47 protein-coding genes, 1 tRNA gene and 1 pseudogene (2 of these 49 cut by a window edge) are annotated in these 56,442 nt (G+C 71.8%); 30 read left to right on the top strand and 19 right to left on the bottom strand.

The window, feature by feature from the left end:
• The 4 genes from BLW82_RS27400 to BLW82_RS27385 form a co-directional block, all read left to right on the top strand.
• On the top strand, nucleotides 1-332 hold the 3' portion of the coding sequence (locus BLW82_RS27400; protein ID WP_093502696.1) for a PaaI family thioesterase. It extends 199 nt beyond the left edge of the window; only the last 332 of its 531 coding nucleotides appear in the window; the start codon falls outside the window, past its left edge; it ends in the stop codon at nucleotides 330-332.
• A 143-nt stretch (nucleotides 333-475) separates the two neighbouring features.
• Nucleotides 476-1,018: a DUF4262 domain-containing protein gene (locus BLW82_RS27395; RefSeq protein ID WP_093502694.1), complete on the top strand. Its 543-nt coding sequence runs from the start codon at nucleotides 476-478 to the stop codon at nucleotides 1,016-1,018.
• A gap of 89 nt (nucleotides 1,019-1,107) precedes the next feature.
• Nucleotides 1,108-1,797, top strand: a complete 690-nt coding sequence (locus tag BLW82_RS27390) for an 8-oxoguanine DNA glycosylase OGG fold protein (RefSeq protein WP_256215972.1) — start codon at nucleotides 1,108-1,110, stop codon at nucleotides 1,795-1,797.
• A 252-nt stretch (nucleotides 1,798-2,049) separates the two neighbouring features.
• Nucleotides 2,050-2,901: a methyltransferase domain-containing protein gene (locus BLW82_RS27385; RefSeq protein WP_093502692.1), complete on the top strand. Its 852-nt coding sequence runs from the start codon at nucleotides 2,050-2,052 to the stop codon at nucleotides 2,899-2,901.
• On the opposite strand, the gene BLW82_RS27380 is transcribed toward BLW82_RS27385, so the two are convergent.
• A complete protein-coding gene (locus BLW82_RS27380; protein ID WP_093502690.1) occupies nucleotides 2,886-3,458 on the bottom strand; it encodes a 2'-5' RNA ligase family protein in 573 nt (190 codons plus the stop codon). The genes BLW82_RS27385 and BLW82_RS27380 overlap by 16 nt on opposite strands.
• Nucleotides 3,459-3,654: 196 nt before the next feature.
• Here BLW82_RS27380 and BLW82_RS27375 point away from each other — a divergent pair, with 196 nt between their 5' ends.
• From BLW82_RS27375 to BLW82_RS27350, 6 genes are all read left to right on the top strand, one after another.
• Nucleotides 3,655-4,701: an ABC transporter substrate-binding protein gene (locus BLW82_RS27375; RefSeq protein WP_093502688.1), complete on the top strand. Its 1,047-nt coding sequence runs from the start codon at nucleotides 3,655-3,657 to the stop codon at nucleotides 4,699-4,701.
• A gap of 50 nt (nucleotides 4,702-4,751) precedes the next feature.
• A complete protein-coding gene (locus BLW82_RS27370) occupies nucleotides 4,752-5,591 on the top strand; it encodes a siderophore-interacting protein (protein WP_093502686.1) in 840 nt (279 codons plus the stop codon).
• Nucleotides 5,592-5,750: 159 nt separating this feature from the next.
• Nucleotides 5,751-7,193: a lysine decarboxylase DesA gene (gene desA, locus BLW82_RS27365; RefSeq protein ID WP_093502684.1), complete on the top strand. Its 1,443-nt coding sequence runs from the start codon at nucleotides 5,751-5,753 to the stop codon at nucleotides 7,191-7,193.
• Nucleotides 7,177-8,454, top strand: a complete 1,278-nt coding sequence (locus tag BLW82_RS27360) for a lysine N(6)-hydroxylase/L-ornithine N(5)-oxygenase family protein (protein ID WP_093502682.1) — start codon at nucleotides 7,177-7,179, stop codon at nucleotides 8,452-8,454. Before desA ends, BLW82_RS27360 begins: the two co-directional genes overlap by 17 nt.
• Entirely contained in the window at nucleotides 8,451-8,993 is a 543-nt protein-coding gene (locus BLW82_RS27355) for a GNAT family N-acetyltransferase (protein WP_093502680.1), read from the top strand. Before BLW82_RS27360 ends, BLW82_RS27355 begins: the two co-directional genes overlap by 4 nt.
• Nucleotides 8,990-10,759 (top strand): IucA/IucC family protein, encoded by a 1,770-nt coding sequence (locus BLW82_RS27350; RefSeq protein ID WP_093502678.1) that lies wholly within the window; start codon nucleotides 8,990-8,992, stop codon nucleotides 10,757-10,759. Before BLW82_RS27355 ends, BLW82_RS27350 begins: the two co-directional genes overlap by 4 nt.
• A 59-nt stretch (nucleotides 10,760-10,818) precedes the next feature.
• On the opposite strand, the gene BLW82_RS27345 is transcribed toward BLW82_RS27350, so the two are convergent.
• On the bottom strand, nucleotides 10,819-12,390 hold the full coding sequence (locus BLW82_RS27345) for a beta-N-acetylhexosaminidase (protein ID WP_177233082.1): 1,572 nt from the start codon (nucleotides 12,388-12,390) through the stop codon (nucleotides 10,819-10,821).
• Between the two features lie 121 nt (nucleotides 12,391-12,511).
• On the opposite strand from BLW82_RS27345, the gene BLW82_RS27340 reads away from it, so the two are divergent.
• Nucleotides 12,512-13,375 carry a DUF4429 domain-containing protein gene (locus tag BLW82_RS27340; protein ID WP_093502674.1) on the top strand — a complete coding sequence of 288 codons (864 nt, stop codon included), beginning with the start codon at nucleotides 12,512-12,514 and terminating at the stop codon, nucleotides 13,373-13,375.
• A 68-nt stretch (nucleotides 13,376-13,443) separates the two neighbouring features.
• Here the strand turns inward: BLW82_RS27340 and BLW82_RS27335 are convergent, their stop codons facing one another.
• On the bottom strand, nucleotides 13,444-15,009 hold the full coding sequence (locus BLW82_RS27335) for a purple acid phosphatase family protein (protein ID WP_093502672.1): 1,566 nt from the start codon (nucleotides 15,007-15,009) through the stop codon (nucleotides 13,444-13,446).
• 165 nt (nucleotides 15,010-15,174) lie between these two features.
• Between BLW82_RS27335 and BLW82_RS27330 the strand changes: the two genes are divergently transcribed.
• Complete coding sequence (locus BLW82_RS27330; RefSeq protein ID WP_093502670.1) at nucleotides 15,175-15,432, top strand: hypothetical protein; 258 nt, start codon at nucleotides 15,175-15,177, stop codon at nucleotides 15,430-15,432.
• A gap of 30 nt (nucleotides 15,433-15,462) precedes the next feature.
• Nucleotides 15,463-17,280 carry a glutamine--fructose-6-phosphate transaminase (isomerizing) gene (gene glmS, locus BLW82_RS27325; protein WP_093502668.1) on the top strand — a complete coding sequence of 606 codons (1,818 nt, stop codon included), beginning with the start codon at nucleotides 15,463-15,465 and terminating at the stop codon, nucleotides 17,278-17,280.
• Nucleotides 17,281-17,492: 212 nt separating this feature from the next.
• Here the strand turns inward: glmS and BLW82_RS27320 are convergent, their stop codons facing one another.
• Together BLW82_RS27320 and BLW82_RS27315 are read right to left on the bottom strand one after the other, a co-directional pair.
• Nucleotides 17,493-18,059 carry a GPR1/FUN34/YaaH family transporter gene (locus BLW82_RS27320; protein ID WP_093502666.1) on the bottom strand — a complete coding sequence of 189 codons (567 nt, stop codon included), beginning with the start codon at nucleotides 18,057-18,059 and terminating at the stop codon, nucleotides 17,493-17,495.
• A gap of 154 nt (nucleotides 18,060-18,213) precedes the next feature.
• Nucleotides 18,214-18,741 (bottom strand): universal stress protein, encoded by a 528-nt coding sequence (locus tag BLW82_RS27315; RefSeq protein ID WP_093502664.1) that lies wholly within the window; start codon nucleotides 18,739-18,741, stop codon nucleotides 18,214-18,216.
• 324 nt (nucleotides 18,742-19,065) lie between these two features.
• Here BLW82_RS27315 and BLW82_RS45675 point away from each other — a divergent pair, with 324 nt between their 5' ends.
• The 4 genes from BLW82_RS45675 to BLW82_RS27295 all read left to right on the top strand — a co-directional run bounded on the left by BLW82_RS45675 (nucleotide 19,066) and on the right by BLW82_RS27295 (nucleotide 22,196).
• Complete coding sequence (locus BLW82_RS45675) at nucleotides 19,066-19,479, top strand: hypothetical protein (protein WP_256215971.1); 414 nt, start codon at nucleotides 19,066-19,068, stop codon at nucleotides 19,477-19,479.
• 377 nt (nucleotides 19,480-19,856) lie between these two features.
• Nucleotides 19,857-21,029: a helix-turn-helix domain-containing protein gene (locus BLW82_RS27305; protein ID WP_093502662.1), complete on the top strand. Its 1,173-nt coding sequence runs from the start codon at nucleotides 19,857-19,859 to the stop codon at nucleotides 21,027-21,029.
• A 374-nt stretch (nucleotides 21,030-21,403) separates the two neighbouring features.
• Entirely contained in the window at nucleotides 21,404-22,006 is a 603-nt protein-coding gene (orn, locus tag BLW82_RS27300) for an oligoribonuclease (RefSeq protein WP_093502660.1), read from the top strand.
• Nucleotides 22,007-22,120: 114 nt separating this feature from the next.
• Nucleotides 22,121-22,196 (top strand) — tRNA-His (locus BLW82_RS27295).
• A gap of 190 nt (nucleotides 22,197-22,386) precedes the next feature.
• Here BLW82_RS27295 and BLW82_RS27290 read toward each other — a convergent pair.
• Nucleotides 22,387-25,401: a S53 family peptidase gene (locus tag BLW82_RS27290; RefSeq protein WP_093502658.1), complete on the bottom strand. Its 3,015-nt coding sequence runs from the start codon at nucleotides 25,399-25,401 to the stop codon at nucleotides 22,387-22,389.
• A 531-nt stretch (nucleotides 25,402-25,932) separates the two neighbouring features.
• Between BLW82_RS27290 and BLW82_RS27285 the strand changes: the two genes are divergently transcribed.
• The 4 genes from BLW82_RS27285 (at nucleotide 25,933) to BLW82_RS27270 (ending at nucleotide 29,411) form a co-directional block, all read left to right on the top strand.
• Complete coding sequence (locus tag BLW82_RS27285) at nucleotides 25,933-26,748, top strand: alpha/beta hydrolase (RefSeq protein ID WP_093502656.1); 816 nt, start codon at nucleotides 25,933-25,935, stop codon at nucleotides 26,746-26,748.
• Entirely contained in the window at nucleotides 26,745-27,572 is an 828-nt protein-coding gene (locus BLW82_RS27280) for an SDR family NAD(P)-dependent oxidoreductase (protein WP_093502654.1), read from the top strand. The genes BLW82_RS27285 and BLW82_RS27280 overlap by 4 nt, the downstream gene beginning before the upstream one ends.
• 36 nt (nucleotides 27,573-27,608) lie before the next feature.
• The gene (locus BLW82_RS27275) at nucleotides 27,609-28,442 is read left to right on the top strand and encodes an alpha/beta fold hydrolase (protein ID WP_093502652.1); all 834 of its coding nucleotides are present in this window, start codon (nucleotides 27,609-27,611) and stop codon (nucleotides 28,440-28,442) included.
• 93 nt (nucleotides 28,443-28,535) lie between these two features.
• Entirely contained in the window at nucleotides 28,536-29,411 is an 876-nt protein-coding gene (locus BLW82_RS27270) for an alpha/beta fold hydrolase (RefSeq protein ID WP_256215970.1), read from the top strand.
• Between the two features lie 4 nt (nucleotides 29,412-29,415).
• On the opposite strand, the gene BLW82_RS46080 is transcribed toward BLW82_RS27270, so the two are convergent.
• Entirely contained in the window at nucleotides 29,416-32,199 is a 2,784-nt protein-coding gene (locus BLW82_RS46080) for a helix-turn-helix transcriptional regulator (protein ID WP_093502648.1), read from the bottom strand.
• Nucleotides 32,200-32,284: 85 nt separating this feature from the next.
• Nucleotides 32,285-34,999, bottom strand: coding sequence for an AAA family ATPase (locus BLW82_RS27260; protein WP_093502646.1), 2,715 nt, complete (start codon nucleotides 34,997-34,999; stop codon nucleotides 32,285-32,287).
• A 117-nt stretch (nucleotides 35,000-35,116) separates the two neighbouring features.
• Here BLW82_RS27260 and BLW82_RS27255 point away from each other — a divergent pair, with 117 nt between their 5' ends.
• The 3 genes from BLW82_RS27255 (at nucleotide 35,117) to BLW82_RS27245 (ending at nucleotide 37,693) form a co-directional block, all read left to right on the top strand.
• Nucleotides 35,117-35,692 (top strand): TetR/AcrR family transcriptional regulator, encoded by a 576-nt coding sequence (locus BLW82_RS27255; protein WP_093502644.1) that lies wholly within the window; start codon nucleotides 35,117-35,119, stop codon nucleotides 35,690-35,692.
• A gap of 97 nt (nucleotides 35,693-35,789) precedes the next feature.
• Entirely contained in the window at nucleotides 35,790-36,584 is a 795-nt protein-coding gene (locus BLW82_RS27250; protein ID WP_093502642.1) for an SDR family NAD(P)-dependent oxidoreductase, read from the top strand.
• Nucleotides 36,585-36,670: 86 nt separating this feature from the next.
• Nucleotides 36,671-37,693: a methyltransferase gene (locus tag BLW82_RS27245; protein WP_093502640.1), complete on the top strand. Its 1,023-nt coding sequence runs from the start codon at nucleotides 36,671-36,673 to the stop codon at nucleotides 37,691-37,693.
• Nucleotides 37,694-37,709: 16 nt separating this feature from the next.
• Here the strand turns inward: BLW82_RS27245 and BLW82_RS27240 are convergent, their stop codons facing one another.
• The 5 genes from BLW82_RS27240 to BLW82_RS27220 form a co-directional block, all read right to left on the bottom strand.
• Nucleotides 37,710-38,765 (bottom strand): LacI family DNA-binding transcriptional regulator, encoded by a 1,056-nt coding sequence (locus tag BLW82_RS27240; RefSeq protein WP_093502638.1) that lies wholly within the window; start codon nucleotides 38,763-38,765, stop codon nucleotides 37,710-37,712.
• Nucleotides 38,766-38,859: 94 nt separating this feature from the next.
• Nucleotides 38,860-40,317 (bottom strand): GH1 family beta-glucosidase, encoded by a 1,458-nt coding sequence (locus BLW82_RS27235; protein WP_093502636.1) that lies wholly within the window; start codon nucleotides 40,315-40,317, stop codon nucleotides 38,860-38,862.
• Nucleotides 40,318-40,511: 194 nt separating this feature from the next.
• Entirely contained in the window at nucleotides 40,512-41,432 is a 921-nt protein-coding gene (locus BLW82_RS27230) for a carbohydrate ABC transporter permease (protein ID WP_093502634.1), read from the bottom strand.
• Nucleotides 41,433-41,446: 14 nt separating this feature from the next.
• On the bottom strand, nucleotides 41,447-42,439 hold the full coding sequence (locus tag BLW82_RS27225; RefSeq protein ID WP_093502632.1) for a carbohydrate ABC transporter permease: 993 nt from the start codon (nucleotides 42,437-42,439) through the stop codon (nucleotides 41,447-41,449).
• Nucleotides 42,440-42,649: 210 nt separating this feature from the next.
• Nucleotides 42,650-43,966, bottom strand: a complete 1,317-nt coding sequence (locus BLW82_RS27220; protein ID WP_093502630.1) for an ABC transporter substrate-binding protein — start codon at nucleotides 43,964-43,966, stop codon at nucleotides 42,650-42,652.
• 623 nt (nucleotides 43,967-44,589) lie between these two features.
• Between BLW82_RS27220 and BLW82_RS45655 the strand changes: the two are divergent.
• Nucleotides 44,590-44,760, top strand: a pseudogene (locus BLW82_RS45655) (beta-glucosidase); the annotation flags it as partial.
• 150 nt (nucleotides 44,761-44,910) lie between these two features.
• Here the strand turns inward: BLW82_RS45655 and BLW82_RS27215 are convergent.
• The 3 genes from BLW82_RS27215 to BLW82_RS27205 all read right to left on the bottom strand — a co-directional run bounded on the left by BLW82_RS27215 (nucleotide 44,911) and on the right by BLW82_RS27205 (nucleotide 48,647).
• Nucleotides 44,911-46,377, bottom strand: a complete 1,467-nt coding sequence (locus BLW82_RS27215) for a glycoside hydrolase family 18 protein (RefSeq protein WP_093502628.1) — start codon at nucleotides 46,375-46,377, stop codon at nucleotides 44,911-44,913.
• Between the two features lie 132 nt (nucleotides 46,378-46,509).
• Entirely contained in the window at nucleotides 46,510-47,940 is a 1,431-nt protein-coding gene (locus tag BLW82_RS27210; RefSeq protein ID WP_256215969.1) for a sensor histidine kinase, read from the bottom strand.
• Entirely contained in the window at nucleotides 47,937-48,647 is a 711-nt protein-coding gene (locus tag BLW82_RS27205) for a response regulator transcription factor (RefSeq protein ID WP_093502626.1), read from the bottom strand. The genes BLW82_RS27210 and BLW82_RS27205 overlap by 4 nt, the downstream gene beginning before the upstream one ends.
• 98 nt (nucleotides 48,648-48,745) lie before the next feature.
• Here BLW82_RS27205 and BLW82_RS27200 point away from each other — a divergent pair, with 98 nt between their 5' ends.
• The gene (locus tag BLW82_RS27200) at nucleotides 48,746-49,276 is read left to right on the top strand and encodes a hypothetical protein (protein ID WP_093502624.1); all 531 of its coding nucleotides are present in this window, start codon (nucleotides 48,746-48,748) and stop codon (nucleotides 49,274-49,276) included.
• Nucleotides 49,277-49,446: 170 nt separating this feature from the next.
• Here BLW82_RS27200 and BLW82_RS27195 read toward each other — a convergent pair whose 3' ends face one another.
• Both BLW82_RS27195 and BLW82_RS27190 read right to left on the bottom strand, forming a co-directional pair.
• On the bottom strand, nucleotides 49,447-50,316 hold the full coding sequence (locus BLW82_RS27195) for a spermidine synthase (RefSeq protein WP_093502622.1): 870 nt from the start codon (nucleotides 50,314-50,316) through the stop codon (nucleotides 49,447-49,449).
• 36 nt (nucleotides 50,317-50,352) lie between these two features.
• Complete coding sequence (locus BLW82_RS27190; RefSeq protein WP_093502620.1) at nucleotides 50,353-50,733, bottom strand: hypothetical protein; 381 nt, start codon at nucleotides 50,731-50,733, stop codon at nucleotides 50,353-50,355.
• Between the two features lie 255 nt (nucleotides 50,734-50,988).
• On the opposite strand from BLW82_RS27190, the gene BLW82_RS27185 reads away from it, so the two are divergent.
• Entirely contained in the window at nucleotides 50,989-52,485 is a 1,497-nt protein-coding gene (locus BLW82_RS27185; protein ID WP_093502618.1) for an NsdA family TPR-like regulatory protein, read from the top strand.
• A 67-nt stretch (nucleotides 52,486-52,552) separates the two neighbouring features.
• On the opposite strand, the gene BLW82_RS27180 is transcribed toward BLW82_RS27185, so the two are convergent.
• Nucleotides 52,553-53,149, bottom strand: a complete 597-nt coding sequence (locus BLW82_RS27180) for a histidine phosphatase family protein (protein ID WP_093502616.1) — start codon at nucleotides 53,147-53,149, stop codon at nucleotides 52,553-52,555.
• 222 nt (nucleotides 53,150-53,371) lie between these two features.
• Here BLW82_RS27180 and BLW82_RS27175 point away from each other — a divergent pair, with 222 nt between their 5' ends.
• The 3 genes in view from BLW82_RS27175 to BLW82_RS27165 are tightly spaced (each overlapping or abutting the next) and all read left to right on the top strand, a layout consistent with a single transcriptional unit that may run on beyond the window.
• Nucleotides 53,372-54,325, top strand: coding sequence for a phosphatase PAP2 family protein (locus BLW82_RS27175; RefSeq protein WP_093502614.1), 954 nt, complete (start codon nucleotides 53,372-53,374; stop codon nucleotides 54,323-54,325).
• The gene (locus BLW82_RS27170; protein WP_093508299.1) at nucleotides 54,279-55,397 is read left to right on the top strand and encodes a hypothetical protein; all 1,119 of its coding nucleotides are present in this window, start codon (nucleotides 54,279-54,281) and stop codon (nucleotides 55,395-55,397) included. The genes BLW82_RS27175 and BLW82_RS27170 overlap by 47 nt, the downstream gene beginning before the upstream one ends.
• A protein-coding gene (locus BLW82_RS27165) for a hypothetical protein (protein ID WP_093502612.1) crosses the window boundary here: on the top strand, nucleotides 55,388-56,442 show its 5' portion. 535 nt of this gene lie beyond the right edge of the window; only the first 1,055 of its 1,590 coding nucleotides appear in the window; the start codon lies at nucleotides 55,388-55,390; its stop codon lies beyond the right edge, outside the window. Before BLW82_RS27170 ends, BLW82_RS27165 begins: the two co-directional genes overlap by 10 nt.

The raw sequence follows: 56,442 nt of genomic DNA, 5'->3' as shown, positions 1-56,442 counted from the left end.
TGTTCGCCATGGTGCCCGGCGAGGAGCACTACAACCCGATCGGCAGCGTCCACGGCGGCGTCTACGCCACGCTCCTCGACTCGGCGGCCGGCTGCGCGGTGCAGTCCGTACTCCCCCAGGGCACCGGGTACACCTCGATCGACCTGACCCTGAAGTTCCTCCGCCCGATCACCGTCGACACCGGCAAGGTCCGCGCCATCGGCACCGTCCTCAACAGCGGCCGCCGCACCGCCCTCGCCCAGGCGGAACTCCGCGACTCCGAGGACCGCTTGCTGGCCCATGCGACCAGCAGCTGCATGCTCTTTCCGGTGCGGGGGCCCCAGAGCACCTGAGTCCGGCAAGCGGCACCGGCCCGCGGCGGTCAAGGCCACGAGCGGGGCCGGGACCGCCGTCGACGCGATCTCCGCCCGCAGCTCGGCCCGTTGGCGGGCTGCCCGTCGGAAGGTCCGGCCCCGTCTTGATCTACCCTCTCCGGATGGACGGCTCCCCCTGCCTCTGCATCCTCTGCGAACCGCCCGCGGACGGCCCGGCCTTCGAAGAACGGGACAGCCGGATAGCGCGGAGTGTCACCGACTTCGGCTGGCACGTGATGGGTGTGGGCGCCGGCGGCGACGCACCCGCGGACTGGGCGTACTCCATCGGGCTGTGGCACACGCTGCGCAGTCCCGAGGTCTGTGTCTTCGGCCTGCGGACGGATGTCGCCATGCCCGTCGTGAACGCGGCCGGAGCCGGAATCCGCGGTGGGCTTCCCCTGGAGCCGGACCAGCGCAGGGACGACGTCCTCAACGGCCACGACGTCGCCGTCCGGCCTGTCCACCCCAGCTGGTACCGGGACTTCTTCGGTGCCGGCATCGACTTCTGCCAGGCCCCTCCGTGGCCCGTCACGCAGTTGTTCTGGCCCGACAAGTCCGGACGCTTCCCCTGGGAGGACGGAGTGACCGACTACTGCCGCACGAGTCAACCACTGCTCTGGATCCCGAAGTCCGACACGGAGGGACCCTGGTCGCAGGTCGCGTGAAGGCCACCCTGCCGCCTCCGGCACGCATCGCTTGCCGTACTTCGGTGCTGTAGCTCATGTGCGGTGGCTGAGGGCGACATGCTGTCCTCATGGCATCCGAGGGAAACATCGTGGAGCGGTTGTGGCCGCTTGTTGAGATGCATCGAGGCCGTCAGCAGACAGCCGTTCGATTCCGCCCGGCGACTTGGCTCCCCTGGCTGGAACCGCATGGGGCGACACAGGCCCTCGAGCTCGGTGCGTTGGACACGGCTTCGACTTCAGGCGAACGTCTCATCAGCCGCGACGACCTCACTGTGGCGCGGCAGGCGCTCAGCGACGACCCGGAGGGACTCCGTGACCTGTTCGTCGGGGTCATGATCTGGGGAGCAGGGACGACCAATGGGCGAGCACCGCGTTATACCAGTGCCGCTCTGGGGGACACCCGTATGCCACATGTGCTGGAGGCGACGCGCAGTGCTGTCCGTGTCGGCGAGCTGACCCGGGCGTATACCGAGTTCACCCTGCGGGGGGTGGGACGGTCGTTCTTCACCAAGTGGTTTGCCACGGTCGATGACCGGGATGCCGAGTGCGAGCGTGCCTTGATCCTGGATGATCGAGTCCTCCGATCCGTCAATGCTCTCGGCTGGTCAAGCAGGGAAGCCGCGGGCACACGACGTTGGTCAGCTCGGTACGCCGCGTATACAGGCGCCATGCACGAATGGGCCGGCTCCTTGAGCGTGACGGCGCCCTGGCTGGAGTGGCTGCTGTTCGACCTGAACGGTCACGTAGAGGCCCAATGACCTCAGCCCGGGGCCGCGCTGGGGCCTCGCCAGGGCCCATAAACTCACGCCGTGGCATTCACGAGCACCCCGCACTACTGCTTCCTCTGACCGGAAGGTGTTGAGGGCGAGGCCGGTCGGCGTCGCCCTCGTTGGTGTGCCTGCGGCGTGAACCACGTTGCTGTCGGTGTCCGTTGGCGGTCGACGACGGCGGCCCTCTGTGTGCGCACGCAGGCACGGTCCTTCTCCCTCCACCGTTGTCAGGAGTGCCTCGTGCCCGTGCCGCTTCCCCCTGCCCTCGAGCGCGTCCTCGACCTGCTGCGCTGCCCGATGTGCCGCACCCACCGCATCCGTCCCGGCCGCGGCGTACTGCGCTGCCCGGCGGGCCACACCTTCGACATCGCCCGGCACGGCTACGCCGGGCTGCTGACCGGCACCCGCGCCACCAGCGGCGACGACGCGGCCATGGTCCGGGCCCGGGAACGGTTCCTGTCCGCCGGCGGCTACGCGCGCATCCGTGACGCCGTGACACGCCTCGCGGCCGCGGCCGCGCCCGAGCGGGCCACGGTGCTCGACGTGGGCTGCGGCACGGGCTACTACCTGGCCGGCGTTCTCGACCGGCTGCCCGGCGCCCGCGGCCTCGGGCTGGACACGTCGGTGCGTGCGCTGCGCGCGGCGGCGCGGGCCCATGACCGAGCCGGCACCGCGGCCTGGGACGTCTTCCGTCCCCTTCCGCTGGCCACCGGGGTCGCCGATGTCGTGCTGGACGTGTTCGCCCCGCGGAACCCGGCCGAGTTCCACCGGGTGCTCCGTCCGGCAGGGCGGTTGATCGTGGTCCGCCCCACCGGGCGTCATCTGGCCGAACTGCGCGAGCGGCTGCCTGCGGCGGTGACCGTCGACCCCGCCAAGGAGCGGCGCCTGCACCGGGCGCTGGATCCCTTCTTCGCCGTCGCCGCCACCGAACAGGTGGAGTACGGCGCGGACCTGGCCGGGGAGGAGGCCCTCGACCTGCTGGGGATGACGCCGAGCGCACGCCACTTGAGCCGGGCGGACCTGAGCGACGAGGCCCCGCTGCCCGACCGGGTCACCGTCTCCGTGCTGGCCACCGCCTATCGGCCGAGGTGACCACGAAGGGCCTGCCCCAGCCGGAAGGCGGCTCGCCGTTCCCAGCGCCTCCCGTCGTGGATCAGCAGGTCGACCGTCGATACCCGCGCCACGACGGGGAGGCCGGCCGGCAGGTCCGCCTCGGCCTTCTCGATGACGGCCTCCTCCTGGCCTTGGGCGACCGTGAGGTGCGGGACGATGTCGTCGAACGCGCCGCCGAACGGCGGGTTCTCCGGCCAGCGTTCGGCGATCGCTTCGGTGAGGCCTCTGAAGCGGGCGGCCGGTTCGGGGGCGGGGGCGAGGTACAGGACTCCCGGGAACCGGCCGCAGCGGTCGAAGCGGGCCTCGAACGGCCGGTGCCGAGAGAGCAGGTCGCCCAGCGCGGCGTGCACACCGCCGTCGATCAACCCCGCGTCGAGGAACGGGAAGAGCACGGTGACATGGGCCGGAACACCGGCACGGGCCGAGGGGTCGAGGCGGTCCCGCCACGCTCCCACCACGGGTTCCGCCTCCGGGACCCGCACGATCAGTCCGGACTGACCCGCCCGGAACGCATCAGCCTGCACGTCGTCCGTCATCGCACCTGTCTACCAGCAGGCCCCGGTCCCGGGGAGCGCCATGGCCCAAAGAGGCGGTCCTGTCCGCGAGTTGGCCACGGATGGACTGACCCCGGGCGGAACGCCAAAGCTGGATCTGGACACGATGTGAGGTTAGGCTAACCTAAGCTACATCCCGTCCGGCGGTGTTTCCGCACGTCCGAAAGCAGCCACACCTATGTCCAACGCCAGAGCAGCCCACCTCACCCGCCGCGGCATCCTCGCCGCCGGTGGCGCCCTCGGTCTCGGCGCCGTGCTTGCCGCCTGCGGTGACGACGACAGAAGCGGTGGCTCCTCCGACAAGGGGACGACGGCCGCCAAGTCCGGTCCCTGGACGTTCAAGGACGACCGGGGCACGACCGTGAAGCTGGACAGGGCTCCGGCGAACATCGTCGCGTTCGTCGGCGTCGCCGCAGCGCTCTACGACTACGGCATCGGCGTGAAGGGTGCCTTCGGGCCCACGAAGACCAAGGCCGGCAAGGCCGACGTCCAGGCCGGCGACATGGACGTCAGCAAGCTGACCGTCCTCGGCAACGAGTGGGGCCGGTTCAACGTCGAGAAGTACGCGGCGCTCGCGCCCGACGTCCTCATCACCACCATGTTCGACGGCGCCGGCACCCTCTGGTACGTCCCGGAGGAGTCCAAGGACAAGATCGCCAAGCTCGCCCCCAGCGTCGGCATCTCGGCCTACGACCGCCGGCTGACCGTCCCGCTCCAGCGCGTCTGGGCCCTCGCGGAGTCGCTCGGCGCGGACATGACGGCGAGCAGGGTGACCGACGCGAAGAAGCGGTTCGAGGAGGCCTCGTCCCGGCTGCGCGCCGCGGCCAAGGCGCACCCGGACATCAAGGTGCTGGCCGGTTCCGCGGCCCAGGACATCTTCTACGTGTCCGGCTCCGGCCTCTCCGTGGATCTGGAGTACTTCAAGGCCCTCGGCGTGAACCTCGTCGAGCCCTCCGCCTCCGTACTGAAGGCGAGCGGCGGCTGGTACGAGTCGCTGAGCTGGGAGAACGTCGACAAGTACCAGGCCGACATCATCATGATGGACGACCGTACGGCGACCATCCAGCCCGCCGACATCACCCAGGCCACCTGGAAGAAGCTCCCCGCGGTCAAGGCCGGCCAGGTCATCTCCCGCTCCCCCGAGCCGATCTTCTCGTACGACAAGTGCGTCGCGATGGTGGAGAACCTCGCCAAGGCGATCGAGACGGCGAAGAAGGTCAGCTGACCCGCGGGCAGCACCGCACCCGGACAACGTCCTGAGTCCCAGGAGCCCATATGACGACGGCCGTAGCCGCCCCGTTCCGTTTCTTCTCCCTCCAGGTCGCACGGACGAGGCGGCTCGGTCCGTCTCTGGTCCGGGTCACCTTCGCCGGTGCCGATCTGGCGCACTTCCACTCCCACGGGCGCGACCAGTCGCTCTCCCTGTTCATCCCGGCCGAGGGGTGCTCCGAGCCCGTCGTACCGATCGAGCTCGGCGAGGGATGGTGGCAGGGCTGGCGCGGCCTCCCGGACGGCGTACGGGCCGTGATGCGGTCGTACACACTGCGGGAACTGCGCCGGGATCCCGACCAGATCGACATCGACTTCGTGCTGCACGGGGTCGAGCCGGGGGCCGCGACGCCCGCCGGGCCCGCCTCCCGGTGGGCGTCGCGGGCCGTCGCCGGGGACCGGGTGGTCCTGCTCGGGCCCGCCGTCGCCGACAACCGGGCGATCCGGTTCCGGCCGCCCGGGGACACCGACCTGGTGCTGGTGTGGGGTGACGAGACCGCCGTACCCGCCGCGACCGCCATCCTCGGATCGCTGCCCGCCGGCACTCGCGTGCGCGCCTGGCTGGAGGTGCCGTGCGCCGGGGACGTCCAGGACGTGGTCACCGCGGCGGACGCGGAGATCACCTGGCTGGTGGGCGGCGGCCGCGACGCCGTCGCGGAGATCCGTGCCGCGCAACTCCCCTCCCCCGCACGCCCGTACGTCTGGATCGCCGGGGAGTCCGGGCGGGTGAAGGAGCTGCGCCGTCACCTCGTCGGCGAGCGCGGGATCGACCGGCGCCGGGTCACCTTCGTCGGGTACTGGCGGCGGGGCCTGACGGAGGAACAGCTCCGGTCCGCAGACGGGTAGTTACGGCCGCCAGGTGGTTACGGCCGCCGGGCAGCCGCTGCCGCCGACGTGACGGCCGTCACGGGAAGGGCGGCATTCCACGGGCAAGTTACTTAGGTTAGGCTAACCTAAGTGGAACGGATCACTTCCCTCCCCCGCACGGATCGCCCCGGAGGACCCATGCGCTCGCACCTGCTCAATGACCTCACCGCGGAGCAGTACCGCCGCTCCGTGACCGAAGGAGTAGAGCGGGTGGCGGCCAAACTCGCCACCACCGACCGTCCGTTCACGGGTGTCACCGTCGACGCCCTCTCCCCCCGCATCGACGGCATCGACCTCGACCGCCCGCTGCACGACACCACCGCGGTCCTGGACGAACTGGAGGACGTCTACCTCCGCGACGCCGTCTACTTCCACCACCCCCGCTACCTCGCCCACCTCAACTGCCCGGTGGTCATCCCGGCGGTGCTCGGCGAGGCGGTGCTCTCCGCCGTCAACTCCTCCCTGGACACCTGGGACCAGTCGGCGGGCGGCACCCTCATCGAGCGGAAACTGATCGACTGGACGACCGCCCGCATCGGCTTCGGCGCCGCGGCCGACGGCGTGTTCACCTCCGGCGGCACCCAGTCCAACCTCCAGGCGCTGCTGCTGGCGCGGGAGGAGGCCAAGACCGAGAACCTCGGCGACCTGCGGGTCTTCGCCTCCGAGGTCAGCCACTTCAGCGTGCAGAAGTCGGCGAAACTGCTCGGCCTCGGCCCGGACGCGGTGGTCTCCGTCCCCGTCGGCGCCGACAAGCGGATGCAGACCGTCGCCCTCGCCCGCGAGCTGGAACGGTGCGAGGACGACGGACTGGTGCCCATGGCGGTCGTCGCCACCGCGGGCACCACCGACTTCGGTTCCATCGACCCGCTCCCCGAGATCGCCGGGCTGTGCGAGCAGTACGGCGTGTGGATGCACGTCGACGCGGCCTACGGCTGCGGACTGCTCGCCTCCCTGCGGCACCGGGACCGGCTCGCCGGCATCGAGCGCGCCGACTCGGTCACCGTGGACTACCACAAGTCCTACTTCCAGCCGGTGAGTTCGTCTGCGGTGCTGGTCCGGGACGGGGCGACCCTGTGCCATGTCACCTATCACGCGGACTACCTCAACCCCCGCCGCATGGTCACCGAACGCATCCCCAACCAGGTCGACAAGTCCCTCCAGACCACCCGCCGCTTCGACGCCCTCAAGCTGTGGTTGACCCTGCGCACCATGGGCGCCGACGGCATCGGTGAACTCTTCGACGAGGTCTGCGAGCTGGCGCGGGAAGGCTGGAGGCTGCTCGTGGCCGACCCGCGCTACGACGTCGTCGTCGAGCCGTCCCTGTCCACCCTCGTCTTCCGCTACATCCCGACGGCCGTCACCGACCCGGCCGAGATCGACCGTGCCAACCTCTACGCCCGCAAGGCCCTGTTCGCCTCCGGCGACGCGGTGGTCGCGGGCACCAAGGTCGGCGGCCGCCACTACCTCAAGTTCACCCTGCTCAACCCCGAGACCACGACGGCCGACATCGCCGCCGTCCTCGACCTGATCGCCGGCCACGCCGAGCAGTACCTGGGAGACTCCCTTGACCGCGCGTCCTGAACACCCGACCAAGACCTATGACTTCGTGGGGATCGGGCTCGGGCCCTTCAACCTCGGCCTCGCCTGCCTGACCGAGCCGATCGACGGACTCGACGGCGTCTTCCTCGACTCCAAGCCCGACTTCGAGTGGCACGCCGGCATGTTCCTGGACGGCGCGCACCTCCAGACGCCGTTCATGTCGGACCTGGTCACCCTCGCGGACCCCACCTCGCCGTACTCCTTCCTCAACTACCTGAAGGAGAAGGGCCGGCTGTACCCGTTCTACATCCGCGAGAACTTCTATCCGCTCCGGGTCGAGTACGACGACTACTGCCGCTGGGCCGCGCACAAACTGACCAACGTCCGCTTCGGCACCACGGTGACGGAGGTCCGCCACGAGGCGGAGCACTACCTGGTCACGACGGCGGCCGGCGAGACGTACCGCGCCCGGCACCTGGTCCTCGGCACCGGCACCCCGCCGTACATCCCCGAGGTCTGCCGGGGCCTGGGCGGCGACTTCATCCACAACTCGCGCTACCTGCGGCACAAGCAGGAGCTCCAGTCCAAGGAGTCGATCACACTGGTCGGCAGCGGCCAGTCCGCCGCCGAGATCTACCACGACCTGCTCAGCGAGATCGACGTCCACGGCTACCGCCTGAACTGGGTGACCCGCTCCCCCCGTTTCTTCCCGCTCGAATACACCAAGCTCACGCTGGAGATGACCAGCCCGGAGTACGTCGACTACTTCCACGCCCTGCCCGAGGCGACCCGCTACCGGCTCACCGCCGAGCAGAAGGGCCTCTTCAAGGGCATCGACGGCGACCTGATCAACGAGATCTTCGACCTGCTCTACCAGAAGAACCTCGGCGGCCCGGTACCGACCAGGCTGCTGACCAACTCCGCCCTGCGGGCGGCCGCCTACGGCAACGGCACGTACACGCTGACGCTGCGCCAGGAGGAGCAGGGCAAGGACTACGAGATCGAGAGCCAGGGCCTGGTCCTGGCCACCGGCTACACGTACGTCGAGCCGGAGTTCCTGAAGCCCGTCCGGGACCGGCTGCGCTACGACGCGCACGGCAACTTCGACGTCGCCCGCAACTACGCGATCGACGTCACCGGCCGCGGCGTCTTCCTGCAGAACGCCGGCGTCCACACCCACAGCATCACCAGCCCCGACCTGGGCATGGGCCCCTACCGGAACGCGTACATCATCCGCGAGCTGCTCGGCTCCGAGTACTACCCGGTGGAGAAGACGATCGCCTTCCAGGAGTTCGCCGTATGAGCACGACGACGCCCTTCACCTTCCGCCCCCTGGACCCCCTGCGGGACGCCGAGCTGCTGCACCGCTGGGTCACGCACCCCAAGGCGGTGTACTGGATGATGCAGGACGCGAGACTGGAGGACGTCGAGCGGGCGTACATGGAGATCGCGGCCGACGAGCACCACCACGCGCTGCTCGGCCTCGGCGAGGACGGCGAGCCCGCCTTCCTCATGGAGTACTACGACCCGGCCCACCGCGAGCTGGCCGGGCTGTACGAGCCCGAGCCGGGCGACGTCGGGATGCACTTCCTCACCCCCGCCACGGACACCCCCGTGCACGGCTTCACGAAGGCCGTCATCACGGCCGTGGTGGCCCGTCTCTTCGAGGACCCGGCGGCCCGCCGGATCGTCGTCGAGCCGGACGTCGGCAACAAGGCCGTGCACGCCCTGAACGAGGCCGTCGGGTTCGTCCCCGTACGGGAGATCCGGAAGCCGGAGAAGACAGCGTTGCTGAGCTACTGCACCCGGGAGCGGTTCGAGCAGGCGGTGGCCGCCGGATGACCCTCGCCGACGCCGTGGCCCACCTCTCCCCCGAGCGCTGGGAGAAGGCCAACCGGCTGCTCATACGCAAGGCCCTCGCCGAGTTCGCCCACGAGCGCCTCCTCACCCCGGAGCGGGACGGAGAGTCGTACGTCGTCCGCAGCGACGACGGGCTCACCCGCTACCGCTTCACCGCCGTCCGCCGCGCCCTGGACCACTGGCAGGTGGACCCGGACTCCATCACCCGTACCCGGGACGGTGCCGGACTCCCGCTCGCCGCGCTGGACTTCGTCGTCGAGCTGCAGAAGTCACTGGGGCTGAGCGACGAGATCCTGCCGGTCTACCTGGAGGAGATCTCCTCCACCCTCTCCGGCACCTGCTACAAGCTCACCAAGCCGCGGATCACGGCCGCCGAGCTCGCCGGAAGCGGCTTCCAGGCGATCGAGACCGGCATGACCGAGGGCCACCCCTGCTTCGTCGCCAACAACGGGCGGCTCGGCTTCGGTGTCCACGAGTACCTGTCGTACGCGCCCGAGACGGCGAGCCCGGTCCGGCTGGTGTGGCTGGCGGCCCACCGGTCGCGGGCCGCGTTCACCGCGGGGGCCGGGATCGAGTACGAGTCGTTCGTGCGGGACGAGGTGGGCGAGGCGGCCGTCGCGCGCTTCGACGGCGTCCTGCGCGAGCGGGGCCTGGACCCCGCCGACTACCTCCTCGTCCCGGTCCACCCCTGGCAGTGGTGGAACAAGCTCACCGTCACCTTCGCCGCCGAGGTCGCCCGCGGGTACCTGGTCTGCCTGGGCGAGGGCGACGACGAGTACCTGGCCCAGCAGTCCATCCGGACCTTCTTCAACAGCTCGCACCCCGAGAAGCACTACGTCAAGACCGCGCTCTCGGTCCTCAACATGGGCTTCATGCGCGGGCTCTCGGCCGCCTACATGGAGGCCACCCCGGCCATCAACGACTGGCTGGCCCAGCTCATCGACAACGACCCGGTGCTCAGGTCCACAGGCCTGTCGATCATCCGGGAGCGGGCGGCCGTCGGCTACCGGCACCTGGAGTACGAGCGGGCGACCGACCGCCACTCGCCGTACCGGAAGATGCTGGCCGCGCTGTGGCGGGAGAGCCCGGTCCCGTCCCTCCAGGAGGGCGAGTCCCTCGCCACCATGGCCTCCCTGCTGCACGTGGACCACGAGGGCGCCTCCTTCGCGGCCGCGCTGATCGAACGGAGCGGGCTGCCGGCGCGGGAGTGGCTGCGCGCCTACCTCCGGGCCTACTTCACGCCGCTCCTGCACAGCTTCTACGCCTACGACCTGGTGTTCATGCCGCACGGCGAGAACGTCATCCTGGTGGTGCAGGACGGGGTGGTACGGCGGGCGATCTACAAGGACATCGCCGAGGAGATCGCGGTCATGGACCCGGACGCGGTGCTGCCGCCCGCGGTGGAGCGGCTGCGGGTGGAGGTTCCGGAGGAGAGGAAACTCCTCTCGATCTTCACGGACGTCTTCGACTGCTTCTTCCGCTTCCTCGCCGCGAACCTCGCGGCCGAGGGGGTCCTGGCCGAGGACGACTTCTGGCGGACGGTCGCCGAGGTCACCCGCGAGTACCAGGCGTCGGCGCCCGGACTCGCCGAGAAGTTCGCGCGGTACGACATGTTCGCGCCCGAGTTCGCGCTGTCCTGCCTCAACCGGCTCCAGCTGCGCGACAACCGGCAGATGGTGGACCTGGCGGACCCGTCGGGCGCCCTCCAGCTGGTCGGAACCCTGGAAAATCCCGTCGCGGGGTTCTGATCCGGGCCGGCGGGCTCCCCCGAGTACGGTCCTCGGGGGAGCCCGCCGGTCATGTCACCCTAGGCCGCGGGCCAGGGCACCTGCGGCGAGCGGTAGTAGGGGATGCCGAGGGCGTCCCAGCGCGGTGCCTGGGCGGCGAGCCGCACCTTGTAGGCGTCCCAGGAGTGGGTGGCGGCCGGCGACCAGCCCAGCTCCGCCACGCCCGGCAGCCTCGGGAAGGCCATGGAGTCGATGTCGGCGTCCGTGACGATCGTCTCGGTCCACAGCGGCGCCTCCACGCCCCTGACGGCCGAGGCGGGGGCGCCGGCCAGGTAGGTGCCCGGGTCCCAGTCGTAGGACCGCCGCACCTCCACCAGTCCGGCCCAGTCCTGCCCCAGCGGCGTGTCCTCGGTGTACTTCATGTCGAGGTACACCCGGTCGGCGGGCGAGAGGATCAGGCCGGTGCCGTTCCTGGCGGCGTTCACGACCTGGGCCTTCTCGTCGGCGCCGGTGTCGTCCAGGCCCCAGTACTGGGCCAGGGCTCCCGGCGCCGGGTGGGCGCCGGTCAGCTGGTGCCAGCCGATCACCTTCTTGCCGTACTTCGCGACGATGGGCTGCACCCGGTCCATGAACGCGACGTAGTCCGCGTGGCTGGTGGAGTGCGCCTCGTCGCCGCCGATGTGGAGGTAGCGGCCGGGGGTGAGGGCGGCCAGTTCGCGGATGACGTCGTCCACGAAGTCGTACGTCACCTCCTTGCCGACGCACAGCGAGCTGAAGCCGACCTCCGTGCCCGTGTACAGCGGCGGCGCCGTGCCGTCGCAGTTGAGGCCGGCGTAGGAGGCGAGGGCCGCGTTGGTGTGGCCGGGCATGTCGATCTCGGGGACGACTTCGAGGTAGCGGGAGGCCGCGTACCGGACGATCTCCCGGTACTCGGCCTTGGTGTAGAAGCCGCCCTTGCCGCCGCCGACCTGGGTCGAGCCACCGTAGCCCGCCAGGCGCGGCCAGGAGTCGATCGCGAGGCGCCAGCCCTGGTCGTCGCTGAGGTGCAGATGCAGCTCGTTGATCTTGTAGAGGGCCAGCTGGTCGATGTAGCGCTCGACCTGGGCCACGGTGAAGAAGTGCCGGGAGACGTCGAGCATCGCGCCCCGGTAGGCGTAGCGCGGGCGGTCGGTGACGGTGCCGCCCGCGACCAGCCACGGGCCGGGCTGCACGGTGTCCTTCTCGACGGCCGGCGGGAGGAGTTGGCGAAGGGTCTGGACGCCGTGGAAGAGGCCGGCGGGCTCGGCGGCGGTGATGGTGACGCCGCCGCGGCCGCTGTCGAGCCGGTAGCCCTCGGCGCCGAACGGGCCGTGGGACAGGACGAGGCGGATGCCCGCCGCGCCGTGGGTGGTCACGGGCAGCCGGTAGCCGGTCGACGGGCGCAGCAGGTCCGCGAGGTACTCGGCGACCCGGTGGGCGGCCCCGGAGCCGTCGACACGGATCGCGGTGGTGCGGGTGATGCGGTACGGCGTGCCGCCGGGGGTGACCGAGGCGGGCGCCGGGACGACCCGGCCGAGCGGGGTCGCCCCGGTCGCGGCGGACGCCGGGGCGGCGCCGGCCGTGAAGGCGCCGGCCGCCGCGACGAGCAGCAGGGACCCGAGGACGCGGCCCATTCGGGGGGTTCGGGGAGTCGTTCTGTGGTGCGATCGCACATGCGCTCCCTTCAGCGGGGGTCGAGACCGACCAGGATTGGTCGAGACCACTCTCCCGCACTTCCGGTGGAACAATCCCCGCGTGGTGGAAATCATCCAGAAGGATGGCACGTGGGTCTTCGACGGCGCCGCGCTGCGGCTGACTCCCGGGCGGGACAGGAACGTCGGGGTGCTGCGCCGGGCCCTGGGTGAACTGGTCGTCCCGCTGGGCGCCTTGGCGGGGATCTCGTTCGAGCAGGGCCGCAGGCAGGGGCGGCTGAGGCTGCGGCTGCGGGACGGCGCCGATCCGCTGCTGCACGCCACCGGGGGCCGCCTCGCCGAACCCCACGATCCCTATCGGCTGACCGTCGAGCCGGACCGGTACGGGGTCGCCGAGTACCTCACGGACGAGGTGCGCGACGCGCTGCTCCTGGAGCGGGTGCCGGGGACGCCGGTGAGCGAGTACCTGCTGCCGGGGCCGCCGCTGCCGGTGTCGGTCTCCGCCGGGGACGGCACGGCGTCGTTCGACGGGGAGCGGGTGCGCCTGGAGTGGAACTGGAAGACGGAGGACGCCAAGGCCGCCGCGGGTCCGCGCACGCTGGCCCTGGCGGACATCCTCGGCGTGGAGTGGCAGCCGTCCGCCGGTCTGGAGAACGGCCATCTGCGGTTCCGGGTGACCGGCGCGCCGGTCCGGGAGCGGGCCAAGTACGACCCGAACGCGGTGGAGCTGTGGGGGTTCCGCCGGGATCCGCTGATGGCGCTGGTCGCGGCGGCGGTGCAGGCCCGGCTGCCGCATCCGTCGGCGGCCGCCGCGGCGGAGGCGTCCCGGGAGCCGGACGGGCCGGCCGGGGACGACCACGACGCGCTGCTGCGCCGGCTGCGCGAGCTGGGTGAGCTGCACCGCGCGGGCGTGCTCACCGACGAGGAGTTCGCGAGGGCCAAACAGGCGGTCCTCAAACGCTTGTGAGGACCGCCTGCGGGTGCCTTGCGCCCTGCCTCCGGCGCACGGCCTGGCGGCTTTGTCCCCGCCGGGCCCTACTTGGCCTTGCGGGCCACCGTGAAGTGGTCGATGCGGTCGCCGGTCTCGGCGATGCCCGACACCTTCAGCTTGGCGTACTGTCCGCGCGGGGCGGGCTCGACGTCGACGCGCAGGAACGAGTAGTTCAGGTACCGCACCCGGGACCAGGTGACGGTCTCGTTGACCTTGCCGTCCTTGGTGTTGATGAAGGAGGCGACGGAGTCGAGCTCGTTCAGGTGGCCCTCGTAGGAGTCCGGGGCGCTGAACGCGTAGAGGCTGCGGCCGGCCGCGCCCGCGGTGACGTAGACGACACCCTCGGACTCGGGGTAGGCGGTCTCGCCGATCGGGAGCTTCTTGACGACGGTGTTGCCCTTGATGACGTCGGTGCGCTCGTACTGGTGGTTGTGGCCGTTGATGACCAGGTCCACCGTGTACTTCTCGAACAGCGGCACCCACTCCTGTCGCACGCCCCCCTCCGAGGCGTGCGCCGTTGAGGTGCAGTAGGCGCAGTGGTGGAAGAACACGACGATGAAGTCGATGTCCTTCGAGGCGCGGAACTTCTTCAGCTGCGCCTCGAACCACTTGGTCTGAGTACCGCCCGAGATGCCCAGATTCGCCGGGATCTCGAAGGAGACGTCGTTCGGGTCCAGCGAGATGATCGCCGTGTTGCCGTGGACGAAGGAGTAGACGCCCGGCAGGTTCTTCTTGTCCGGCCCGTTGTCGGGCAGGGTGAAGCGGGCCTCCTCGCCGCCGTAGCCGTTCGGCGAGTACCAGGCCTCCATGTCGTGGTTGCCGTACGACACCATCCACGGCACGGACTTGGCGACCGACTCGGTCTGGGCCAGGAACTGGTCCCAGGTGCGGGAGTCGAAGACCGCGTCCGAGGCCTTGCCCTGGCCGGCCGGGTCGGCGTAGGCGATGTCGCCGGCGTGCAGGTGGAAGCTGGGGTTCTGGCCGAGGATCAGGCTGTCGTTGGCGAGGGCGTGGTAGCTGACGCCCTGGTCGCCGAAGGCCGTGAAGGTGAACGGCTGCCTGTTGCGGGGGGCGGTGGTGAAGGTGCCTATGGTGCCGGCGAACTTCGGCGAGGCCGGGTCGAAGCCGTCGTGGCCGACGCCGTAGAAGTAGGTGTGGCCGGGCTTGAGGTTGGCCAGCTTGGCGTGCACGTAGTACTGGGTGTGGTCGCCGCTGGCACCGACGCCGGCCGGGGTGTACAGGGTGCGGATCTCGGCGTCGATCTTCACCGAGAGGTGGGAGGCATGGGTGCCGATGCGGACGAAGGGCTTCTTGACCGCGACCGGGACCTGCCAGGAGATCGTCATCTCCGTGCCGGCGTCGTTGCCGAAGGCCAGGTGGCGGCCGAACGGCGCCACGTAGGCGCCGTCGACGTACTGGGCGGCGGGGGCGGCGGACCGGGTGGGGACGGCGGCCCGGGCGGTGCCGCCCAGGACGAACGAGCCGCCCGTGACGGTGCCGAGGGTCACGGCACCGCCTCTGATCATGGAGCGCCGGGAGAACTTGGCGCGGAGGTACTCGTGCTGCTCGGCCATGCTCATGCGGTCGGCGAGCTCATCGGGTACGCCCATACGAGGAATGTCCATGGCGTCTGAAAATCGTCTCCACAAGCAACGTGGCGCAAGACACAGGATGGACGGGCCGCGAACAGCACCCCATAAGAGATTCAACAGTCCGCTGCCCGGAATCGGGCAGGATTCTTGCGAAACCGGCGCCGGTGCCCGAGGATCTACCGGGTGCACGACGAACTCGTTGATCATCTGACGCGATCCTCGCCCCTGAGCCGGGGCGAGGCGCTGCGGGTGATCCAGGACGTGCTCGCCTACTTCGACGAGACGACCGCGGACTTCGTGCGTCGCCGCCACCGCGAGCTCCAGGCGGAAGGCCTGGTCAACACGGAGATCTTCGACCGGATCGCGGCGGATCTGAAGTACCGGGCGGTCGCCCCGCCGGAGCTCACCCTCCGGCAGCTTCGTCGCATGGTCTACGGATGACTACGGCCTAGGGATACGGAACAGCCATATATGTGCGGAATTGTCGGATACATCGGTAGGCGCGACGTCGCCCCCCTCCTTCTCGAAGGTCTCCAGCGGCTGGAATACCGCGGTTACGACTCGGCGGGCATCGTCGTCTCGGCGCCGAAGACCGCCGGTCTGAAGATGGTGAAGGCCAAGGGCCGGGTCCGCGACCTGGAGGCCAGGGTTCCGGCGCGCTTCAAGGGCACCACCGGCATCGCCCACACCCGCTGGGCCACCCACGGCGCCCCCTCCGACCTGAACGCCCACCCGCACATGTCGGCGGACCAGAAGGTCGCCGTCGTCCACAACGGGATCATCGACAACGCCGCCGAGCTGCGCCGCAAGCTGGAGGCGGACGGTGTGGTGTTCCTCTCGGAGACCGACACCGAGGTCCTCACCCACCTGATCGCCCGTTCCCAGGCGGAGACCCTGGAGGAGAAGGTCCGCCAGGCGCTGCGCCTGATCGAGGGCACCTACGGCATCGCGGTCATGCACGCCGACTTCCCCGAGCGGATCGTCGTCGCCCGCAACGGCTCCCCGGTCGTCCTCGGCATCGGCGACAAGGAGATGTTCGTCGCCTCCGACATCGCGGCCCTGGTCACCCACACCCGCCAGATAGTGACCCTCGACGACGGCGAGATGGCCACCCTCAAGGCCGACGACTTCCGCACCTACACCACCGAGGGCACCCGCACGACGGCCGAGCCGACCACCGTGGAGTGGGAGGCCGAGTCGTACGACATGGGCGGCCACGACACCTACATGCACAAGGAGATCTTCGAGCAGCCGGACGCGGTCGACCGCGTGCTGCGCGGCCGCATCGACGACCGCTTCTCCACCGTGCACCTCGGCGGCCTCAACCTGGACGCCCGCGACGCGCGTGCCGTGCGCCGGGTCAAGATCCTCGGCTGCGGCACCTCGTACCACGCGGGCATGATCGGCGCCCAGATGATCGAGGAGCTGGCCCGCATCCCCGCGGACGCCGAGCCGGCCTCGGAGTTCCGCTACCGCAACCCGGTGGTCGACCCCGACACCCTGTACATCGCCGTCTCCCAGTCCGGTGAGACGTACGACGTGCTCGCCGCCGTCCAGGAGCTGAAGCGCAAGGGCGCGCGGGTGCTGGGCGTGGTGAACGTGGTGGGCTCGGCGATCGCCCGGGAGGCGGACGGCGGGACGTACGTGCACGCGGGCCCGGAGGTCTGCGTGGTCTCGACGAAGTGCTTCACCAACACCACAGTCGCGTTCGCCCTGCTGGCCCTGCACCTGGGCCGCATCCGCGACCTCTCGGTCCGCGACGGAAAGCGGATCATCGACGGCCTGCGCAAGCTGCCGGCCCAGATCTCCGAGATCCTCGCCCAGGAGGCGGAGATCGAGAAGATGGCCGCGGAGTACGCCGAGGCCCGCTCGATGCTCTTCATCGGCCGTGTCCGGGGCTACCCGGTGGCCCGCGAGGCCTCCCTGAAGCTCAAGGAGGTCTCCTACATCCACGCGGAGGCCTACCCGGCGTCCGAGCTCAAGCACGGGCCGCTGGCCCTCATCGAGCCGGCCCTCCCCACGGTGGCGATCGTCCCCGACGACGACCTCCTGGAGAAGAACCGCGCGGCCCTGGAGGAGATCAAGGCCCGCAGCGGCAAGATCCTCGCGGTGGCCCACCAGCACCAGGAGAAGGCCGACCGCACGATCATCGTCCCGAAGAACGAGGACGAACTCGACCCGATCCTCATGGGCATCCCCCTCCAACTCCTCGCCTACCACACGGCGAAGGCCCTGGGCCGGGACATCGACAAGCCGCGGAACCTGGCCAAGTCGGTGACGGTGGAATAGGGCCGTTCGAGTCTGCGGGCCGGTCCCGTTCCCCGCGTCCCTGAAGGGGCGTCACCCCTGTTTTATTGGGGGCGCGGGGAACCGCGCGAGCAACCCCCACGCACCCGCACGGGCCGGACGACCGAACGGACCCCCTCGTGTGCCACCGGCAACGAAGGGGTCCGCTCATTGGATCGCCGGGGACGCCCAACTCCCCGGCGTCGGCTGCCATATCAGCCGTGGGCCGTCACCCCCCGACCGGCAGCCCGCCCCGGCAGCACCGTCGGCCAGTGCGCGAGCGCGGCCGTCGCGGCGTACCAGGCCACCGCCCCCGCCGCCACCGCAACCCAGCCGCCGACCTTGGCCAGTGACGAACTGTCGGCGAACTGGGCGACGGCGAGCAGGAGCATCGCCAGGAACAGCAGTCCGTGCATGCCCTGTCCGAGCTGGTCGCCGCCCGCGAGGGTCAACGACAGCGCCACGAGGGCGAAGAGGAGCAGGAAGAGCCCGGCACCGTTGGCCGAGGTGTGGCCACCGGACGAGACGGCCCAGGTGAACCAGAGGGCGCCGAGGGCCACATAGCCCGTGCCGTTCGCGGCGTCACGGTCACGGAAGGCCAGCAGGCCGACGAGGAAGAGGGCGACTCCGCCCACGTAGTGGGCGATTGACACGGCGTCGGAGGTGGTGACGCCGTCGATGACACCGGTGGTACCGAGTCCGAACGCCAACAGGGTGATACCCAGGGCGAGTCGACCGGCCACGGTGGTGGTTCCGCTTCCCGCAGAGACGTCGTTGTCCACGGCGGGCTCCCTTCATGCTTTGTGCAGTTGTGCGCGGTGACCGATATATGCCCTTCACAAGGGCACAAACACCTCTGCACGCCAGGAATTTCAGGCATCGCACGAAGAGGGCCGGACCGTTCCCACGGCGCATCTCACCTGGGAGAACGTGGAGTCACGGAATGACAACGACAGGCCGCCTGGCCCGCTTGGCGAGCCGCCCGGCCACGGAGCCGAAGATCCGCCCGACGATCCCGTGGGTCGAACCCACGACGATCGCGTCGGCCTCGTACTCCCGACCCACCTCTTCGAGTTCGTGGCAGATGTCACCGCCGCGCTCGACGAGGATCCAGGGCACTTCGGCCAGGTAGTCCGCACAGGCGAGTTCGAGACCGAGCACCTCGGTGCGGTGGTCCGGAACGTCGACGAAGACGGGTGGCTCGCAGCCGGCCCACACGGTGGTCGGCAGTCGGTTGGCGACGTGGACGATGATCAGCCCTGCGCGGGAGCGGTGTGCCATCCCGATCGCATAGGCGAGGGCCCGCTCACTGGAGGTGGAGCCGTCGAAGCCGACGACCACTCCGTGTTTGAAGGCGGGATCGCAGGAAGGGCGTGCCTCTTCCGCCGCCAGCGCATCGGCCGCCGTGGGGTCGGCGACCGGCCGCTTGCGGTCCGCTGGATCGTAGAATTCGTGACCGGCCATGGCTGTCTCGGCGTTGTGATCCTTGTGTGGGAGGGACGGTGTGCGGCGAGCTTGTGTCCGGGAAACATCTTCCCCACCCCATACCCTCAAGGGTACGGCGGCACGCCTCCTCAGCCCAGATCCCGCGCACTCTCCGTAGGGACCTTCCCCGGAGTCGGTTAGGGGTTCCAGGGAGCATGCACGAGCCGCGCCCGTAACGCAATGGTTGCTGCCCCGTACAGGCGGTTTGCGCATGATTCGGACAGCACCGGGGCCCACGCACGGTGACCGACCGCTCGAACGCGCGTTGATCCCGGTACGAGTGCGTCACGAGGGAGTACCACCATGTCCGGACCGCGCCGCACCACCCCTGCCCCGCACCGCGCCCCTGCCCCGCGCCGCGCGCCCACCTCGCGCCGCGCCCCCACCTCGCACCGCGCCCCCGATCCCCACCGCGCCCCGGACGCGCGCCGCGCCCCCGACCCGCGCCGCGCCCCCGACCCGCACCGCGCTCCGGACAGCGCCGGCGACGTGGTCCGCTGGGCCGTGTTCTCCTGTGTGCTCGTGCCCGTGGTGCTCCTCTGGTACGGCACCTCGGCGTCCGGTGCGGCCGGCACCGCCCTCGGTCTCGCCGCCGTCACCGCCGCGTGCCGCTTCCTGCTGCGCCGCTCGGAACTCGGTGCGAGGCTCGGCGCGGAACGCGGGACGGCGGCCCGGGGAGGCGGACGTCACACCCGGAGCACTACACCGGTCGACTGACCGGTTTCCGCGCACGCCAACGTTTCTTTTCAGCCAACTTGGCGGACCTGTGCGGGAGGGGCACCAACCACCCCCCAACCCCCGTTCCACCTGCACGGAAAGGGTCCGCAGGCCCCTCCGCACCCTACGCGGTTTGGCCACTGCGACGAGGCGCACTTCCCTGCACGGCCCGTGAGTGCAACCCTTCGTGATCGAATGCTTCACGCCAAGTTGTCATGTCGACAATCGACGGCGTGTCGAACTGGTCAACGCGAGACCGCGGAAACCAGTAGATTCGATCTTGACGTCTTACGGCGGGGGACTCGTGCAGGACCGAGGGGAAACGTGCAGGAGCGACACAACCGAGGAGCCGCGACCACCGAGGGGGGCTTAGCAGGATGAGCCACGACTCCACTGCCGCGCCGGAAACCGCGGCCCGGAAACTGTCCGGGCGACGCCGCAAGGAGATCGTCGCGGTGCTGCTGTTCAGCGGCGGCCCCATCTTCGAGAGTTCCATACCGCTGTCGGTGTTCGGGATAGACCGCCAGGACGCCGGCGTACCGCGCTACCGACTACTGGTGTGCGGTGGCGAGGAAGGCCCGCTGCGGACCACAGGGGGCCTGGAACTCACCGCGCCACATGGCCTGGAAGCGATCTCACGCGCCGGCACGGTCGTCGTACCGGCCTGGCGCTCGATCACCGCGCCGCCACCGGAAGAGGCACTGGACGCGCTGCGCCGCGCCCACGAGGAAGGGGCCCGCATCGTCGGGCTGTGCACGGGCGCGTTCGTGCTGGCCGCCGCAGGCCTGCTGGACGGCCGCCCGGCCACCACCCACTGGATGTACGCGCCGACGCTGGCCAAGCGCTATCCGTCGGTGCACGTCGACCCACGGGAACTCTTCGTGGACGACGGCGACGTCCTGACGTCCGCCGGTACGGCGGCCGGAATCGATCTCTGTCTCCACATCGTGCGGACGGACCACGGCAACGAGGCGGCCGGTGCGCTGGCCCGCCGTCTGGTGGTCCCGCCGCGCCGCTCGGGCGGTCAGGAGCGCTACCTCGATCGATCTTTACCAGAGGAGATCGGCGCCGACCCGCTCGCCGAGGTCGTCGCCTGGGCGCTGGAGCACCTCCATGAGCAGTTCGACGTGGAGACGCTGGCGGCACGCGCCTACATGAGCCGCCGCACCTTCGACCGCCGCTTCCGTTCCCTGACGGGGTCGGCGCCGCTCCAGTGGCTGATCACGCAACGGGTCCTCCAGGCGCAGCGCCTCCTGGAGACGTCGGACTACTCGGTGGACGAGGTGGCGGGCCGCTGCGGCTTCCGCTCCCCCGTCGCCCTGCGCGGTCACTTCCGCCGCCAGCTGGGTTCGTCCCCGGCGGCGTACCGGGCCGCGTACCGGGCACGCCGCCCGCAGTCGGACCGCGCCGAGGCCCCGGAACCGGCTCCCCTGCCGCCCACCGGCCCGCTCGCGGTCCAGTATCCCGAGGGCGTACTGCCGATGCAGACCCGCAGGACAGCAGCGGTAGGCCTCTCTCCCAGCCTCCCCGGTCCCCGCACCGGCAGCTGACCCTCCGGTCACGCCCACCCGAACCCTCGGGTGGGCGTGACCACCCCCCTCGCCCACCCACCACCGGCTCGGTGGGGCACCAGGGCGAGGCCGAAAGCACGCCGCGAGACCGGCACGGCACGGCGCCCTCGGTCACGACGAGGCACGGCCCTCTCCCGGTCTCAGCCCGTCCGGCTCCTGAGGCCGCCACCGCAACGGCGGCCCCAGCCCCCGAGGACGACGACGATCAGCGGCCCTCCGGCTCCTCCAGCGCTCGAGGACGAGGCCGTAGGCCGATGACGCGGGGGTGCGGGAGTGCGGGGGCGGCAGCCCCCGCAGACGTCGGCGTCGCACCAGGGGCCCACAAACGCCGACGTCAGCTTTAGGGTGGTCGCATGAACGATCGCATGGTGTGGATCGACTGCGAGATGACCGGCCTCTCGCTGTCCGACGACGCGCTCATCGAGGTGGCCGCACTGGTCACCGACTCCGAGCTGAACGTGCTCGGCGAGGGCGTGGACATCGTCATCCGTCCGCCGGCCAAGGCACTGGAGACGATGCCGGAGGTGGTGCGGCAGATGCACACCACGTCCGGCCTGCTCGACGAGCTGGCCGGCGGCACGACGCTCGCCGAGGCCGAGGAGCAGGTCCTGTCCTATGTACGGGAACACGTGAAGGAACCCGGCAAGGCCCCGCTGTGCGGCAACTCCGTCGGCACCGACCGCGGCTTCCTGGCCCGGGACATGGCGGACCTGGAGGGATACCTCCACTACCGGATCGTCGACGTGTCCAGCGTCAAGGAGCTGGCCCGGCGCTGGTACCCGCGGGCGTACTTCAACAGCCCGGAGAAGAACGGCAACCACCGCGCCCTCGCCGACATCCGCGAGTCGATCGCCGAGCTGCGCTACTACCGCGAGGCCATCTTCGTCCCGCAGCCCGGCCCGGACTCGGACACCGCGCGGACGATCGCGGCCAAGCACGTCCTGCCTGCGGAGTAGGCCCCCGAAAGGCCCCGGAAGCGGCTCCCGGAAAGCCGTGCGCGAGCACCCCTTCGGACCCTGTACACTTTTTCTCGGCCGGTCGGAGAAACCACAGAATCACCGCCGGTCGTGGTGGGTGTAGCTCAGCTGGTAGAGCACCTGGTTGTGGTCCAGGATGTCGCGGGTTCGAGTCCCGTCACTCACCCCATGGGACAGGCCCGTGATCTGCGGAACGCAGATCACGGGCCTGTCCGGCGTTCGGCCACAGGCGAGTACGTCGGTCACACGCCGTGGGGTTTTCGCGGCACCGACACCGAAGCCGGATCACGACCCGTGCAGCGATGCCCCGCCGACCGGAAGGGTCGGCGGGGGCATCGCTGCCGGGTCGTCGGTGGGCGTCAGCCGATGTAGCCGGCCACGTCCGCGAGCACGTTGGTGGTGCTGCTCGCGTAGAAGTCCACCTTGCCGTCGGAGCCGACGGGCACGATGACCTGGTTGGCGATCGTCTTGCCCTGCACCCAGTTCAGGTTGGAGGCCGTCGGACGGCTGCCGCCGTCGGCCCAGGCACTGAGGTATCCGCTGCCCGTGGTGCCGGTGACGGTGACGGTCAGCACGACCGCCTTGACGCCGGTGGACGGGATGGCGTCGCGCCCCGAGACCTGCAGGGCGAGCGTCTTTCCGGAGCCCAGCGCCGTCGTCTGACGGGTGTCCAGGAGGCGCAGCGGGGTGACCGTGTGGAAGGCCGAGCCACTGGTGGAGAAGTAGCCGGAGACGTCGGCGATCACATGGCTGGTGCCGTGGACGTAGATGCTGACATTGCCGTCGCTGCCGATCGGCACGACCACCAGGTTGGGGATGGTGGTCCCGGTGGCCGACCAGTTGACGTTGGACGCGGTCGGGCGGGTGGCGCCCTCGGGGTAGGCCTCCAGGTAGCCGCCGCCGACGGTCTGGGTGGCCGTCAGGTTGAGCACCACGGCGGTGGCGGCCGTGGGCACGCCGCCATGGCCGCGTACCTTGAGGCTGATCACCTTGTTGGAGATCTTGGTGGTGGTGGGGATGCCGACCTTGGAGCGGGTGTCCAGCAGGCGGGCCGGGGCCAGCGCCGTGTACTTCGAGCCGGTGGTGCCGCTGGTGTAGTAGCCCTGGACATCGGCGATCAGGTGGGTGGTGCTGCTCGTGTAGAGGTCGACCACACCGTCGTCCGCCACCTTGACGGTCGCCGAGGCGGCGATGGTCTGGCTCGCGCCGGTCCAGTTGAGGTTGCTGGTCGCCGGCTTGCTGGTGCCGTCGGCCCAGGCGATCAACGAACCCGCGCCGGTGGTGCCGGTGACCGTGAGGTTGAGCACGACAGCGGTCACGCCGCTGCTGGGGATCCCCCCGGCTCCCTCGATCTTGACCGGGGCGGTGCCGCCCGCGACCAGGGGCTTCGTGGTCGGGATGGAACTGAGGCCCCAGCCGGTGCCGTTGCGGGTGTCCAGCAGGCGCTTGGGGCTGCTGAGCGGGTGGAAGGTGGAGGCGCCCGTGGCGGCCGTGCCCTTGGCCACGCACAGTGCGGCGGTCAGGCCGGCCTCCTTGGGCGAGCCCAGGCCGGTCACCTCGTCGTAGCCGGCCGCCGCCGTGTAGCCGGTGGCGTACACGGAGTTGTTGCCGCTGGTGACGTCCCAGAAGTTCGTCGGGTAGCTGCTCCGTGCGGCCTTGTACAGGGCGTTGTTGAGGAAGCCGACCCGGCCGTTGGTCTGGCAGGCCGTGCCCGCGTTGGCCTGGACGATCGCGGCGGCCCAGGTCGGGGCCGCCCCGCTGGTGCCGCCGACGAGGCCGGGGACGGGGCTGGAGGACTGGCTGTCGTCCTGGTAGTAGATCGGATACCCGTCGGCCGGGTCCGCCAGAGCGGAGACGTCCGGCACGGCGCGCTTGCTGGTGGTGGCGACACCGCCCTGGTAGACGACGGGAGCCCAGCGCGAGGAGACGCCGCCGCCGGTACCGCCGGAGGCGTTGCCCCACGTCGTCTGGGTCGTGGTGCTGCCCGAGGTGGTCATCGTGGTGCCGCCGACACCGGTGACGTAGGGCTGGCTCGCGGGGTCGTCGACGGCCTTGGCGGTGGAGCCGGTCGCGCGGTAGCAGTCGCTGGAGCCGTCGTCGCCCGAGGCGGCGACGACGCTCTGGCCCTGCGCGGCGGCCTCCGCGAAGACGGTGTTCTCGGCGTTCGCGGTCGCGCTGCTCTCGACCGCCTCGCACTCACCCCAACTGGTGGAGATGACCTGCGCCTGGTCGTCGGTGACCATCCGCTGGTAGACGTCGAGCACGTTCTGGTCGGTCGCCGACGCGGCGTCCGGCCCCTGGTAGTCGATGACGGCGGCGCCGGGCACCAGGCCTATGAGGTCCTCGATGTCGAGCGCGGATTCCACGCCGACCTCTCCGTCGGTGGCCGGCGCGCCGGCCCCCGCCGTCGTGTCGACGTACACGTGGGACACCGAGGTGCTGGTACCGACGCAGGACTGGTACGCGGCGATGCTGCCGGCGTCGACGTTCTCCAGCTCGAACACGGCCACGGTCTGCCCGGCACCGACGGTGGCGGAACTGGTCATCCCGTAGGCGCCGGCCAGCTTGCCGGGGCTGTAGTAGTCGGTGCCGTCGGTCAGGCCCGAGCCGGTGAAGTCGGCGCAGAGAGCCGGGGTGTACGTGTGCGGGGCCACCGTGCGCGCACCGCGTCCGGAGACGGTGGCGCCGGCAGAGCCGTGCCCGCTCGCGCGACGCACCGCGGAGTGGTGACTGCTGACGGTGTTGACGCTGCTCAGGCCGACGATCCCGGTCACCGAGGACGCCACGTCCGAGGGCAGCGAGGGGGCCGAGGTGTTGAGGTAGTCGGTGGTGCCGTCCTTGAGCCGGACGTTGCGGAAACCGGTGCCGAAGGCGTGGGACGCCTGCGCGGCGGTGGCGGTGACCGGGATGGACAGGCCGTCCGGGCTGACCTTGCCGGGAGAGAGACCGGCCGCCTTCAACGCCTTCGAGACTTGCTCGATGGTGGCCCGCGTGGGACCGAAGACCGCGGCGAACTGCCCCTTGGCCAGGTAGTGGTGGTACTGCGGGTTCCCCGGGGTGGACACCGCGGTGACAAAGTCCGCCAGCGCCTGCCGGTCACGCGGAGCCAGGTTCACGCTGAGGTGCAGGGTGGTTCCCGACGCGGTCGCGCCGGTCACCCTCGCACCGGTCGGGACACGCGGGGCCGCCCCTATTCGCTCGGGTGCGCCCGGTCCGGCCGCTCCCCCCTGGGCGACCGCTCCGGTAGCGATCCCGGTGACAGCGACGAGGGCGACGGCGGCGATGGAAGCCGCGGTGATCGCCCTGGCCCGTCTTCCGGTCTTGACTGCCGCGCGTCCGGGACCTCCCGGCGCGGCGTGGACCTTGTTGGCCATGCAGAAATCTCCTAAAAACTGACACACCGCCACATCCGTGTCCGTGGCGGCGGTCGAAGCGTCACTTGGGCCGACAGGTGCGTCCACGCCACAAGGCGCGCAGGAGCTGTCCCCCTTAACCGAAGTGTGGGCATTTCCTATCAGGTCAAGACCGTTACTGACCCTATTCGTTCAAGAATCATGAACGGATCTTTACACCGCCGCGGTGAACCGAGCCTGCGCGACCCTTCCGGACGCCCGTCGCCCTGCGGCGGGAATCGGGCCCGGCGCCACGGAAGGCATCCCCGGCGTCCCGGTCACCGACGGGCCTCTGGAATGCCCCGTACACCGAAGTCCCGGCCGCCGCCGACGTCTTCACGCGGGGCGACGCGTGGACGATGCTCGAGTCCCTACGGACCGACGCCGGTGTCTCCGGGCCGTTCGGCGTCCCCTGCTGAACGACTGGGGTGGAACCCCGGTGCGAGAGCGCCGCAGGTCCTGGTCTCGTGTGCACATGCCGGGTCAGGACACCCACACAAGAGAGGCCCAGCCATGACCGTCCCCCTTCCTCTTCCCGTGGTCTTCATCCACGGACTCTGGCTGCACAGCACCTCCTGGCAGCCGTGGATCGACCTGTTCCGTGCCGAGGGCTACGACCCGTCCGCGCCCGGGTGGCCCGGTGACCCCGGCACCGTCGCGGAGGCACGCCAGAACCCCGAGAGCATCGCCGACCACGGCATCGACGACGTCGTCGCGCACTACGCGACGCTGATCGAGGCGCTGCCCGCGCGCCCCGTCCTGATCGGCCACTCGTTCGGCGGGATGATCGCGCAGAAGCTGCTCGGCCAGGACCGCGCCGCCGCGGCGGTCGCGATCGACGCCGCGCAGATCAAGGGCGTACTGCCGCTGCCGCTGTCCGCGCTGAAGGCGACGCTGCCGGTCTTCAGGAACCCGGCCAACCGGCACCGGTCGGTCTCGCTGAGCGCGGAGCAGTTCCGGTTCGCCTTCGGCAACGCCGTCACGGAGGAGGAATCGGCGGCCCTGTACGAGCGCTGGACCATCCCCGCGCCGGGCAAGCCGCTGTACGAGGCCGCCGCCGCCAACTTCAATCCCCATTCGCCGGCGAAAGTCGACACGGACAACAGCGGGCGCGGCCCGCTGCTGCTCGTCTCCGGCGGCAAGGACCACACGGTGCCCGAGGTCGTCACCCGGGCCACCCTCAAGCAGTACCGGCACTCCGAGGCGGTCACCGACATCATCAACTTCCCCGACCGCGGGCACTCGCTGACGATCGACGGCGGCTGGCGCGAGGTCGCGGACACCGTTCTCACCTGGCTGCGGCAGCAGAACCTGGGGACCGGGCGATGAACTCCCCTGCCCAGGCCGCCGGAACGTCCGGCGCCGACGCGGGCCCGGCCGGGCGGACCGTCGTGGTCACCGGCGCCGGGCGTGGCATCGGACTGGCCGTCGTGGAGGCCTTCCTCGCGGCCGGGTCCCGTGTCGTCGCGGGTTCCAGGGAACGCACCGAGGCCCTCGACGAGCACGTGAAGCGCGGGGCCGAGCTCACCGTCGTGGAGGTCGACCTCGCGACGCCGGACGGTCCGGCCGCGCTGGTCGCCGAGGCGGTGGCGGTCCACGGTGGTGTCGACGTCCTGGTGAACAACGTCGGGGCGGTGCGGCCGCGGGTGGACGGCTTCCTGGGCGTGACGGACGAGGACTGGGAGTGGACGTTCACGGTCAACTTCATGGCCGCCGTCCGCGCCACCCGGGCCGCCCTGCCGCACCTGCTCGCCACCGGCGCGGGACGGATCGTCACCGTCTCCTCGGTCAACGCCCGGCTGCCGGACCCGCTGGTCATCGACTACGGGGCGGCGAAGGCGGCGCTGACCAACTTCTGCAAGGCCCTGTCCAAGGAGGTGGGCCCCCGCGGTGTGCGGGTGAACACCGTCGGTCCCGGACCGGTGGAGACGGCACTGTGGCAGGGCGCCGGCGGCGTCGCCGACACGGTCGGCCGGTCCCGGGGCGTCGACCCCCGGGAGGTGGCCCGCGGCGCGGCCGGCCAGTCGGTGACCGGCCGCTTCACCCGGCCGTCGGAGGTCGCCGACCTCGTGGTCTACCTCGCCGGTCCCCGGGCGGCGAACATCACCGGCGCCGACTTCGTCATCGACGGCGGCCTCGTGGAATCCCTCTGACCCGCCGTCACGCCCAACCCACGAAGGGAAACCGACATGCCGTACATCACCGTCGGCCGGGAGAACTCCGCCGACATCGAGCTGTACTACGAGGACCACGGGAGCGGGCGGCCCGTCGTGCTGATCCACGGCTATCCGCTGGACGGCCACTCGTGGGAGCGGCAGCTCCCGGCGCTGCTCGACGCGGGCCACCGGGTCATCACCTACGACCGGCGCGGCTTCGGCCGGTCGTCACAGCCGACCACGGGCTACGACTACGACACCTTCGCCGCCGATCTCGACGCGGTGCTGACCGGGCTGGACCTCACCGACGCGGTACTCGTCGGCTTCTCCATGGGCACCGGGGAAGTCGGCCGCTACCTGGGGACGTACGGATCGCAGCGCGTGGCCAAGGCCGCCTTCCTGGCTTCCCTCGAACCGTTCCTGCTCAAGACCGACGACAACCCGGACGGCGTCGACCGGTCCGTCTTCGACGGCATCCTGGAGGCGGTCACGAAGGACCGCTACGCCTACTTCACCAGCTTCTACGAGGCGTTCTACAACCTCGACGAGACGCTCGGCAGCCGGATCGGCGAAGAGGCGGTGCGGGCGAGCTGGAACGTGGCGGCGGGCGCCTCGGCGTACGCGTCGGTGGCCTGCGTGCCCACCTGGATCACCGACTTCCGCGCGGACGTCGCCAGGATCGACGTACCGGCACTGATCCTGCACGGCACCGCCGACCGGATCCTGCCGGTCGACGCCACCGGGCGGCCGTTCCACGCGCTGCTCCCCTCGGCCGAGTACGTCGAGATCGAGGGCGCCCCGCACGGCCTGCTGTGGACGCACGCCGAAGAGGTCAACGCCGCGCTGCTGGCCTTCCTGGCCAAATAGCCGACCGGTGTGGAACACGACCCGTCGGCGCGGCCGGCGCCGACGGGAGGCGGACGCGAGGAGGCGGCGATGACGGGTTCCGGAGCGTCGAGGATGACGGATCACGACGGCGTCCCGCTCGTCCACGGCCGGCCCCTGGTCAACGGGGTCGATCTGCACTGTGCGACGGGCGGCAGCGGCGACCCGGTCGTCCTGATCCACGGGGTGCCGAAGACCATGTTCTTCTGGCGCCACGTCATCCCGCTGCTCACCCCGCACCACACGGTCGTCGCGGTGGACCTGCGGGGGTTCGGCGGCTCCGGACGTCCGGTGTCCGGGTACGACACGCGAACGCTGGCCGCCGACGTCGCCGCGCTCATGGCGGCGCTGGGACACGACCGGTACCGGGTGGTGGGCGAGGACTGGGGTGCGGCCGTCGCCTACGCCGTGGCGGCCTTCCACCGCCCGGAGGTCGTGCAACTCGTCTTCCAGGAGACCCGGCTGCCCGGCCTGCCGGTTCCCGCCCTCGGGGCGCTCGCCGCCGAGGATCCCCGCACCGGCTGGCACCGCTCGCTGTTCGGCCTCCCGCACTACCCCGAACTGCTGATCGCCGGCCGTGAGCGTGCCTTCTGGACGTACTTCATGCGGCGGATCATGTGGGATCCGAGCGCGTACACGGACGCCGACGAGGACGAGTACACCCGAGGGCTCGAAGAACCCGGGGGCAACCACGCGGTGTTCGAGCTGTACCGGGCGACCGACACCGACGCCGACCAGAACCGGCCGCAGTTCGCGGTCCCGCTGGAGTGCCCGGTGCTGGCCGTCGGGGGCCGCGCCTACCTCGCCGCGGAGCCCGGGGAACAGATGGCCCAGGTCGCGGTGAACGTCACCCCTGTGGTGATCGAGCGGGCGGGACACAACATCCCGTTGGAGGCACCCGCCGAACTCGCGCGCCACTACCTCGACTTCTTCGCGGCCGCGGGGGAATGACGGCTCAGCTCCCGCCCACCGGGTCCGGTTCGCCGATCCGGCGGGGGATCTGCCTCCGGGAGGTGATGCCGAGCTTGCGGAACACCTTGTTCAGATGGAACTCGACGGTCGAGGCGGTGACGAACAACCGTGTCGCGATCTCCCCGTTGGTCAGCCCCGAGGCGGCCATGGCGGCCACCTGCCGCTCCCGCGGTGTGAGATCGAACCTGGTCTCCTCGGTCCGTCTGCGGGCCGTCTCGCCGGTGGAGAGCAGCTCGGTCCTGGCCCGCTCGGCGTAGGGCGCCGCGCCGAAGGCGTCGAAGCTCTCGTACGCGGCGCGCAACTGCTTCCTGGCGTCGGCGCGCCGCTTGCGGCGGCGAAGCCACTCGCCGAACAGCAGTTGGGCGCGGGCCCGTTCCAGGGCCAGCGGCCCCTGCCCCAGCAGGTCGACCGCCTCCTGGTAGAGCTTCTCGGCGTCGTCCCCCCGGGCCGCCAGTGCCCGCCCGAGGGCCAGGGAGCCCAGGGCCCACGGGGTACCGGCCAGCGGCGCCCGTTCCTCCAGCCGGCGCAGGGCCCGCGCCACGCCGTCCCGGTCACCGGTGCGGACTCCGGCCTCGACGAGCAGCGGCAGGACCAGGTTGCCGCAGGTCGGCGGGTCCTGCTCGAAAACCGCCGACGCGTGCTGCAGCGCCTGCGGGTAGTGGCCCTGCCCCAGCTCGAACAGGGTCAGCGCGTGCTGCGCCATCAGCTGGAGCACACCGTGGCCCATGCTCCGCATCCCCGCGGTCCGCCGCACCGCCGCCCGCAGTTCGGCCTCCCGGCCGGTCAGGGCGAGCAGGTGGAGCCTGTTGACGTCCCCACCACCGGGGAACCCGGTGACAGCCGCGATGTCGTCGAACTCGGCGTAGCGGGCCTCCGCCGCCGCGAACCGTCCGTCCAGGAGGTCGTAGCGCGCCTCGACGAGCAGGGTGATGCTCAGTGCGTACAACGCGCCGGCGTCCCGGTCCGCCGCCGCCAGGCGGGCGGCGAGTTCCCGCCCGGCCGGGCCGTCCCACAGATCGTCGCAGGCCATCAACAGCATCACCGCGAACGGACTGTGCGCGTCCCCGATCCCACCGCCGCCCCGCAGCACGTCCAGAGCGGCACGCAGCACGGGCGCGCCGCGCTCGTACCCCTCGGCCACGCGCCGCCCCAGACCCTCCATGAGCAGGTCCCGGCCGCGCACCGCGGAGTCCTGGTGGAGGCGCGCGGCGACGACGGCCGCCCCCACCTCGGTCAGCGACGTGCCCCGCACGGTGTCGTGGGCGACCAGCGCGGCGTGCAGTGCCTCACAGAGCAACTCCCAGGTCAGCCGCGGGTCCTGCGGGCCGAGCCGCGTCACGGCGTCCAGCAGCATCGCCGGGACGTCGGCGACGGCGAGCCGGAACATCTGTGTGGTCGCCCGCATCCGCAGCTCGCGGGTGCGCATCACCGGGTCCCGGATGTCGGCGCCCGCCCGTTCCAGCGCGGCGCCCGCCGCCGGTGCGTCGCCGGACATCAGGTGGGCCTGCGCCGCGTCCAGCAGCCGCTCGGCCCGCCGGTCCGGGTCGCCGGTGAAATCGGCGGCGCGCGACAGGAACAGGGCCTGCTGGGAGTGGCCGCCGCGGGAGCGGGCTCGCTCGGAGGCGGCCTCGAGGTCGTCGGCGACGTCGTCGGCCACGCCCTCGGCGGCCTCGGCCCGGTGCCAGGCGCGGCGGTCGGCGTCCGTCGCGGGGTCGCAGGCGGCGGCCAGTGCGGCGTGCGCGCGGCGGCGTTCGCCGGGTTCGGCGGCGGCGTAGACCGTCGATCGGATCAGGGGGTGCCGGAAGTCCGGCGGTGTGCCAGGGCCGAGGATTCCCGCGGCGACCGCCGGCTCGGCGGCACGGGCCGGCAGCCCCAGCCGCCCGGCGGCCCGCCACACCGTGCCCGTGTCGTCCGAGGGGGCCGCCGCGAGCAGCAGCAACAGGGCTCCGGTGGTCGGCGGCAGGGAGCGGACCAGGCGCCGGAAGTGCCCCTCCAGCAGCGGGCCCACCGGCAGCGGATCGGGCAACGGGGCGACACCGGAGAGCTGTTCGGCGGCGAGGGTGCCGGCCAGTTCCAGCAGGGCGAGTGGATTGCCGCCGGTACCGGCGACGATCCGGTCGGCGACCGCCGGGTCCACCCGCCGGTCGCCGATGGCGAGCAGGGCCTTGGCATCCGGCTCCGGCAGACCGGTCAGGGTGTGCCCGCCGACCGCGTCGGACAGGGCGTTGTCACCGAGTCCGTCGCGGACGGCGATGATCAGGCCCAGGGAGTCGGCGTGCAGCCGGCGGGCGGTGAACGCGAGCGCGTCGGCCGACTCCCGGTCCAGCCAGTGCGCGTCGTCGAGCAGCATCAGCAGCGGCTGCTCGGCGGCGGCCCCGGACAGCAGGGTCAGCGTCGCCAGCCCGACCAGGGAGCGGTCCGCGGGCGGTCCCGAGACGAGGCCGAGGGCCGCCTCCAGCGCGGCCCGCTGTGGTCCGGGCAGTCGGCCCGTCCGGTTCAGGAACGGCCGCAACAGCCGGTAGAGCGCGCCGAAGGCGAGATTGGTCTCGGGCTCGACCGCGGTCAGCCGGACCACGCGGAGTTCCGCGGCCCGGGCCGCGGCGTAGCCGAGGAGCCGGGTCTTGCCGATCCCGGGTTCGCCGGTCAGGACCAGGGCTCCGCCGAGGCCGCCGCGCACCGTGTCGAGCAGTCGTCCGATGGCCTCGCGTTCGGGGTGGCGGCCCACCAGCGGCGGCTCGGATGCCGGCTGGACGCCGTTCCACCCCATGGGACCGCTCCCCTCCTGTGGATGTCCTGACATGGGGAACGCTAGGAACGCCGCGTGGCCGGAAGCGAGCGTCATGTGACGGTGGTCAGCGCAGTGCGCCGACCACCGTCCGCAGCTCGGCGCGGGAGGTCACGCCCAGCTTGGGGAAGATCCGGTGGAGATGCGAGCTGACGGTGCGGTGCGAGAGGTAGAGCCGCTGGCCTATCTCGCGGTTGGTCAGACCGTCCGCGGCGAGCCGGACGATCTGCAGTTCGTGGGCGGTCAGCTGGTCCCGGGCGTCCGGGGCCCGGCGGCGGCTGGTCTCGCCGGCCGCGCGCAGTTCCTGGCGGGCCCGCTCGCCCCAGGGGATCGCGCCGAGCGCGTCGAACATGTCGCGGGCGGCCCTGAGGTGGTCGCGGGACTCGACCCTGCGCCGCCGGCGCCGCAGCCATTCGCCGTAGGCCAGGTGGGTCCGGGCCCTGATCAGCGGCCACGCGCCGAGGTCGGCGCCCAGCGCGTCCGCGAAGAGCGGGTCGGCGTCATCGTCGGCGGCCAGCAGGGCCCGGACCAGACGCAGTTCGGCGTGCAGCACCGGGGCGGGGGTCACCGTGGCGACCTCCTCCAGCTCCGCCACGATCGGGAGTACGTCCGCCGGCCGCCCGCAGTGCGTCGCCGCGTCGACGAGGTCGCCCACGGCCGTCAGCCGCAGGGCGATCTGGAACGCGGGGTCCGCCGGATCGTGCAGCCTGCGGAAATGGCCGAAGGCCTCCTCGAACCGGCCCGCGCCCAGCGCGGCCAGCCCGCGTGCCGTGGTCGCGGTGGCCAGCACCGGGCGGGCCCCGGCCGGCAGTCCGATCCGCTCCGCCTCCTCGGCCAGCCCCAGGGCGGTGTCGATCTCACCGCGCAGCGCGGCCAGCTTGGCCGCGGTGGCCGTCATCAACGCGTACATCATCGTCTGGCTGGTCTCGTGCGCCAGCCTCCGTGACTCCGCGGTCGCGGCGATCGCCGCGCCGAGGTCGCCGACCACGAGAGCGCTCCACGCGTCCGCGCCGACCGTCCGGGCCAGCAGCCCCAGGCGTCCCTGGGCGCGCAGCGGTGCGCCACCGGCCGCCGAGAACGCCCGCGCCAGGTGGAAGCCGCCGACGAGCAGCGAGGCGGTGCTGAGCATGCGGTAGGCGCGGCCGTCGTCGCCCTCCTGTTGGGCGGCGCGCCGGGCACGGTCCAGGACGTAGGCACCGCGGTCGACCGGCGCGGCGTAGGCGCAGATGGCCAGGCGCCACGGGTCGAGTTCGTCGAGCTCCAGCCGCTCCACGGCCTGCAGGACCGTGCGGCGGACCGCCGGGCCCGGGTCGGTCCAGAAGCACAACTGCGCGGCGCTCCACAGGATCCGCAGCGCCAGCGCACGGTCCTCCGCGGCCATCTCCGCGGCGAGTGCCGTCAGCGAGTTGGCGCCGGAGGAGTGGCTGAGCAGTCCCTCGTCGAAGCTGCCGCGGAGCCAGACGACCGTGGCGTGCTGCCGTCGTGACAGCGGCCCGGTGAGCGCCTGGTCCAGCAGCCGGGTCACGGTCTCCGGGCGGCCGAGCTCGACGGCGAAGTCGGCGGCCCGCAGCAGCCGTTCCGCTCGGCGGTCGGCGTCCTCGCTGAGCGCGGCGGCCTGTTCGAGGGCCGTGACGGCCGCGGCGATGCCGCCGCGGCGGGCGGCCCGGTGCGCGACGTCCTCCAACGCGGCGGCGATCGTCTCTTCCGGGGCGTGGGCGGCCGCGGCCCGGTGCCGTAGCTGCCGGTCCGGGTGTTCGCCGAGCACGTCGGCGAGTGCGGCGTGCGCGGTGTGCCGGACGTCGACGGGCATGGTCTGGTGGATCGCCGACCGCATCAGCGGATGCCCGAACCGCACTTCGGTGCCGACGACCCGGACGAGCCGGGCGCGCACGGCCGGCTCGAGGTCCGCGGGCCCTGCCGTCACGCCGGTGAGCCGCCGGGACGCCCGGCAGATCTCGGTGAGCGACGGGCCGTCGTTGAGAGCCGCGACCCGCAGCATGCCGCGGGTGATGTCGGGCAGGGTCTCCAGGCGGTCGGTGAAGGCCCGTTCGAGCCGTTCGGTGAGCGGCAGCCGGGGCAGGTGCGGATCGGCCGACGCGCCGAGGGTGCGGGAGAGTTCCGTCAGGGCCAGGGGGTTGCCTGCGGCCTCGGCCAGCAGCCGGTGGTGCGCGGTCGGCCGCAGCTCCGGGGCGCGTGCCGCGAGGAGTTCCGTGGCCTGGCCGTCCGTGAGCGGGCCCAGCGTCACGGAGATGAGTTCGTCGGAGTCCAGACGCGACCGGTAGCCGTCGCGTGCGGCTCCCACCACGACCACCGGCTCGGTGCCGATCCTGCGCGCGACGAAGGCCAGGACACTGGCGGTGGCGTCGTCGAGCCACTGGACGTCGTCGACGAGGACCAGCACCGGTGCGGCCGCGGCCGCGTCGGCCAGCAGGTTGAGGACGGCCAGACCTACCAGGAAGACGTCGGGGACACCTGCCTCGGCGTGCCCGAGAGCGGTGTCCAGCGCCTGCCGGTGCGGCGCGGAAAGATCGGCGGCTCCCGCGGCCAGCGGGCGCAGGACGAGCTGCAGACCGGCATAGGGGATGTCGCTCTCGGCCTCGGCACCGCTGGTGCGCAGGACCCGGTGGCCCTGGCGCTCGGCGAGGGCGGCGGCCTCGGCGAGCAACGCCGTCTTCCCGATGCCGGGAGCCCCGCGGACCAGCACCGCGCTGCCGTGGCTGCGCGGCTCGGCGAGCAGCCGGCGCAGCAGATCCAGCTGGTCGTCCCGGCCGATGAGCTCCACGTTCCCCCCACCGACCGGGTCCCCGGGCCCGGTCTTCTGGAAGGTCAGGTTACTGCTCCCCCGAGCCGGGCCACCAATCTGGATTGACTAATCCAGAAAGTGGGCTACTCTTTCGGCATGGCACGCACCAGGGAATTCGACATGGACCAGGCGACAGACCGCGCCATGGACCTGTTCTGGCGCCGCGGCTACGCCGAGACCTCTCTGCAGGACCTGCTGGGGGAGCTGGCCATCGGCAGCGGCAGCTTCTACGCGGCCTTCGGCTCGAAGGAACAGCTCTACGTCCGCGCCCTGGAGCGCTACACCTCGCTCCAGGGCGGCGACCTGGAGAAGGCCCTCGACGGGACGGCCGAGATCCGGCCCGCGATCCGCAAGGTGCTCGGCTCCATGATCGAGGCGGACCTGGCCGACCCCACCCGCGGCTGCCTCGTGGTCAACGCCTCGACGCAGTGCGCCGAGCAGCCCGCGGCGGCGGACCGGGTCACCGCCGCCATCCGGCAGGTCGAGTCCCTGCTCGCCGGCGCCCTGGAGCAGGCACAGGCGCGGGGCGAGATCGCCCCGGACAAGGACCCGAGGAAGCTGGCCCGGTTCCTCACCACGTTCATCCAGGGGATCCGCGTCGTCGGCCAGGCACGCACGGGCAGGGAGTTCACCGAGGACGCCCTGGACACCGCGATGCGCGCACTGGACTGACCGCCACCGGGCAGGCCCCGGCCGCGCGGCGTCCGCCGCCCGCACCGGCGCCACTCATACCGTAATTATGTATTGATCAATCCAGAAAGAGACTGTCATGGAACTGCACCTCAAGGACAAGGTCGCCGTCGTCACCGGAGCCAGCAAGGGCATCGGCCTGGCCGTCGTCGAGAAGCTGGCCGGCGAGGGCGTCAAGGTCGTGGCCGGCAGCCGCTCCTCCACTCCCGAACTGGACGCCCTGGTGGCCCGGCACGACGTCACGTTCGTGCCGGTCGACCTGTCCACCACAGCGGGCGCCGAGTCCCTGATCCGGCAGGCCGTGGAGCGCCACCGGCGCCTGGACATCCTGGTCAACAACGTCGGCGCCGCCGAACCGCGCGAGTCGTTCCTCAAGGTCGACGACGCCGGCTGGCAGCGGATCTTCGACCTGACCTTCTTCAGCGCCGTCCGCACCAGCCGCGCCGCCCTCCCCCATCTGATCGCGGCGGGTGACGCGGCCATCGTCAACATCAGCTCGATCAACGCCCGGCTGCCCTTCCCCATGGTGGTCGACTACTCGGCGGCCAAGGCCGCACTGACCAACCTCAACAAGTCCCTGTCCGAGGAGTTCGCGCCCCAGGGGGTGCGCGTCAACGCCATCGCCCCGGGCCCGGTCCGCACGCCGTTCTGGACCGCGCCGGGCGGCTTCGCCGACGCCACCGCCGCGGCCGCCGGGGCCACCGCGCAGGAGGCGCTGGACGTCATCGTGCCGCAGAGCATGGGCATCACGTCCGGACGCATCAGCGAGGCACACGAGGTCGCCGACCTGGCCCTGTTCCTCGCCTCCCCCCTGGCCGCCAACATCACCGGCACGGAGACCCTCGTCGACGGCGGCCAGACCAAGACGCTCTGAGGCCCGTGCGCACCGAAGCCGCGCGCACCGTCCAGAACCCGACCTCGCAACCCCGACCCGCAACCCGACCCAAACGGAGAGAACAAATGTCGGTCGACGCACCGATCACCCCCGAGCCGCTGCTTCGGCTCGGCCTGGGCTTCATGGCTTCCAAGACTCTGCTGAGCGCGGTGGAGCTGGGAGTCTTCACCTCGCTGGCCGCCGGCGGCCGCGACCGTGAGTCCCTCGCCCGGGAGGTGGGCCTGCACCCCAGATCCGCCGCGGACTTCCTCGACGCCCTGGTGTCGCTCGGCGCGCTGGCCCGCGACGAGGACGGCACCTACCGCAACACCCCCGCCGCGGACGCGTTCCTGGACCGGGCCAAGCCGTCGTACGTGGGCGGCATCCTCGAGATGGCCGGCGCACGCCTCTTCGGCTTCTGGAACAACCTCACCGACGCGCTGCGGACCGGCGCCCCGCAGAACGAGGTCGCGCACAGCGGTGCCCCGTTCTTCGCGACGCTGAGTCAGGACCCGGTCGCCTGGCGCACCTTCCTCAACGGCATGAACGGCGTCAGCACACCGCTCGCCGCCGCCCTGGCCGCCGACTTCGACTGGACCGGCCGCCGCCACGTCGTCGACCTCGGCGGAGCACTCGGCGCCGTGCCCGCCGCCGTGCTGCGCTCCCACCCCGGCATCACCGGCGGCGTCCTCGAACTTCCCCCGGTCGGCCCGGTGTTCGAGGAGTTCGTCGCCGCCCACGGCCTGACCGGCCGCCTGACCTTCCACGGCGGGGACTTCTTCTCCGACCCGCTGCCCGAGGCCGACGTCTACGTCATGGGGCAGATCCTCCACGACTGGCCCCTGGAACAGCGTCGGTTCCTGCTCCGGAAGGCCTACGACGCGCTGCCCGAGGGCGGCACCCTCATCGTCTACGACGCCATGATCGACGACGAGCGCCGCCACAACACCTACGGCCTGATGCTGTCGCTCAACATGCTCATCGACACGGAGGGCGGATCCGAGTACACGGTCGCGGACCTCACCCAGTGGCTCCGGGCCGCCGGCTTCGCCAAGGTGGAATCCCGGAGCCTCGTCGGCGGCTACACGGCCGCGTACGCCACCAAGTGACCTGTCCCCAGGAGCACTAGGAGGACGCCCGCGCCACCAGGGCCGTCGGCAGTACCGCGTGCCGCCGCTCCGGCCCCCGGGCGGCGGCCGGACGCCGGTCGGCGATCTCGGCCAGCAGCAGATCGATCATCGCGCGGCCCATCCCCTCGATCGGCTGGCGGACGCTCGTGAGCGGCGGATCCATGTGCCGGGCGATGGCCGAGTCGTCGTACCCGACCAGTGCCACGTCCTCGGGGATACGGCGGCCCGCCACGCGCAGCACCTGGCGGGCGCCCGCCGCCATCACGTCGGAGCCGGCGAACACGGCGTCGAGGCCGGGCTCGCGCTCCAGCAGCCGGGCCATCGCCCGCCGGCCCCCCTCCTCGGTGAAGTCGCCCGGCTCGATGAGGAGTTCGTCCGCCGTACGGCCCGCGTCGCGCAGGGCGTCGCGGTAGCCGTCGACGCGGCGCTGGGCTCCGTACACGTCGAGCCGGCCGGTGATGTGGGCGATGGTGCGGCGGCCCCGCGTCAGCAGGTGCTCCACGGCCGAGCGGGCGCCGCCGTAGTTGTCGGAGTCCACCGAGGTCAGCGTCTCCTCCGCCGAGCGCGGGCCGCTGATCACGGCCGGGATCTCCAGCTGGGCGAGCAGGTCGGGCAACGGGTCGTCGGCGTGCACGGACACCAGCAGCACCCCGTCCACCCGGTGCGCGGCCAGGTACTGGGCGAGCCGGCGCCGCTCGCGGTCACTGCCCGCGAAGATCAGCAGCAACTGCATCTCGGTGTCGGAGAGTTCGGCACCGACGCCGCTGAGCATGTCGGAGAAGTACGGCTCCGCGAAGAACCGGGTCTCCGGCTCCGGAACGACCAGCGCGATCGCGTCCGTGCGGTTGGCGGCCAGCGCGCGGGCTGCGGTGTTGGGGACGTAGCCGAGTTCGTTGACGGCCGCCTCCACGGCCGCGCGGGTGGCGTCGCTGACCCGGGGCGAGCCGTTGATCACGCGCGACACCGTGCCGCGGCCCACCCCGGCGCGGGCGGCGACCTCCTCCAGGGTCGGCCGCCGAGTACCTCGGCCCCGCTCACCCTTGACCGTCATCGTCGCCGCCTTCCGTTCGCAGCCTTCAGGCCAGGAAATGTAACAGCCGTGACCCGGCAGCTCCGGGCCCCGTCGCCCCCGCGGGGCCGTACCGTCAGCCCTGCTCGCCGGCGCCCGGCAGGGCGTTCCGGCGGATCACCTCCGCGTACCAGTGTGCGCTCGCCTTGGGGATGCGGCGCTGGGTGCCGTAGTCGACGTAGACGGCGCCGAAGCGCTTGGAGTAGCCGTAGGACCACTCGAAGTTGTCCAGCAGCGACCACAGGAAGTAGCCGCGTACGTCCGCTCCGTCGGCGACCGCCTGCCGGACGGCGTCCAGGTGGGAGTGGAGGTAGGCGATCCGCTGCGGGTCGTTCACCCGGCCCTCGGGCGAGACGTAGTCGTCGAAGGCGGCGCCGTTCTCGGTGACCATCAGCGGCAGCCCCGGGTGCGAGGCCGCCAGTCCGGTCAGCAGGGTGTGCAGTCCGGTCGCGTCGATGGCCCAGTTCATCGCGGTGAGCTGGTCGTTGGCCAGGTGGAAGGCGACGTCGTCGGCGCCCGTCCACGGCGAGTGGGCACTCGCGCCGTGACCGTCGTCGCGGGTGCTGGCGCCGTCCCCGGCGGCCGCGGAGACCACGGTCGGGGAGTAGTAGTTGACGCCGAGCAGGTCGATGGGGCGGGAGATCTCGGCGAGGTCGCCGTCGTGCACCAACTCCGCCCAGTCCACGAGGTGCGCGGTGTCGGCGAGCAGGTCCTCGGGGTAGGCACCGTCCAGGATCGGGCCGGTGAAGATCCGGTTGCCGACCGCGTCGATCCGGCGGGCGGCCTCGGCGTCCGCGGCGCTGCCGGTCAGCGGGCGCACCTGGTGCAGGTTGAGGGTGATGGAGGTCTGCGCGGTCGACGGCAGATTCTCCCGCAGCGCCCCGATCGCCAGCCCGTGGGCCAGGTTGAGGTGGTGCGCGGCGCGCAGGGTGGCGGCCGGATCCGTGCGCCCCGGGGCGTGCACGCCGGAGCCGTAGCCCAGGAAGGCGCTGCACCAGGGCTCGTTGAGGGTGGTCCACACCCCGACGCGGTCGCCCAGGGCGCGGGCCATGATCTCGGCGTAGTTGGCGAAGCGGTGCGCGGTGTCCCGCTGCGGCCAGCCGCCCGCGTCCTCCAGTTCCTGGGGCAGGTCCCAGTGGTAGAGGGTGGCGACCGGGGTGATGCCCGCTTCGAGGAGTTCGTCGGTGAGCCGCCGGTAGAAGTCCAGGCCGCGCTCGACCGCGGGCCCCCGTCCGGTGGGCTGCACCCGGGACCAGGAGACGGAGAACCGGTAGGCCTGGAGGCCGAGGTCCTTCATCAACGCCACGTCGTCCTTGTACCGGTGGTAGTGGTCGGCGGCGATGTCACCCGTGTCGCCGTTGCGGACCCGGCCCGGGGTGTGGCTGAAGGTGTCCCAGATGGACGGCGTCCGGCCGTCCTCGGCGGCGGCGCCCTCCACCTGGTACGCGGCGGTGGCGGCCCCCCAGACGAAGCCGGGCGGGAAGGAGGTGTCTGAGGCCGACTGGGCAGTGGTCTCGGTTCGTACGGCGGTCATGGTGAGAACGCTCCCGAAGTGGCGTGGGTAAGGGGGGAAGAGAGAAGGGGGGCGGGCCGGCCCGGTGCTGTCGCGGGCGGGGCGGCCGGGACGCGTGCGGGCGCCCCGGCCGGGTACGGGCCCGCCCGGGACGGCCCCGTACGGGACGGAGGTCGCGCGGGGCGCCGGGCCGTGCGTGGGGCGCCTGCCCGGCGTCAGCCCTTGACGGCGCCCGCCATGATGCCTCCGACGATCTGCTTGCCGAAGATCACGAAGACCAGCAGCAGCGGCAGGGTGCTGATCAGCGCGCCGGCCATGACGATGCTCTGGTCGGGGGTGTAGGAGGCGCTGAGCTGCCCGAGCGCGACCTGGAGGGTGGGGTTGTCCTGGTTCAGGGCGAGGAAGGGCCAGAAGAAGTCGTTCCACGCCTGGACGAAGGTGAGCATGCCGAGCACCATCATCGCGGGCCGGGCCGCGGGCAGGACCACGTTCCACACGATGCGGATGTTGGTCGCCCCGTCCACCTTGGCGGCCTCGATGAGCTCGTAGGGCAGGGCCTCCAGCAGGTACTGGCGCATGAAGAAGACACCGAAGGCGCCGACCAGGGTCGGGAAGATCACCGACTCCAGTTTTCCGCCCCATCCGATGTCCGCCATCATCATGAACAGCGGGACCACGCTGAGTTGCGGCGGGATGGTGAGGGTGGCGATGACGGCGGTCATCAGGGCGCCCCGGCCGCGGAACCGCATCTTGGCGAAGGCGTAGCCGGCCAGGGTGCAGAAGAACAGAGTGGCCGCGGTGATGCAGCCCGCCACGATCACGCTGTTGACGATGGCCTTGCCCAGATGGGCCTGCTCCCAGGCGGCCTGGAGGTTGCTCCACAGCCTGCCGCCCGGCAGCAGCGGCGGGGGGCTGTCGAGGACGCGCTGCTGGTCGTGCGAGGCGGCCACCAGCGTCCAGTACAGCGGGAAGACCGAGCCCAGGCCGACGACGACCAGGGCGAGGTAGGTGAGGGGGCCGCCCTTGAGCTGCTGCCCGGCGCCGAGCTTGAGACGGACGCGGTTCCTGGCCGGGGAGGCGAGCGGCGGCACCGGGTCGAGGCCCGGCGCGGTGTTGGTGGGGCTGGTCGTGGTCATCGATATCGCTCCCGTCAGACCGCGCTCTTGCGCAGGAACCGGCCGACGATCAGGTTGATCAGGGCGATGAGCAGCAGCAGGGCGAGCATGGCCCAGGCCACCGCCGCGGCCGGACCCAGATGCCCCAGCTTCCAGCCGTAGTTGTAGAGGTAGATGCTGAGGGTCTCGTACTGGTGCTCGTTGCCGCCGGTGGAGCCGAGCGTGCCGCCCTGGAGGAGCAGCGGCTCACCGAACAGCTGCATGGAGCCGATCGTCGAGATGACGATGGTGAACAGGATCGTCGGCCGCAGCGAGGGGATGGTCACCTTGCGGAACTGCTGCCAGCGCGTCGCCCCGTCGATGGAGGCGGCCTCGTACAGGTCGGTGGGCACGGCCTGCATGGCCGCCAGGTAGATCAGCGCGTTGTAGCCGGTCCAGCGCCAGATCACGATGACCGAGATGGCGATCTTGGAGGTCCATTCGCCGTTGCCCCAGTCGGTGTTGCCGATGCCCACGAAGTGCAGCACCCAGTTGAGGATGCCGCCGTCGGCGCGGAAGACCAGGGCGAAGACCAGGGCCGCGGTCGCCACCGAGGTGGCGTACGGGGTGAGGACGACCGTCCGCCAGAACGTGCTGGCACGCAGCTTGTAGTTGAGCAGGTGGGCGAGGCCCAGGGCCACGAGCAGCTGCGGGACGGTCGAGATGACGCCGATCAGGAAGGTGTTGGTGACGGCCGTCCAGAACTCCGAGTCCTGGAGGATCTTGGTGAAGTTGTCGAAGCCGACCCACTCCGAGGTGCTGAGGCTCGTCATCTCCACCCGGTGCAGGGCGATCCAGCCCGTGTAGAGGAGCGGGTAGAGCCCGAAGGCACCGAAAACGAGGAAGAACGGAGCGATGTACGCGTACGGGGACGCGAGGTCGTCGAAGCGCCACAGCCGGCTGCGCCAGGCGCCGCGTCCGTTCGGTACGGCACCGGAGCCGCCGGCGGGCGGGGTGGGGGCACCCCGTGTGGGTGTCGTCGTTGCCACGGGGGATTTCCTTCCTGGGGGATTCGGCCGGGGAACAGTGGCGGGACAGGGCGGGGCCGGACGGCGCCGGGTCCCACCGCACCGGACCCCCGGCCGGGGGACGCGGCGCGCCGGTGACCGGCGCGCCCTACCCACGCGCCGGGCACCGGAACCTCGTACGGCACAGCGCGCGGTGCGGGCGGCCGGCGGGGCCGCCCGCACCGCGGGTCGTCAGCCGATCACCTTGTCGATCGCGTCGGTCGCGGCCTTCCACGCGTCGGCGGGCTTGGTGCCCCGCTGCTCCATGTTGTTGATCTGCGTGGAGATGGTGTCCTTGATCGTCGCGTCCTTCGGGCCGAGGACCGCCTCGGGGATGGTCTTGGCCTCGTCGGCGTAAATCTGGCCGATCGGCGCGTTGTTGAAGTACGGGAGCGTCGCGTTCTTCACGCCGGGCAGGTCGTAGGCGCCCTTGTTCGACGGGAAGACACCGATCGCCTTGAACACCTCGGCCTGCTGCTCCGGGGCGGTCAGCCACTTGACGAGCTCGGCGGCCTCCTTGGCGTGCTTGCCGCTCTTGGGCACGGCGAGGAAGGAGCCGCCCCAGTTGGCCGCGGTCGAGCCGGGGGCCTTGGCTATGTCCCACTTGCCCTTGAAGGCGTCACCGGAGTTGGTGGAGATCTGCCCGGCCATCCAGGCGGGGCAGGCCACGGTCGCCACGCTGCCCTTGCGCAGCGCCGCCGTCCAGGCGTCGGTGAACTGCGCCAGACCGTGGGTCAGCTTCTTCGACGCGGCCTCGGCGGCCAGGTTCCAGCCCTGCTGCACGGAGGGGCTGTCCTTGTAGATCGGCTTGCCGGAGGCGTCGTAGTACTGCTGCGCGGAGGAGCTGACGACCGCGTTGTACATGGCGCTCGCGGAGTCCATGAAGTAAGTGCCGGACGGCGCCTTCTTCTTGTACTGCTCGCCGAGCTTGAGGTAGTCCTCCCAGCCGCCCGCGACGGCCTTGGCGACCGCGTCGCGGTCGGAGGGCAGGCCCGCCTTCTCGAAGAGGTCCTTGCGGTAGCACAGGGACATCGGGCCGATGTCGGTGCCGGCGCCGATGACCGTGCCGTCCGAGGCGGTGGCCTGCTTCTCCTTCCAGGAGACCCAGTCGCCCACGTTGATCGTCTTGCTCAGGTCGGTGAACTTGGCCGCCTGGGTGTCGACGACCTCCTTGATGCGGCCCACCTCGATGCCGGTGACGTCCGCCAGGCCACTGCCCGTGTTCAGCTGCTGAAGGAGCTTGGGGTAGTAGTCCTGCTCGTTGGCGGTCGTCTCCTCCTTCACCGTGATCTTCGGGTGCAGCTTGTGGTATTTCGCGAACAGGTCGGCCTCCTTGTAGCCGAACTGCCCGAAGTCCGCGACCGTGAGAGTGATGTTCCCGTTGGAGTCCGAGGCGTCCGAGCCGCTGTCGCTGCTGCAACCGGTCAGCAGCAGCGCCGAGGCGGTCAGGACCGTTGTGCTCAGGGCCGCCGCTCTGCGGCCGCGGCGACCGGTACGGGTGATGCGCATTCCACTACTCCTTGTTCCAGTGGGGAACGGGATCTCAGGAATCGGACCGCCGGGGACCGGCGATCCGGACCTGCCCTCTCGGTGCGAGCAGCGGCCAGCCCACAGCACTCGATGTGCGGTGAAAAGGTGCTGGTCAACGAGGTGCGGTGACAACAGAGGGAAAGGCCATGGGGTGGTTCGCTCCGCACGGGAGGACTCCCCGGCTACCCGTGGAACCGCTCCCACGCGGCATGCCGGAAGACTGGTTCCTGTCGGGCCGACTGTCAAGACTTGAAGACGGCGTTGTTGCCTAAGCGTGTTCCGCACGTCACGGGAACGTGTCGCACCGGTGGGTTTCACCGGTCGGACATCGGCCTGTCTCTTCCAGGAATTACGCAGGTCACAGCCGCGATGCCGGTCGGCGGTCCGGGAGTTGCGCCGCGCGCCGGGGAGTGAAAGGGCTTTCCGGGACCAGAACGCACCCCACACGGAACGGGCGCCGAGAGGTGAACGGTGTGCGATCCGGAGCCGACTCCGGCGGACCACGCCTCCCGCACCCGCGGCCCGGCCGCGAGACCGGCGCCCCTCTTTGCCATGGGAGCGCTCCCATGCATAATGGCGCCAAGCCGACCACGGGAGCGCCTATGCCCGAGCCGCCGTTGGAGAGATTTCCTGCCGCCTTCCTCCGGGGCGCCATCAGCCGCACGCCGGGCAGGACGGCCGGCGGCGAGACCGGTGACGTCGCCGTCGGCCACCGCTGCCGCGACGACGTGGCGCCGATGGCGGACCTCGGCCTGAACGCCTGCCGGTCCTCACGAAGGGTCCGCTGCATCGCCTCGTGCGGTGAACTGACCACGTGCGGGAACGCAGCCGGACGGCGGCGTGCGAAAAGGCCGGAGGCAGTGGGTTCAACCGTCTGGGTGAACATGCCTCCGGCCTGTGCCGTCCGCCACCGGCGGGACAGGTCAGCCGATCGCCGCGAAGGCCTTCGAGAAGGCGTACTTGTCCTGGGTGATGGAGCTGCAGGTCGCGTCCGCGGTGGACTTGGCGCCGCCGGCGCACTGCTGGTCGCGGGTGGCCGACCACATGGAGAGCCAGCCGAGGCCCTTGGACTTGGCGAAGTCGACGAGCTGGGCGGCGTCGTCCACCTTGAAGACCTCGGAGGAGACGTCGTTGACGCCGATCATCGGGGTGACGGCGACCGCCTTCCAGGCGGCGGAGTCGGAGAGGCCGAGGACGCTCTTGATCTGGGCCTGGGTCGCGGTGGCGGCCTGGACGGCGTAGGTGCCCATGTCGCCGTTGTAGGAGGCGCCGTAGTCCATCGCCATGATGTTGACGGCGCTGATCTTCACGCCGTTGGCCTTGGCGTTGGACAGGAGGTTCACGCCGTCCTGGGTGAGGCCTTCCGGCATCACCGGGAGGGTGAAGGAGACGTCCAGGTTCGGGTGGGCGGCCTGGAGCTTGGCGATGGCCTTGGCGCGGTTGGTGTTCGCGGTGGTGTTGGGCAGCGCGCCGCCCTCCACGTCGAAGTCGACCTTGGTCAGGTTGTAGGCGTCGACGACCTTGCCGTACGCCGTCGCCAGCGCGTCCGCCGAGGAGCAGGTGGTGGCGAGTTCGGAGCCGGACGCACCGCCGAAGGAGACCCGGACGTCACCGCCCTTGGCGCGCAGGGCGCCGATCTGGGAGGCCACGCCGTCGCTCGCCAGGTCCGTCACGCCGCCCCACTTGGGCGTGCAGCCGCCGCCGTCGGTCACGAAGGCGAGGTTGTAGTTCTTCACCCCGGTGGCGTTCGCGGCCGCGAGGAGGTCGAACGCCGGGTAGAGGGAGGTGTCGACGTAGGGGGCGAAGCCGGCGGAGGCGGTGGTGCCGGAGCCGGTGGTCTGGGTCGGGGAGGCGGTGGCGGTGGGGGTGGCCGTCGCGGTGGAGGTCGCGGTCGCCGTGGCCGTCGGCTTCGTGGTCGGGGTGGCGGACTGTGTCGGGCGGCCGCTGGGCTCCGGGGTCGCCGTGCCGTCCGCCGAACAGCTCGCGTTGTCGATGCGGCAGCCGGTCGGGTCCCCGCTGCCGTTGACCACGAAGCCGACGGTGTCCGCCTCGCCGGCCGCGAGGCCGTCCGTGTCCCACTTCGGCGGCTTCACGGTGACGTGCTGCCCGCTGACGGTGTACTCGGCGTTCCACAGCGAGCTGAGCTTCGCGCCGGCCGGCAGGTCGAACTCCAGCGTCCAGTCCTGCTCCCTGGCCCCGCTGTTGTTCGTGACGACGTACTGCGCGGTGTACCCGGTCGACCAGTCGCTGGTCTTCGTGTACGCGGCGCCGACCCCGGCCGCCTGCGCGATCCCGGTGAACAGGATCGCCCCGCCACCGACGACGGCCGCGGCGACCAGCCCGCCTATCGCCTTGTTCCTGCCACTGATTCTGCGCCGGTGCGTGCTCATGCCGTGCCTGCCTTCGCCTGCCAAAGGGGGTGGGGTGCGGCAGCACGCTAGCGGCCGAGAATCGGACAAACGGCCGGATGGGGACGGCTGTTGCGGATCTTAGGGTGCGCTTAAGGAAGGCATCGGGACCGATTAAAGGTCGAGACCAATTCTGCCGGTCGTTCCCCCTGTCCCCCGCCTGCCCGGGTCCCCCGGCGGCTTGCGCGAACGCCGTCTGCGCACCCCTCCCCGGTGGCCCGTGCGCTCCGGTTTGCGGCCGTCCAGCTGGATCCAGATCCGCACCTCGGTCCCGCCCAGCACCGACGACCCGATCCGCACGTCACCGCCGGTCGACTCGGCGAGCCGGCGCACGATGTCCAGGCCGAGTCCGGTCGACCCGGCCGCTCCCGAACCCCGCCCGCGGGCCATCGCCGCCTCCGGGTCGGGGATGCCGTGTCCCGCGTCCGAGACCAGCACGATCACCGCGTCCTCCGCGTTGTGCACGTCGACCGCGAAGGCGGTCCCCTCGGCGGTGTGCCGGAAGACGTTGCCCAGCAGCGCGTCGAGCGCGGCGGCCAGATCGGCGCGGGCCACGGGTATGCGCACCGGACGGTCCACCCCGGCCACCCGCCACTTGCGGCCCTCGTCCTCCGCGAGCGCCGACCAGAACCCCATCCGCTCCCGCACCACCTCGGCCGCGTCGCACCCGGCACCCGGCCCGACGGCCGCCGTCTGCGGCTTGGCCTCCCGCGCGGTCCTGATGATGGTGTCGACCTCGCGCTCCAGCTGCGCGACCGCGGCCCGGGTCTGCTCGGCCGCGGTCCCGTCCCCGAGCGAGGCCGCGTTCAGCCGGAGCACGGTGAGCGGAGTGCGCAGCCGATGCGACAGATCGGCGGCCAGCTCCCGCTCGTTCGCCAGCAGTTGGACGACCTGGTCGGCCATCGAGTTGAACGCGACCGCGGCCAGCCGCAGTTCGACCGGCCCCTCCTCGCGCACCCGCGCCCCCAGCTTGCCCTCGCCCAGTTCGTGCGCGCCCTCCACCAGTCGCTGGGCGGGCTGCACCATCCGTACGCCCAGCCGGTCGGCGACCGCGACCGAGCCGACGATCAGCGCCAGGCCGACGGCGGCGAGCACCGCCCAGGCCGTGCCGACCCCGTTGGTCACCTCGGACTCGGGCACGTACACCTCGACGACCGCGATGGAGCCGGAGCTCAGCGCGACGGGCTGCAGCAGGGTCGATCCGCCGGCCACCCCGGTGGTGGAGGCCCGCCCCAGCTTCCGTACGGCCGCGATGTCCCGGTCGGCGGCGCGCTGCCGGCCGATGTCGACGCCGGCCTGGCCACCGGCCGCCGGTATGTGCACGGCCATGCCCCGGTCGGCGCCCGCGGAGGCCACCACCCGCTCCAGCTTGTCCCGGTCGGTGGTGATCGACAGGGCCGGGGCGACCGCGGCGGCCTCCCGCTCGGCGTTGGAGAACGCCCGGTCGCGGGCCAGCTCCTTGACCACCAGGCCGAGCGGGACGGCGAAGGCGACCACGACCATCGCGGTGACCGCAAGACAGACCTTGACCAGAGCCCATCTCATCCGACCGGCCTCGCTTCCCCGCCCGGCGGCTCCAGCTTCACGCCGACGCCCCGCAGTGTGTGCAGATACCGCGGCCGGGCCGCCGTCTCGCCCAGCTTCCGCCGCAGCCACGACAGATGGACGTCGATGGTCTGGTCGTCCCCGTAGGACTGCTGCCACACCTCCGCCAGCAGCTCCTTGCGCGGCACCACGACCCCCGGCCGCCCGGCGAGGAAGGCCAGCAGGTCGAACTCCCGCCGGGTGAGATCGAGCCGCACCCCGTCCAACTCGGCCTGCCTGCGCAGTGGGTCGACGGCCAGTCCGCCGACCCGCAGCACGCTCGACGGGGCCGGCTCACCGCCGCCCGACCGCGCCCGGCGCAGCACGGCGGCCATCCGAGCCGACAGGTGCTCGACGGAGAACGGCTTCGTCAGATAGTCGTCCGCGCCCGCGTTGAGCAGCCGGACGATCTCCGTCTCGTCGTCCCGGGCGGTGGCGATGATGACAGGCACGTCGGTGATGCCGCGCAGCATCTTCAGCGCCTCGGAGCCGTCCAGGTCCGGCAGTCCGAGGTCCAGCACGACGACGTCGAACCGGAAATGGGCGACCTCGCGCAGTGCCTCCAGTGCCGTGCCCACGCTGCGCACGGTGTGCGAGGCGTCGGTGAGATGCCGGATGAGCGCCGAGCGGACGAACTGGTCGTCCTCGACCACGAGCACACTTGCCATGCGCCGCACCGTACGCCATGCGGCAGGCGCCGGTCGGAGCCTGTGGATAACTCGGGTCGAGTGCGCAGGGCGGTACCCCTGAGGCAGTATGGCCCGCGATGCGCAGAGGACTCGTACACGTGATGGCCTGGCTGCTCGCCACGGGCGCGGCGGTCACGCTGTCGTGGTGGGGCGTCCACACGGTGGTGGCGGCCACGGCCTACGACCCGCCCCGCGCGCTTCCCGTCACGGCGGCGGACGACGACCCGACGCCCCAGGGCGCCAAGTCGCCCGCGCCGTCCGCGTCCCGCGCCCCGCACCCCTCCCGCACCACCGTCCCGCGCCCGTCGGCGACCCCCGCCCCGACCCCCTCGCGCACCCCGGGCGCCACCGTGAGCCCGACCGCCACGACGTCCGTTTCCGCTTCGGGCCAGGTCAAGGCGTACGACACGGACGGCGGCCGGGCGGTCTTCGACCTGGGCGACACGAGCGCGTCCCTGGTGTCGGCGACGCCGGGTACGGGCTGGTCGATGCAGGTCTGGAAGACGGAGACGTGGATCCGCGTCGAGTTCAGCAGAAGCACGGACCGCGTGACGGTGTTCTGCACGTGGCACGACGGGCCGCCGCAGGTGCAGGTGGAGACCTACTGAGTGTTGGCTGGGGCCCCCGGGGGGACGCTTACCGGCGCCGGCAGGGTACCGCTGCGCCCACCCGTGCCGCCCTGCGGCACGACTGCCCGCAGCCAGGTGGCCGACACGAGCTGAAGCGCCCCTTCAGGGACGCGAGGAACTGCGCGACCAGCCCCCACCGGCCCGCAGCGTCACCGAAACACCGAAGGCGGCGGTGAAGGCGAAGCCACCGCCACCGCGTCCGTCACGGCGACCGCTCCGCCCGTGAAGTCCCGCAAAGAACGCCCGTGTTCGACCCGCCCCGGGTGCGGATCGGATGCGCAACGCCGGGTCAGTTCCGCGACGGGGAGCTGTACGTCGGCCGCCACCAGCACCGCGTTGCCGAACCGCTTCCCCCGCCACACCGCAGGGTCGGCCACCGCCGCGACCTCCGCGAACCGCGCCCCCGCGGTGGCGATCTGCCCCCTCAGGTGGGCCAACGGCGGCCCGTCCGCGAGGTTCGCGGCGTACATTCCCCCCGGCCTCAGCACTCTCCGCACGGCATCCAGGAACTCCGTGGACGTCAAGTGCGCAGGAGTGCGTGCCCCGCTGAACACATCCGCTATGACGAGGTCCGCCCACGCCTCCGGAACCTTGCCCAGTCCGTCCCGGGCGTCCACGGACCGCACCCGTATCCGCGCGTTCGCGTCCAGCGGCAGCTCGCGCCGCACCAGCTGGACGAGGGCCGCGTCCCGCTCCACGACCTGCTGGGTGGACCGGGGCCGGGTCGCGGCGACGTACCGCGCCAGCGTGAGCGCGCCGCCGCCGAGGTGCACGACCTGCACGGGCCTGCCCGGCGGTGCGGCCAGGTCGATGACGTGGCCGAGCCGGCGCTGGTACTCGAAGAAGAGGTACGCAGGGTCGTCGAGGTCGACGTGCGACTGCGGGGCGCCGTCGATGAGCAGCGTCCAGGCCCGGCCCCGGTCGGGGTCCGGGATGAGCTGGGCCAGGCCGCCGTCGACGGCCTCGACCACGGCCTCGGCGGCGGCCGGCCGACGACGTGAGTTCCTGGACTTGCCCATTCCGCCATCTTCCCAGGCGGCGGCCGTCCGGGAAATTCAGCGGCAGCTGTCCGCCGCCGCGATCATCCGGGCCGCCTCGCCGAGCGCCCGCCGCAGCACCGCCGGATCGGTCGCCGGCTCGGCCCCGCCGGGCGGCAGCAGCCAGTCGGAGCCCTCGACCGGCGGCTCCGGACTGAGCCGCAGCCCGCGCCCCTCGGTCTCGGTACAGGTGCTGCCGGGTACGTCCCAGCCCGCCGCCGTACCGGCCGGCACCACGAAGCCGAGGGTGTCGCCCCCGTCGTCGTGGAGCACGGGGCCTACCGCCTCCCCGGCGCCCCGGCGCAGGATGTCGACCGCCTCCAGGCCCTGCCGGGCCGGCACCGTCACGAGGTCGCATCCCGCACCGTCACAAGGATCGTTGCCCTGGCTGGTCTCCATCCCGGCCTCCACCGCGCAGCCTTCTTGCAGTCCATGAAGTCCAACGCGCCACCGCGTCAACGGCTACGGCGGAAGTCAGCCGCAAAGGATGGCAGTTCATGGCAGATCGTGCATGAGATATCCGGTTTGTAGCCAAACCCAGCGTCACGGGTCCGACACAGCAGGTACGTTCTTGCCCGCCGGAATCATGGGTCCACTCGGACAACTCATCACGAGTCCGGCATGGTTCGACGGTTCGCACGAGAGGACCCGGCCATGGCGTCGTCAACCACGACCTCGTCGCAGCCCGATCGGCCGGTACGGCCGAACCTCGCCTTCCGGCAGGTACGCGGCCGGCACTCGCCGGCCGAGTTCGCCGCGCTCGTTCGGCGCGCCGCCCGCGAGATCGGCGAGCGGGTGAGCTGTGACGCGCGCTACATCGGCCGGGTCGAGGCGGGTGAGATCCGCTGCCCGAACTACGCCTACGAACGGGTGTTCCTGCATATGTTCCCCGGCCGCACGCTCGCCGACCTCGGTTTCGCGCCCCGCTCGTCCGTCCGCGGACGCGCGGCGCGGCCGCCGGGCGACGTGCCCCTGGTTCTCGCCCGGGGTGAGACGCAGGGAGCCGTCGAGCCGTATGACCCGCAGGACCCGTACCACCCGCACGAGCGGCATGCCCCGCACGATCGGCATGACCCGCACGAGACGCGGAACCCGCAGGACCCGTACGAGACGCACGACAACTACGAGGAGAGCGACGTGCTGCGTCGCCTATTCATGACCGGCGGAGGCGCCACCGTGGCCACCGCCTCCCTGGGCCCGCTGGGGTTCACCATCGACGCCGTGGCGGCGGACCGGCCGGTGCGCCGTCCCGGGTCCTCGCACGCGGCCGCCCTGGAGGAGGCCGTACGCCGGATCCGGCTGCTGGACGACCGGCACGGCGCGGACGGCCTGTACCGGCGCGCGGCGGCTCCGCTGCGCGCGGCGTACGCGCTCCTCGACGCGGGCGCGACCCGGCAGACGACCGCCGAGCGGTTGCATTCGGGCGCCGGTGAACTGGCCATCTCGGTGGGCTGGCTGGCCCACGACTCCGGCCGCTTCGACGACGCCCGCTCGCACTACGCGGAGGCGCTGGCGACGGCGCGGATGACCGGGGACGCCGGGCTGGAGGCGCACGCCTTCTGCAACACCGCGTTCCTGGCGCGGGACGCCGGGCGGCCCCGGGAGGCGGTGCGGGCGGCCCAGGCCGCGCAGCGGGTCGGCCGGCCCCTCGGCTCGGCCCGCCTCATGTCCCTGCTCGCGCTGCGCGAGGCGGGCGGCTGGGCGGGGCTCGCCGACCGCACCGGCACCGAACAGGCGCTGGCCCGCGCACAGGCCCTCTTCGAGCGGGGCCACTCGGACGCCGACCCCGAGTGGATGAGCTTCTACGGAGAGGCCGAGCTGGAGGGCCTGGAGGCGCAGTGCTGGTCCATGCTGGGCGACTGGCGGCGCGCCGCCCGCCACGCGCACCGGGCGGCCGATCTGCAGGACCCGCACTTCACACGGAACATCGCGCTGTACACGGCGGAACTCGCGGACGACCTCGCGCGCGGCGGGCGTCCCGACGAGGCGGCGACGGCGGGCATGCGGGTCCTGGACCTGCTGGACCAGGTCCAGTCGTCCCGGATCCAGGGGATGCTGGCGGGCACGGCCCGGGTACTGCTGCCGCACCGCCGGGCGAGCGGGGTCCAGGAGTTCCTGGACCGGCACGCCTCGACGCCGAGGGTGGTGTAGGGCCGACAGGGGTGAGCCTGCGGGCGTAAGGCTGCGGGCGGGTGGGGGCGCCGTTCCTCCCCCGCCGTCACCCCGCCAGGTGCCCCACGTCGTTCCAGCTCTCGACGGCGGGCTCCCCGTAAGCCCACCCCAGCACCGACAGGGATGTCGGGTTCAGCCGGATCCGGGCCGCGAAGTCCAGCGGCAGCCCCAGCCACCGCGCCCCGATCGACCGCAGGATGTGCCCGTGGGCGAAGACCAGCACGTCGCGGTCGGCCGAGCGCGCCCAGGCCACGGCCTCGTCGGCCCGCGCCGTGACCTCCGCGAGGGACTCGCCCCCGGGGACACCGTCCCGCCAGATCAGCCAACCCGGCCGGGACGCCTGGATCTGCGCGGGGGTCAGGCCCTCGTACGCCCCGTAGTCCCACTCCATCAGCGTGTCCCAGCGGGCGGCGCGGTCGCCGAAGCCGGCGAGTTCGCAGGTCTCACGCGCGCGTGCCAGCGGGCTGGTGCGGATCTCGGCGTCGGCGAGGCCGTCGAACGGCGGCCGGTGCAGGCGCTCGCCGAGCAGCTTGGCACCCCGACGGCCCTCCTCCAGGAGCGGTACGTCGGTCCTGCCGGTGTGCTTGCCGGACAGCGACCACTCCGTCTGTCCGTGCCGGGCCAGCAGGATGCGCGGTGCCATGGAGGGAGAACCTTTCGGGAGAAATTCGGGAGCGGGACACCTCCATCATCGCCCAGGCTGGTGACACGCCGGGAACGGGCCGGGGAGCGGGCAACCCGGTGCGCGCTCTCCGCGTCTTTGAGTGCTGAGCGCCCCGCATGGGCGGGAGGACGCGCAACGTAAAGTGTCACGGTCGGCCCGCCGGGAGCCGCGCGGACAGGACGAGAAGGGGGAGGCAGTCGGATGCCGCAGACCGAGAAACCGGGCACCGAGGTGGCTGCACGAACCCCGCTGCGCTGGTGGACCGAGCTGCCGCTGATCCTCCTGGTGTACGGCTGCTACACCGCCGGCCGCCTGCTCGCGCGCGGGGACACCGCCACCGCCGTCGACCACGGCCTGGCGATCCTGCGCATCGAGAAGGCCCTGCACCTCAACGCCGAGCACCCGCTCAACCGCCTGTTCACGCGTGAGGCGTGGCTCGGCATACCGGCGGACTTCTGGTACGCCTCACTGCACTACCTGGTCACCCCGGTGATCCTGGTCTTCCTGTTCCGCAAGCGCGCCGAGATCTACCAGCGGGCCCGCACCTGGCTGATGACGTCCACGTTCATCGGCCTGATCGGCTTCACCCTGCTGCCCACCTGCCCGCCGCGGCTGCTGGACGTGAAGTACGGCTTCGTCGACACGATGGCCCAGTACAGCTCGTACGGCTGGTGGGGCGGCGACGCCAGTGCGCCGCGCGGCCTCGGCGGCATGACCAACCAGTACGCGGCGATGCCGAGCCTGCACTGCGGCTGGGCGTTGTGGTGCGGGGTGATGCTGTGGCGCCACGGCGGCAACCGCGTGACCAGGGTGCTCGGCGTGGCCTACCCGCTGCTGACCGCGATCGTCGTGATGGGCACCGCCAACCACTACTTCCTGGACGCGGTGGCGGGCGTGTTCGTGATGGGCATGGGCTACCTGCTGGCGCCGTACGTGATGCGGGTCGCGGATCTCGTCCGGGTGCGGATCACCCCCGGCGCCTCCCTCGTCGCAGCGCGCTCGGACGGCGCAGGCTCCCCGATTGTCAGTGCCGGATGCCAGACTTCGGCGGGTGAGCGAATTCCATCGCAGCGCGAGTCCCGGCTCGCCGCCGCAGCCGAACCGGACGCTGCCCCCACAGACGCGGGGGACGGCGCTCCGGCACCGGCTCGCTGAGCTGCGCGGCCCCGCCGTCCCGGCCAAGGCCCTCGACGCGCGCGCCCTCGCGGCGCTCGCCGCGAACCCGGGGTGCAGACGGCGGGCGATCCTGGACGGCGCCGGGGTGGACAAGACCGTACTGGCCGGCGCCCTCGGCTCGCCGTCGGCCTTCGGCCAGTCGCAGTTCGCGCTGACCCGGGGCAACGTCTTCGAGGCGAGGGTGAAGGCGGACGGCGGCGCCGAACTGCTGCGGCTGGTCCGCACCCACCTCGACCCGGGCGCCGAGCCCGCCGAGCGGGCCGCCGTACCCGACCTGTCCGCGATCGGGCCCGAGGGGCGTACGGCCCGTACGGCGCTGGCGCTGCGCGAGGCCGTCGAGGCGGGCGGCTGGGCGCTGTTCGACCATCCGATGCTGGCCCTCGAGGTGGCCGGCTCGCCCGCGTTCCTGGAGCCGGACGCGGTCGTGGTGCACCCGGACGGCAGCTGGACGGTCGTGGAGATCAAGTCCTTCCCGATGCTGGACGGCTCCGCCGACCCGGCGAAGGTGGGCGCCGCCGCCCGGCAGGCCGCGGTGTACGTGCTGGCCCTGGAGGAGGTCGCGGCCCGGCTCACCCCGGCCCCGCGGGTCCGCCACGACGTGCTGCTCGTCTGCCCCAAGGACTTCGCCAACCTGCCGACCGCCGCCGCCGTGGACGTCCGCAAGCAGCGCGCGGTCACCGCCCGCCAGCTGGCCCGGCTCACCCGCGTCCAGGACATCGCCGACGCGCTCCCCGAGGGCACCTGCTTCGCCCCGGACCTGCCGGCGGAGCAGCTCACGGCGGCCGTGGACAGCGTGCCCGCGACGTACGCGCCCGAGTGCCTGTCCGCCTGTGAGCTGGCCTTCCACTGCCGCCAGCGGGCCCGGGCGGCCGACGAGGTGACCACGCTGGGCCGCGCGGCCCGCGCCGAGCTGGGCGGGCTGGCCACCGTCCAGGACGTGCTGTCGGCGGCGCGCGGCGAGAGCGGCGACCCCACCGACCCGGCGGTGGCGGCCCTGCGCCGGGCCGCGGCCCTGCGGGCGGAGGCACTTCAGGGGGCCGGGTGTCCCTGATCACCACCCTCGCCCGCCTGGAGGCCGTGAGCTCGGGCACCGCGCAGCCCGCCGCGACCGTCCGCCACCGGCACCTCTCCGACCGCCCGCTGGTCTTCGTGCCGCTCACCACCGCCGGTGAGGCCGGTGCCCCGCTGGGCGCCCTGGTCGGCACCGACCGGGACGCCCCGCGGCTGCTGGTCGTACCCCAGCCGCGCGACCGCGACCTGCGGTTCGCCTTCCTCGCCGAGCTCGCCGACGTCGTCCTGCCCTACCTGGACTCCCACGCCGACAGCGTCGAGGCGGCCGAGCGCACCGAGACCGACCCGGAGACCGGCAAGCGGGTCAAGGTCGAGGTCGAACTGTGCGCGGACGCACCCCAGTTGATCGTCCCGGGCCGCGCGGGCATCGAGTACGTACGGCTGCTGGGCCGCTCGATGCGGTTCCGGCGCACGGCGGAGCAGGAGCCGGAGGCGCCCTACCCGGCGCCGCCCAGGGTGCCGCTGCTCGGCCGCTGGCTCACCCACTTCGGCGAGCGCGCCCGGGTCCCCGGTTCCTCCCTGCTCCTCGCCATGACGGACCTGCTGTCCCGGCACTGGGCGACCGGCCAGTCCGGCATCGAGGACCAGCACCTGGGCGCCCTGCTCGCCTGGATCGCCCCGCCCGCGGGCAGCACGGGCGCGCAGGCCGCGCGGGTGGCCGAGCTGGCGCGGGACGGCGACGGGCAGTTGCTCTGCCCGCCGGCCGGGCCCGCCACCGACCCGGCCTTCGACAACCGGCTGCTGGCCCCCGCCTTCGACCGTTACGACCGCGCCCGCACCGCCCTCGCCGAGGCCGAGGACGGTCTCCAGGCCGACGACCGGCTGATGATCCTCACCGCCGCCGAGCGGGAGATCCGCGCCCTGGTGGAGAGCCGTACCCGGCCCACCTGGGACGCGGTCTGGCAGGGCCTGGACCTGCTGCGCGGGCTGCCGGAGGGCGCCCGGGTCGAGGAGCGGTGGACGCGCGACCGCTGGTCGTTCACCGGCCACCGGGACCGGGTGCTGGCCGGCGAACCCCCGCAGCC

The sequence above is a fragment of the Streptomyces sp. Ag109_O5-10 genome (assembly GCF_900105755.1).
In the GTDB taxonomy this organism is placed as follows: Bacteria; Actinomycetota; Actinomycetes; order Streptomycetales; family Streptomycetaceae; genus Streptomyces.
Note: the sequence above shows the minus strand (reverse complement) of the source record. Positions and strands in the feature narration are given on the sequence as shown.

Bases quoted from the DNA above. Each gene is read 5' to 3' on its own strand.
- BLW82_RS27185 (WP_093502618.1), top strand. From the start codon at position 50,989: ATGGCGTCGTCAACCACGACCTCGTCGCAGCCCGATCGGCCGGTACGG.
- BLW82_RS27270 (WP_256215970.1), top strand. From the start codon at position 28,536: ATGACGGATCACGACGGCGTCCCGCTCGTCCACGGCCGGCCCCTGGTC.
- BLW82_RS27315 (WP_093502664.1), bottom strand. From the start codon at position 18,741: ATGGCCGGTCACGAATTCTACGATCCAGCGGACCGCAAGCGGCCGGTC.
- BLW82_RS27390 (WP_256215972.1), top strand. From the start codon at position 1,108: ATGGCATCCGAGGGAAACATCGTGGAGCGGTTGTGGCCGCTTGTTGAG.
- BLW82_RS27210 (WP_256215969.1), bottom strand. From the start codon at position 47,940: ATGAGATGGGCTCTGGTCAAGGTCTGTCTTGCGGTCACCGCGATGGTC.
- BLW82_RS27305 (WP_093502662.1), top strand. From the start codon at position 19,857: ATGAGCCACGACTCCACTGCCGCGCCGGAAACCGCGGCCCGGAAACTG.
- BLW82_RS27250 (WP_093502642.1), top strand. From the start codon at position 35,790: ATGGAACTGCACCTCAAGGACAAGGTCGCCGTCGTCACCGGAGCCAGC.
- BLW82_RS27180 (WP_093502616.1), bottom strand. From the start codon at position 53,149: ATGGCACCGCGCATCCTGCTGGCCCGGCACGGACAGACGGAGTGGTCG.
- glmS (WP_093502668.1), top strand. From the start codon at position 15,463: ATGTGCGGAATTGTCGGATACATCGGTAGGCGCGACGTCGCCCCCCTC.
- BLW82_RS27285 (WP_093502656.1), top strand. From the start codon at position 25,933: ATGACCGTCCCCCTTCCTCTTCCCGTGGTCTTCATCCACGGACTCTGG.
- BLW82_RS27345 (WP_177233082.1), bottom strand. From the start codon at position 12,390: ATGGGCCGCGTCCTCGGGTCCCTGCTGCTCGTCGCGGCGGCCGGCGCC.
- BLW82_RS27205 (WP_093502626.1), bottom strand. From the start codon at position 48,647: ATGGCAAGTGTGCTCGTGGTCGAGGACGACCAGTTCGTCCGCTCGGCG.
- BLW82_RS27370 (WP_093502686.1), top strand. From the start codon at position 4,752: ATGACGACGGCCGTAGCCGCCCCGTTCCGTTTCTTCTCCCTCCAGGTC.
- BLW82_RS27190 (WP_093502620.1), bottom strand. From the start codon at position 50,733: ATGGAGACCAGCCAGGGCAACGATCCTTGTGACGGTGCGGGATGCGAC.
- BLW82_RS27335 (WP_093502672.1), bottom strand. From the start codon at position 15,009: ATGGGCGTACCCGATGAGCTCGCCGACCGCATGAGCATGGCCGAGCAG.
- BLW82_RS27220 (WP_093502630.1), bottom strand. From the start codon at position 43,966: ATGCGCATCACCCGTACCGGTCGCCGCGGCCGCAGAGCGGCGGCCCTG.
- desA (WP_093502684.1), top strand. From the start codon at position 5,751: ATGCGCTCGCACCTGCTCAATGACCTCACCGCGGAGCAGTACCGCCGC.
- BLW82_RS27290 (WP_093502658.1), bottom strand. From the start codon at position 25,401: ATGGCCAACAAGGTCCACGCCGCGCCGGGAGGTCCCGGACGCGCGGCA.
- BLW82_RS27230 (WP_093502634.1), bottom strand. From the start codon at position 41,432: ATGACCACGACCAGCCCCACCAACACCGCGCCGGGCCTCGACCCGGTG.
- orn (WP_093502660.1), top strand. From the start codon at position 21,404: ATGAACGATCGCATGGTGTGGATCGACTGCGAGATGACCGGCCTCTCG.
- BLW82_RS27200 (WP_093502624.1), top strand. From the start codon at position 48,746: ATGCGCAGAGGACTCGTACACGTGATGGCCTGGCTGCTCGCCACGGGC.
- BLW82_RS27175 (WP_093502614.1), top strand. From the start codon at position 53,372: ATGCCGCAGACCGAGAAACCGGGCACCGAGGTGGCTGCACGAACCCCG.
- BLW82_RS27355 (WP_093502680.1), top strand. From the start codon at position 8,451: ATGAGCACGACGACGCCCTTCACCTTCCGCCCCCTGGACCCCCTGCGG.
- BLW82_RS27380 (WP_093502690.1), bottom strand. From the start codon at position 3,458: ATGACGGACGACGTGCAGGCTGATGCGTTCCGGGCGGGTCAGTCCGGA.
- BLW82_RS46080 (WP_093502648.1), bottom strand. From the start codon at position 32,199: ATGGGGTGGAACGGCGTCCAGCCGGCATCCGAGCCGCCGCTGGTGGGC.
- BLW82_RS27375 (WP_093502688.1), top strand. From the start codon at position 3,655: ATGTCCAACGCCAGAGCAGCCCACCTCACCCGCCGCGGCATCCTCGCC.
- BLW82_RS27255 (WP_093502644.1), top strand. From the start codon at position 35,117: ATGGCACGCACCAGGGAATTCGACATGGACCAGGCGACAGACCGCGCC.
- BLW82_RS27240 (WP_093502638.1), bottom strand. From the start codon at position 38,765: ATGACGGTCAAGGGTGAGCGGGGCCGAGGTACTCGGCGGCCGACCCTG.
- BLW82_RS27280 (WP_093502654.1), top strand. From the start codon at position 26,745: ATGAACTCCCCTGCCCAGGCCGCCGGAACGTCCGGCGCCGACGCGGGC.
- BLW82_RS27235 (WP_093502636.1), bottom strand. From the start codon at position 40,317: ATGACCGCCGTACGAACCGAGACCACTGCCCAGTCGGCCTCAGACACC.
- BLW82_RS45675 (WP_256215971.1), top strand. From the start codon at position 19,066: ATGTCCGGACCGCGCCGCACCACCCCTGCCCCGCACCGCGCCCCTGCC.
- BLW82_RS27350 (WP_093502678.1), top strand. From the start codon at position 8,990: ATGACCCTCGCCGACGCCGTGGCCCACCTCTCCCCCGAGCGCTGGGAG.
- BLW82_RS27195 (WP_093502622.1), bottom strand. From the start codon at position 50,316: ATGGGCAAGTCCAGGAACTCACGTCGTCGGCCGGCCGCCGCCGAGGCC.
- BLW82_RS27275 (WP_093502652.1), top strand. From the start codon at position 27,609: ATGCCGTACATCACCGTCGGCCGGGAGAACTCCGCCGACATCGAGCTG.
- BLW82_RS27215 (WP_093502628.1), bottom strand. From the start codon at position 46,377: ATGAGCACGCACCGGCGCAGAATCAGTGGCAGGAACAAGGCGATAGGC.
- BLW82_RS27245 (WP_093502640.1), top strand. From the start codon at position 36,671: ATGTCGGTCGACGCACCGATCACCCCCGAGCCGCTGCTTCGGCTCGGC.
- BLW82_RS27395 (WP_093502694.1), top strand. From the start codon at position 476: ATGGACGGCTCCCCCTGCCTCTGCATCCTCTGCGAACCGCCCGCGGAC.